The organism is Flavobacterium cauense R2A-7, assembly GCF_000498475.1.
Classification (GTDB): Bacteria; Bacteroidota; Bacteroidia; order Flavobacteriales; family Flavobacteriaceae; genus Flavobacterium; species Flavobacterium cauense.
The window spans coordinates 1-57671 of sequence record NZ_AVBI01000015.1 but is presented as its reverse complement, the minus strand read 5'-3'; the positions used below and the strand labels follow the sequence as shown (position 1 = coordinate 57671).

General features: G+C 38.7%; 51 protein-coding genes and 2 tRNA genes (1 of these 53 running past the window's edge). 34 read left to right on the top strand and 19 right to left on the bottom strand.

What is annotated here, in order from left to right; translation table 11 throughout:
- Positions 1 to 2450: the 5' portion of an alanine--tRNA ligase gene (gene alaS, locus FCR2A7T_RS08040; protein ID WP_023570779.1), read on the bottom strand. The gene continues 187 nt to the left of window position 1, outside the view; only the first 2450 of its 2637 coding nucleotides appear in the window; it begins with the start codon at positions 2448 to 2450; its stop codon lies beyond the left edge, outside the window.
- Positions 2451 to 2520: 70 nt separating this feature from the next.
- Here alaS and FCR2A7T_RS15205 point away from each other — a divergent pair, with 70 nt between their 5' ends.
- From FCR2A7T_RS15205 to FCR2A7T_RS08005, 7 genes are all read left to right on the top strand, one after another.
- Positions 2521 to 2661: a hypothetical protein gene (locus FCR2A7T_RS15205; protein WP_023570778.1), complete on the top strand. Its 141-nt coding sequence runs from the start codon at positions 2521 to 2523 to the stop codon at positions 2659 to 2661.
- Between the two features lie 91 nt (positions 2662 to 2752).
- Positions 2753 to 3730: a M23 family metallopeptidase gene (locus FCR2A7T_RS08030; RefSeq protein WP_023570777.1), complete on the top strand. Its 978-nt coding sequence runs from the start codon at positions 2753 to 2755 to the stop codon at positions 3728 to 3730.
- Between the two features lie 83 nt (positions 3731 to 3813).
- The gene (locus FCR2A7T_RS08025; RefSeq protein ID WP_023570776.1) at positions 3814 to 4143 is read left to right on the top strand and encodes a MerR family transcriptional regulator; all 330 of its coding nucleotides are present in this window, start codon (positions 3814 to 3816) and stop codon (positions 4141 to 4143) included.
- Between the two features lie 64 nt (positions 4144 to 4207).
- Positions 4208 to 4816 carry a LemA family protein gene (locus FCR2A7T_RS08020; protein WP_023570775.1) on the top strand — a complete coding sequence of 203 codons (609 nt, stop codon included), beginning with the start codon at positions 4208 to 4210 and terminating at the stop codon, positions 4814 to 4816.
- A complete protein-coding gene (locus FCR2A7T_RS08015; protein ID WP_035117880.1) occupies positions 4816 to 5253 on the top strand; it encodes a TPM domain-containing protein in 438 nt (145 codons plus the stop codon). The genes FCR2A7T_RS08020 and FCR2A7T_RS08015 overlap by 1 nt, the downstream gene beginning before the upstream one ends.
- Complete coding sequence (locus FCR2A7T_RS08010) at positions 5254 to 6045, top strand: TPM domain-containing protein (RefSeq protein WP_023570773.1); 792 nt, start codon at positions 5254 to 5256, stop codon at positions 6043 to 6045.
- 185 nt (positions 6046 to 6230) lie between these two features.
- A complete protein-coding gene (locus tag FCR2A7T_RS08005; RefSeq protein WP_023570772.1) occupies positions 6231 to 6476 on the top strand; it encodes a hypothetical protein in 246 nt (81 codons plus the stop codon).
- A 69-nt stretch (positions 6477 to 6545) separates the two neighbouring features.
- Here FCR2A7T_RS08005 and FCR2A7T_RS08000 read toward each other — a convergent pair whose 3' ends face one another.
- Complete coding sequence (locus FCR2A7T_RS08000; RefSeq protein WP_023570771.1) at positions 6546 to 9326, bottom strand: outer membrane beta-barrel protein; 2781 nt, start codon at positions 9324 to 9326, stop codon at positions 6546 to 6548.
- Between the two features lie 97 nt (positions 9327 to 9423).
- Positions 9424 to 10734: a ribosome biogenesis GTPase Der gene (der, locus tag FCR2A7T_RS07995; RefSeq protein ID WP_023570770.1), complete on the bottom strand. Its 1311-nt coding sequence runs from the start codon at positions 10732 to 10734 to the stop codon at positions 9424 to 9426.
- A gap of 182 nt (positions 10735 to 10916) precedes the next feature.
- Here der and FCR2A7T_RS07990 point away from each other — a divergent pair, with 182 nt between their 5' ends.
- A complete protein-coding gene (locus FCR2A7T_RS07990; protein WP_023570769.1) occupies positions 10917 to 11411 on the top strand; it encodes a hypothetical protein in 495 nt (164 codons plus the stop codon).
- Here FCR2A7T_RS07990 and era read toward each other — a convergent pair whose 3' ends face one another.
- Positions 11412 to 12296 carry a GTPase Era gene (gene era / locus FCR2A7T_RS07985; RefSeq protein WP_023570768.1) on the bottom strand — a complete coding sequence of 295 codons (885 nt, stop codon included), beginning with the start codon at positions 12294 to 12296 and terminating at the stop codon, positions 11412 to 11414.
- Positions 12297 to 12513: 217 nt separating this feature from the next.
- Between era and FCR2A7T_RS07980 the strand changes: the two genes are divergently transcribed.
- The 6 genes from FCR2A7T_RS07980 (at position 12514) to FCR2A7T_RS07955 (ending at position 15815) form a co-directional block, all read left to right on the top strand.
- A tRNA-Met gene (locus FCR2A7T_RS07980) sits at positions 12514 to 12586 on the top strand.
- A gap of 31 nt (positions 12587 to 12617) precedes the next feature.
- Positions 12618 to 12690 (top strand) — tRNA-Met (locus FCR2A7T_RS07975).
- A 130-nt stretch (positions 12691 to 12820) separates the two neighbouring features.
- Positions 12821 to 13273: a KTSC domain-containing protein gene (locus tag FCR2A7T_RS07970; protein WP_023570767.1), complete on the top strand. Its 453-nt coding sequence runs from the start codon at positions 12821 to 12823 to the stop codon at positions 13271 to 13273.
- Between the two features lie 119 nt (positions 13274 to 13392).
- Complete coding sequence (locus tag FCR2A7T_RS07965; protein WP_316928585.1) at positions 13393 to 14007, top strand: YkgJ family cysteine cluster protein; 615 nt, start codon at positions 13393 to 13395, stop codon at positions 14005 to 14007.
- A 111-nt stretch (positions 14008 to 14118) separates the two neighbouring features.
- The gene (locus tag FCR2A7T_RS07960) at positions 14119 to 14607 is read left to right on the top strand and encodes a DUF1761 domain-containing protein (RefSeq protein WP_023570765.1); all 489 of its coding nucleotides are present in this window, start codon (positions 14119 to 14121) and stop codon (positions 14605 to 14607) included.
- Between the two features lie 59 nt (positions 14608 to 14666).
- The gene (locus tag FCR2A7T_RS07955; RefSeq protein ID WP_023570764.1) at positions 14667 to 15815 is read left to right on the top strand and encodes a GNAT family N-acetyltransferase; all 1149 of its coding nucleotides are present in this window, start codon (positions 14667 to 14669) and stop codon (positions 15813 to 15815) included.
- Between the two features lie 227 nt (positions 15816 to 16042).
- Here the strand turns inward: FCR2A7T_RS07955 and FCR2A7T_RS07950 are convergent, their stop codons facing one another.
- Entirely contained in the window at positions 16043 to 17950 is a 1908-nt protein-coding gene (locus tag FCR2A7T_RS07950) for an ABC-F family ATP-binding cassette domain-containing protein (protein ID WP_023570763.1), read from the bottom strand.
- A 65-nt stretch (positions 17951 to 18015) separates the two neighbouring features.
- On the opposite strand from FCR2A7T_RS07950, the gene FCR2A7T_RS07945 reads away from it, so the two are divergent.
- Positions 18016 to 18405, top strand: coding sequence for a DUF983 domain-containing protein (locus FCR2A7T_RS07945; RefSeq protein WP_023570762.1), 390 nt, complete (start codon positions 18016 to 18018; stop codon positions 18403 to 18405).
- 5 nt (positions 18406 to 18410) lie between these two features.
- Here the strand turns inward: FCR2A7T_RS07945 and FCR2A7T_RS07940 are convergent, their stop codons facing one another.
- The 7 genes from FCR2A7T_RS07940 to topA form a co-directional block, all read right to left on the bottom strand.
- The gene (locus FCR2A7T_RS07940; protein WP_035117893.1) at positions 18411 to 19466 is read right to left on the bottom strand and encodes an NAD(P)/FAD-dependent oxidoreductase; all 1056 of its coding nucleotides are present in this window, start codon (positions 19464 to 19466) and stop codon (positions 18411 to 18413) included.
- A gap of 69 nt (positions 19467 to 19535) precedes the next feature.
- The gene (gene porN / locus FCR2A7T_RS07935; protein ID WP_023570760.1) at positions 19536 to 20513 is read right to left on the bottom strand and encodes a type IX secretion system ring subunit PorN/GldN; all 978 of its coding nucleotides are present in this window, start codon (positions 20511 to 20513) and stop codon (positions 19536 to 19538) included.
- Positions 20514 to 20556: 43 nt separating this feature from the next.
- Positions 20557 to 22110, bottom strand: a complete 1554-nt coding sequence (porM, locus tag FCR2A7T_RS07930) for a type IX secretion system motor protein PorM/GldM (RefSeq protein WP_023570759.1) — start codon at positions 22108 to 22110, stop codon at positions 20557 to 20559.
- A 39-nt stretch (positions 22111 to 22149) separates the two neighbouring features.
- Positions 22150 to 22782 (bottom strand): type IX secretion system motor protein PorL/GldL, encoded by a 633-nt coding sequence (gene porL, locus FCR2A7T_RS07925; protein WP_023570758.1) that lies wholly within the window; start codon positions 22780 to 22782, stop codon positions 22150 to 22152.
- 55 nt (positions 22783 to 22837) lie between these two features.
- Positions 22838 to 24241, bottom strand: coding sequence for a T9SS ring complex lipoprotein PorK/GldK (gene porK, locus FCR2A7T_RS07920; protein ID WP_035117877.1), 1404 nt, complete (start codon positions 24239 to 24241; stop codon positions 22838 to 22840).
- 141 nt (positions 24242 to 24382) lie between these two features.
- The gene (locus FCR2A7T_RS07915) at positions 24383 to 25531 is read right to left on the bottom strand and encodes a formimidoylglutamase (protein WP_023570756.1); all 1149 of its coding nucleotides are present in this window, start codon (positions 25529 to 25531) and stop codon (positions 24383 to 24385) included.
- Between the two features lie 2 nt (positions 25532 to 25533).
- Positions 25534 to 28035, bottom strand: coding sequence for a type I DNA topoisomerase (gene topA, locus FCR2A7T_RS07910; protein WP_023570754.1), 2502 nt, complete (start codon positions 28033 to 28035; stop codon positions 25534 to 25536).
- A gap of 334 nt (positions 28036 to 28369) precedes the next feature.
- Here topA and miaB point away from each other — a divergent pair, with 334 nt between their 5' ends.
- From miaB to FCR2A7T_RS07870, 8 genes are all read left to right on the top strand, one after another.
- Entirely contained in the window at positions 28370 to 29821 is a 1452-nt protein-coding gene (miaB, locus tag FCR2A7T_RS07905; RefSeq protein ID WP_023570752.1) for a tRNA (N6-isopentenyl adenosine(37)-C2)-methylthiotransferase MiaB, read from the top strand.
- A gap of 43 nt (positions 29822 to 29864) precedes the next feature.
- Positions 29865 to 31130 (top strand): sigma-54 interaction domain-containing protein, encoded by a 1266-nt coding sequence (locus FCR2A7T_RS07900; protein ID WP_023570751.1) that lies wholly within the window; start codon positions 29865 to 29867, stop codon positions 31128 to 31130.
- 24 nt (positions 31131 to 31154) lie between these two features.
- Complete coding sequence (locus FCR2A7T_RS07895) at positions 31155 to 31658, top strand: LptE family protein (protein ID WP_023570750.1); 504 nt, start codon at positions 31155 to 31157, stop codon at positions 31656 to 31658.
- Positions 31659 to 31732: 74 nt separating this feature from the next.
- Positions 31733 to 32608: a tetratricopeptide repeat protein gene (locus FCR2A7T_RS07890; protein WP_023570749.1), complete on the top strand. Its 876-nt coding sequence runs from the start codon at positions 31733 to 31735 to the stop codon at positions 32606 to 32608.
- 11 nt (positions 32609 to 32619) lie between these two features.
- The gene (secG, locus tag FCR2A7T_RS07885) at positions 32620 to 33000 is read left to right on the top strand and encodes a preprotein translocase subunit SecG (protein ID WP_023570748.1); all 381 of its coding nucleotides are present in this window, start codon (positions 32620 to 32622) and stop codon (positions 32998 to 33000) included.
- A 142-nt stretch (positions 33001 to 33142) separates the two neighbouring features.
- Positions 33143 to 33418, top strand: coding sequence for a co-chaperone GroES (locus FCR2A7T_RS07880; protein WP_023570747.1), 276 nt, complete (start codon positions 33143 to 33145; stop codon positions 33416 to 33418).
- A gap of 82 nt (positions 33419 to 33500) precedes the next feature.
- Positions 33501 to 35132, top strand: a complete 1632-nt coding sequence (groL, locus tag FCR2A7T_RS07875) for a chaperonin GroEL (RefSeq protein ID WP_023570746.1) — start codon at positions 33501 to 33503, stop codon at positions 35130 to 35132.
- 88 nt (positions 35133 to 35220) lie between these two features.
- Positions 35221 to 37599 carry a hypothetical protein gene (locus FCR2A7T_RS07870; protein WP_023570745.1) on the top strand — a complete coding sequence of 793 codons (2379 nt, stop codon included), beginning with the start codon at positions 35221 to 35223 and terminating at the stop codon, positions 37597 to 37599.
- A 62-nt stretch (positions 37600 to 37661) separates the two neighbouring features.
- Here FCR2A7T_RS07870 and FCR2A7T_RS07865 read toward each other — a convergent pair whose 3' ends face one another.
- Genes FCR2A7T_RS07865 through xrtF form a run of 7 tightly spaced genes read right to left on the bottom strand, consistent with a single transcriptional unit; the run spans position 37662 to position 44037 of the window.
- Positions 37662 to 38000: a heavy-metal-associated domain-containing protein gene (locus tag FCR2A7T_RS07865; RefSeq protein WP_023570744.1), complete on the bottom strand. Its 339-nt coding sequence runs from the start codon at positions 37998 to 38000 to the stop codon at positions 37662 to 37664.
- A gap of 21 nt (positions 38001 to 38021) precedes the next feature.
- Complete coding sequence (locus tag FCR2A7T_RS07860; RefSeq protein WP_023570743.1) at positions 38022 to 40262, bottom strand: TonB-dependent receptor; 2241 nt, start codon at positions 40260 to 40262, stop codon at positions 38022 to 38024.
- Between the two features lie 60 nt (positions 40263 to 40322).
- Positions 40323 to 40754 carry an HYC_CC_PP family protein gene (locus tag FCR2A7T_RS07855; protein ID WP_023570742.1) on the bottom strand — a complete coding sequence of 144 codons (432 nt, stop codon included), beginning with the start codon at positions 40752 to 40754 and terminating at the stop codon, positions 40323 to 40325.
- A 59-nt stretch (positions 40755 to 40813) separates the two neighbouring features.
- The gene (locus tag FCR2A7T_RS07850) at positions 40814 to 42172 is read right to left on the bottom strand and encodes an MBL fold metallo-hydrolase (protein WP_023570741.1); all 1359 of its coding nucleotides are present in this window, start codon (positions 42170 to 42172) and stop codon (positions 40814 to 40816) included.
- Positions 42173 to 42191: 19 nt separating this feature from the next.
- Positions 42192 to 43016 (bottom strand): ATP cone domain-containing protein, encoded by an 825-nt coding sequence (locus FCR2A7T_RS07845; RefSeq protein ID WP_023570740.1) that lies wholly within the window; start codon positions 43014 to 43016, stop codon positions 42192 to 42194.
- A gap of 45 nt (positions 43017 to 43061) precedes the next feature.
- Positions 43062 to 43505: an exosortase F system-associated membrane protein gene (locus FCR2A7T_RS07840; RefSeq protein ID WP_035117875.1), complete on the bottom strand. Its 444-nt coding sequence runs from the start codon at positions 43503 to 43505 to the stop codon at positions 43062 to 43064.
- Positions 43480 to 44037 (bottom strand): exosortase family protein XrtF, encoded by a 558-nt coding sequence (xrtF, locus tag FCR2A7T_RS07835; RefSeq protein WP_023570739.1) that lies wholly within the window; start codon positions 44035 to 44037, stop codon positions 43480 to 43482. Before xrtF ends, FCR2A7T_RS07840 begins: the two co-directional genes overlap by 26 nt.
- Before the next feature lie 71 nt (positions 44038 to 44108).
- Here xrtF and FCR2A7T_RS07830 point away from each other — a divergent pair, with 71 nt between their 5' ends.
- From FCR2A7T_RS07830 to FCR2A7T_RS07780, 11 genes are all read left to right on the top strand, one after another.
- On the top strand, positions 44109 to 44564 hold the full coding sequence (locus FCR2A7T_RS07830) for a GAF domain-containing protein (RefSeq protein ID WP_023570738.1): 456 nt from the start codon (positions 44109 to 44111) through the stop codon (positions 44562 to 44564).
- 106 nt (positions 44565 to 44670) lie between these two features.
- Complete coding sequence (gene rpsO / locus FCR2A7T_RS07825; RefSeq protein WP_023570737.1) at positions 44671 to 44940, top strand: 30S ribosomal protein S15; 270 nt, start codon at positions 44671 to 44673, stop codon at positions 44938 to 44940.
- Positions 44941 to 45085: 145 nt separating this feature from the next.
- Entirely contained in the window at positions 45086 to 47236 is a 2151-nt protein-coding gene (locus FCR2A7T_RS07820) for a polyribonucleotide nucleotidyltransferase (RefSeq protein ID WP_023570736.1), read from the top strand.
- Positions 47237 to 47363: 127 nt separating this feature from the next.
- Positions 47364 to 48161, top strand: a complete 798-nt coding sequence (locus tag FCR2A7T_RS07815; RefSeq protein WP_051369534.1) for a hypothetical protein — start codon at positions 47364 to 47366, stop codon at positions 48159 to 48161.
- Positions 48162 to 48165: 4 nt separating this feature from the next.
- A complete protein-coding gene (locus FCR2A7T_RS07810) occupies positions 48166 to 50943 on the top strand; it encodes a TonB-dependent receptor domain-containing protein (RefSeq protein WP_035117886.1) in 2778 nt (925 codons plus the stop codon).
- Positions 50944 to 50961: 18 nt separating this feature from the next.
- The gene (locus FCR2A7T_RS07805) at positions 50962 to 52164 is read left to right on the top strand and encodes a DUF4249 domain-containing protein (RefSeq protein ID WP_023570734.1); all 1203 of its coding nucleotides are present in this window, start codon (positions 50962 to 50964) and stop codon (positions 52162 to 52164) included.
- A gap of 11 nt (positions 52165 to 52175) precedes the next feature.
- Entirely contained in the window at positions 52176 to 53420 is a 1245-nt protein-coding gene (locus tag FCR2A7T_RS07800) for a DUF4249 domain-containing protein (protein WP_023570733.1), read from the top strand.
- A 4-nt stretch (positions 53421 to 53424) separates the two neighbouring features.
- Complete coding sequence (locus tag FCR2A7T_RS07795; protein ID WP_035117874.1) at positions 53425 to 54672, top strand: DUF4249 domain-containing protein; 1248 nt, start codon at positions 53425 to 53427, stop codon at positions 54670 to 54672.
- Positions 54669 to 56426 carry a hypothetical protein gene (locus FCR2A7T_RS07790; RefSeq protein ID WP_035117873.1) on the top strand — a complete coding sequence of 586 codons (1758 nt, stop codon included), beginning with the start codon at positions 54669 to 54671 and terminating at the stop codon, positions 56424 to 56426. Before FCR2A7T_RS07795 ends, FCR2A7T_RS07790 begins: the two co-directional genes overlap by 4 nt.
- A 100-nt stretch (positions 56427 to 56526) precedes the next feature.
- Complete coding sequence (locus FCR2A7T_RS07785) at positions 56527 to 57225, top strand: hypothetical protein (RefSeq protein WP_023570730.1); 699 nt, start codon at positions 56527 to 56529, stop codon at positions 57223 to 57225.
- 138 nt (positions 57226 to 57363) lie between these two features.
- Positions 57364 to 57671: sigma-70 factor domain-containing protein (locus tag FCR2A7T_RS07780; RefSeq protein ID WP_035117871.1), on the top strand; the 308-nt coding region annotated here is incomplete at its 3' end.

Sequence of the window (57671 nt, the reverse complement as noted above, 5' to 3'; positions counted from 1 at the left end):
ATCGGTTTTCCTTCTTCGGCTGTAGCCAATAATAAGAATAAATTAGTTTCGTCATTTCCTAATTCGTAAGCCAGATCTTTGGCGCCTTCCGGATTTAAATCGACTTGCTTTGCCAAAAATTTCACTCCGTTGATTTCCTTTACTTCCGAAGCCAATTCCCCTTTCAGGTTTTTCGCTTTTTCTTTTAACAATTGCTCCAGTTGTTTTTTTAGCTTGGCATTTTCATCCTGAAGAGAAACTACCGACTTGATTACATCCTGCGGATTCTTCAAGGTTTCCTTGATTTCTCTCAGCGTATTCTCCTGAAACGCGTAGAATTGTTTTACCGCATCATTCGTAATCGCTTCAATACGACGGATTCCGGCCGCCACAGCCCCTTCACTCGTAATTTTAAATTGCCAGATGTCTGCGGTATTCTTTACGTGGATTCCTCCGCACAACTCCATACTTTGTCCGAATTTAATCGCACGTACATTGTCGCCGTATTTCTCTCCGAACAACGCCATCGCGCCTTCTTCAATTGCCTGAGCAAACGGAATGCTTCTTCTTTCGATAAGTGGCAATTGTTCTTGGATTCTCGCATTTACAAAATCTTCCACTTGTTTCAATTCTTCGTCAGTCACTTTTGCGAAATGTGAGAAGTCAAAACGCAAATAATTCGGTGCGACCAACGATCCTTTTTGCTCCACATGGGTTCCTAAAATGGAACGCAATGCCTGATGCAATAAGTGTGTTGCTGAGTGGTTGCTGGCGGTATGATTTCTTAAATCGGCATTCACTTTTGCTACGAAAGTTCCGTTTACGTTTTCCGGTAAGCTTTTCGCGAAATGCAGAATTAAGTTGTTTTCTTTTTTGGTATCAACAATTTCGATGGTTTCGTTAGCGGAAACTAAAGTTCCTTTGTCACCCACCTGTCCTCCACCTTCCGGATAGAATGGTGTGTTGTCTAAAACGATTTGGTATAATTTTCCGTCTTTTTTAGAATCTACTTTTCTGAAACGGGTAATTTTCACTTCATTCTCGGTTTGATCGTACCCTACGAAGGTTTCTACGTTTCCAGAAACTAAAACACTCCAGTCTTCGGTAGACACTTCGGAAGCGGCACGCGAACGTGTTTTTTGTTCCAACATCGCTTTATCAAAACCGGCTTCGTCCAAACTCAACCCTCTTTCTCTTAAAATCAAAGCGGTTAAATCGATTGGAAATCCGAAAGTATCGTACAATTCGAAGGCTTTTTCACCAGAAACTTCTTTACCAGATGTTTGCGCCATTACATTTTCCAACAACTGCAATCCTTGATCCAACGTTCTTAAGAACGAAGCTTCTTCTTCTTTGATTACATTGGCTACCAGATTTTTCTGAGCCACAATTTCCGGGAAGAACGCCCCCATTTGATTGCTCAACACCTCAACCAACTGATAAATAAAAGGTTCTTTGGTGTTTAGGAACGTAAATCCGTAACGAATCGCACGACGCAAAATACGACGGATTACATAACCTGCGCCACCGTTAGATGGTAGCTGACCATCCGCAATAGCGAACGCCACCGCACGTACGTGATCCACGATTACACGAATCGCAATATTAGTTTTGTTTTGCTCGTCGCTGATTTCTTTGATTTCGTTCGAAGTATATTTTGCTCCCGTAATTTGGGATACTTTTTCAATTAATGGTGTAAAGACATCAGTATCGTAATTTGACGTTACCCCTTGCATCGCCATACACAAACGTTCGAAGCCCATTCCGGTATCCACGTGTTGTGCCGGAAGTTTTTCTAACGAACCATCCGCTTTACGGTTGAATTCCATGAATACGTTGTTCCAGATTTCCACTACCTGCGGATGATCGGCATTTACTAAATCACGACCGGAAACGGCAGCTCTTTCGGCATCGGTTCTTAAATCGATGTGGATTTCCGAACACGGTCCGCACGGGCCTTGGTCGCCCATTTCCCAGAAGTTGTCTTTTTTATTTCCCAAGATGATGCGGTCTTCCGAAACGTATTGTTTCCAAATGTCGAACGCTTCCTGATCGAAAGGAACGTTTTCCGCCGGATTGCCTTCAAACACGGAAACGTACAAACGGTCTTTGTCTAATTTCAACACTTCGGTTAAGAATTCCCAAGCCCAAGCCAAGGCTTCTTTTTTGAAGTAATCACCAAACGACCAGTTCCCTAACATTTCGAACATGGTGTGGTGGTAGGTATCAAACCCTACATCTTCTAAGTCGTTGTGTTTTCCGGATACCCGAAGACATTTTTGCGTATCAGCGATTCTTGGCGATTTTGGTGTTCCGTTCCCCAGGAAAAACTCTTTGAACTGCGCCATTCCGGAATTGTTGAACATCAAAGTCGGATCGTCTTTTAAAACAATCGGTGCAGAAGGAACGATTAAGTGTCCTTTGCTTTCAAAAAAATCAAGGTAAGCCTTACGAATGTCTTGTGATTTCATTTTTTTATTTCTTTTTTGCCACGAATTACACGAATTCGCACTAATTTTCTGTTTCGATTCCAAAAATAAAATGGCAGCTTTCTTAGCCCTGATGGGAGAGGAAATCCTGGCCTTGGGAGATTGCCGTGCAAGCTCGCAAGGACAGATTGGAGCGGACAGCAGGAATACGGAAACCAAATACGCCAAATGTTTCGCTTCAAAAACCGATTAATTTGAAACATTTTTTAAATTTGTTCGTATAACCCCTACAAGCAGTTAACCAACACCATTTTACAAGCTGCAAAAATAGTATATTTTAGAACATGTCGAAGGTAAAATATGTTTACGATCCAGAAAAATTAGCCTATCGGAAAATCAAACCGAAAAAGGGGCGGAATTTCGGGTATTTTGCTTTGTTTCTGGTCGCTTCGGCCTTGTTTGGTTTTTTGTGTTTTGTGGTACTTTTGAATACCTCGTATTTTGAAACTCCGAAAGATCGCATGATGGCACGTGAAATCGACAATATGAAAATCAACTATGCGATTCTGAATAAAAAAATCGATCGCCTGAACGCCACCATGAGTGACCTGGAAGACCGCGACAACAATGTATATCGTGCGTATTTTAACAGTTCGCCGGTTGGGGAAGAAAAACGAAAAGGCGAAAAGAACGCAAACGACCAATACAAATTACTGGAAGGTTTTGACAATTCGGATTTGGTGATTAATGCGAACAAACGCTTGGATGTAATTTCGAATCAATTGGCGTTTCAATCGAAATCGTTGGATGAAATTATAAAACTGGCCAAAGGAAAAGAAAAATTACTGGCGGCGATTCCGGCGATACAACCGGTTAAAAATGAAGCATTGAAGCAAATGGCTTCGGGTTTCGGGTATCGAAGCGATCCGTTTACCAAAGTACGTAAATTTCACAAAGGCATGGATTTTACGGCCCGAACCGGAACCCCGATTTATGCCACAGGCGACGGTGTAGTGGAAAAAGCCGATGCCTCGCTTTCGGGCTACGGTAATCATATCGAAATCCGTCACGGTTATGGTTATAAAACCTTGTATGCGCATTTGAGCAAGTACAAAGCACGCCCGGGACAACGCATCAAACGCGGTGATATAATTGGTTATGTGGGCAGTACCGGACGAAGTGAAGCACCGCATCTGCATTATGAAGTATATCAGAATGGAAAAGTGGTGAATCCGCTGAATTTTTATTACGGATCGATTTCAGCCAAAGAATATGTGTTAATTTCACAAATTGCTAATCAGGAGAATCAGTCGTTAGACTAGCAGAAGAAAAGAGAGAACAGAACATAGAGAAGAGACAAAATCAAGAGTTGAAAAGATAAAAACGCATAACTCATAACTAAAAAATGCATTTAGACTTACCAGAAAAAAGATATTACAGTATTGGTGAATTGGCCAAGGCTTTTGACGTAAACGCTTCCCTCATACGTTTTTGGGACAAGGAATTCGATATCCTGAAACCCAAAAAGAACGCGAAAGGCAACAGAATGTTTACTCCCGAAGACGTTAAAAACCTGCAACTGATTTACCATTTGGTAAAAGAACGCGGTTTTACCTTAGACGGCGCAAAAGTACATTTGAAAGAAGGACAGAAAAAAACGCTGGATAAGTTCGAAATCATTCGTAAATTGGAAGGAATTAAAGTCCAACTGACCAACATTAAAAATGAATTGTAAGTAACAATTTGCACAATCAACGACTAATACAAACAAAAGAAAACAACTTTAAATTTAAAAACACATGAGAAAATTTGCACCGGTTTTAATTATTGTCGCTATTCTGGCGGTTATCGGATTTTGGTACATCGGAATCAAAAATGGCGCTATCCGCGAAAATCAGGCGGTAGGTAAAGAATGGGGTAACGTAGAAACCGCTTACCAAAGAAGAAACGATCTTATCGGAAACCTGGTAAAAACCGTAAAAGGAGCTGCTGATTTCGAAAAAGGAACCTTAACTGCAGTTATTGAAGCACGTGCTAAAGCGACTCAGGTAACCATCGACCCTTCGAATGTAACTCCGGAACAATTGGCACAATTTAATCAGGCGCAAGGCGGCGTTTCCTCAGCTTTATCAAGATTATTGGTTACTGTGGAGCAATATCCTGATTTGAAAGCCAATGCCAACTTCTTAAAATTACAGGACGAATTGGCCAGCACTGAAAATCAGATTTTAACGGCAAGGACCCGTTTTAACGAATCAGTTCAAAGCTATAACAACTATATCTTAAAAATCCCTAACAACTGGTTCTTATCCGAATACAAAGAAAAACCATTCTTCGATGCAGTAGCCGGTGCTGAAAAACCAGTAGATGTAGAGTTCAATTTCGACAACAACCAAGAGAAAAAATAATGTCGTTAACTGAAGATTTTCTAACCCCGGAAGACGAAAAAGAAATTGTTCACGCGATTTCTTTAGCCGAAAAAAACACTTCCGGAGAAATTAGAGTTCACATAGAAGCACATGCAGAAAAACCTCCGCTCGAAAGGGCCAAGGAGGTTTTTCATGCTTTAGGCATGGATGCAACGCAAGCCAAAAACGGCGTTTTATTCCATGTTGGCGTCCAGGATCATTCCTTTGCCATTATTGGAGACAAAGGTATCGACGACCTTGTGGAAGATGATTTTTGGGACTGCACGAAAGACTTAGTGATTGGTCATTTTAAAAACAAAGAATACAAAGAAGGTTTGGTAAATGGCATTTTAAAAGCCGGAGAACGTTTGAAAAAATATTTCCCTTACGAAAATGACGACACCAACGAATTATCTAACGAAATATCCAAAGGATAAATGACTAATTTCATTTTAAAAATGATAAAATTCTCTGTTGTTATAGCATTGCTGTTATTGCACCAGTTGGGATTTGCACAATACGATATTCCTGAAAAACCAAGTTTTCAAACCAGCGTTTACGATTATGCCAACTTACTGGAAGCAAATCAAAAGAAACAACTGGAAGAAAAACTGATTCGCTATTCGGATTCCACCACAACGCAAATAGTTGTGGTTATTGTGGAAAGCCTGAAAGGAGAAGATATTGCGCAATTAAGCGTCAATTGGGCCCAAAAATGGGGTGTCGGGCAAGCCAAGGAAGACAATGGTGTATTCATTTTACTTTCCAAAAACGACAGAAGGATTCATATTTCGCCTGGTTATGGAGTTGAAGACCGTCTTACGGCCGGAACAACCGGTGAACTAATCCGAAACATCATTATTCCCGAATTTAAAGCCGGAAGTTACTACAATGGTTTAGACAAAGGTGCCGATGCTATTTTTGATGTCCTTAAAGGAAAATACAAAGGCGAACGTAAAGGAAATAACGATTCTGGTGGCGGAAAAATCATTTTCTTCATCATACTGTTCATTATCATCATCGCGATTCTTTCCCGAAACAAACGTGGCGGTGGAAATAGTGGCCGCTTTTCCGGACCGGATTTGGGCGACATCATCATCCTGAGCAGCTTGGGTCGTGGAGGTTTCGGTGGCGGAAGTTCTTCCGGCGGAGGTTTCGGTGGCGGAGGCTTTGGCGGAGGTTTCGGTGGCGGAGGTTTCTCCGGTGGCGGATCTGGCGGAAGCTGGTAAATCAGTGTTCAGTTTACAGTATTAAGTTAGCAGTAAACTAACTTCTTAAATAAAAAAGAGATTGTTTTCACAATCTCTTTTTTATTTCATCTTACTTACCGTACTAAATCCTTTTAAGAATCTATTGCATTATCATTAACACAACTCGGCATCAATTCAGCGTACCTTTAATAAAACTAAAGATTATGAAAAATTATGCCATTAAGCTGGTTTGGTTCACTACGGCATTTGTCTTTATTTTTACTGGCTTATCTCAGACAAATGTGCCACTGCCACTGATAAGCACTTTGTTTATTTTGGGAAGTTTTCTTGTACCCTACATGGTTTACACGGTACTTCGCGATAAATATAAAACCAAAAAAAAGTTTAAAGACTGGTACAATGATTATCCAGTAAAAACATTAGAAAAAGACGAGACAGCCCTTAGCTGATTGAACATTGAAAACGCTATAAAAACAAAAGAAGAGATTATAAAAAACAATCTCTTCTTGATATTAGCACTAAAACATATGTCGGTTTCGGGATGGTTTTTCTTTTCCTCCGAATTTTTCAAGTTTGTAGGTTAACGAGAACATTGCATAACGCTTCAGCACCAAGTTTTCTTCATCACGAATGGTTGTTGCCGAAATGGTTCGCGTGGCACTTTGATTTTGGTTCAGCAAATCGTATACTTTCACTTTTGCCGTAAATTTCTTGTCGAAGAAACTGTACGCTAAACTGGTGTTCCACAAATAAAAATCTTTTTTAAAACCATCGGCTATATTGGAATTGTAAGTATACCCGAAGTCATTTCCGAAAACCCAGTTCTTCGGCCAGTAGTTTGTTGCCTGAATATTGAATCGGTGCAGTACATTTGTAGCACCACTGACAGAATAATTGGTGTATTTGGTATCGCTGTAGGTCATGTTATAAGAAGGCGAAATAGTTAACAATTCCCCATAATCATAACTAAACGAAGCTCTTGGAGTTAACCGAAGGGATTTGGCATCATACATTTCCCCATTGGCAAACCCTTTAGAAAGTCCCATATTGGTATTGAAACCTAAATTGAATCGGAATTTATGAGCTTCTTTCTTAATCGTTTTATTCCAATACACGCCTATCCAGCTGTTGTACGTATCCGCAACATTTACATAGCGGGTTTCACGTTTTCGGTTTTCATCGTAAAGCGTTGATGTTACAATCTGGCTATCGTAAAAAGTCCCGTTCATATACACACCGTAACCTGAACGCGAAGCATAATCATAATCGCTAAAATTCAGATACATCTGATGCGATTTATTTAAATTCAAATCCGGATTCCCAATAAACGTATTTAAAGGATTGGCCAAGTCCCGAACCGGCAAAACCTGATTCGCCGAAGGAAAATCAAATTCATAATTATAATGCATCCACAACGATTTTGATTTGGTAAAATTATAATTGAAATGCATGTTTCCGGTAGGCAACGCATATTTTTTATTCAAATCTGTTGTTACACCAAGATAAGAGGAATGATTGTCAAATTCGGAAATCGCGGTTCCTGCAGAAAAACCGAATCCAAAATTCTTTTTACTAATACGCATTCCGGCGGTTGGCTTTACAGTCTTAGTAGTGGACGTCAAATAATTCGTTAAAACGTCATTTTCATCGGAATAGGATTGGGAAATCACATCATAATCAAAAGCTTTGCGGTCTTCCGAAGTTTTGTTGTGCTCATAATTAACAGCCAAAACAACCGACAATGAATCTTTCAAAGGTTCAGAGTACCCGATATCAAACTGATAATTATCCTTAACATTCCGACTCTTTTTAATCTGATCCCGAACATCATCCGGGTCTGTTCCTTGATAAAAAACCGTTGTTGATCTGTTGGACGCAAGAATTTCATCCTTATTATTTTCATTATCAAAAGAAGCATTGATAAACCTTCCTTTTTTCTTCAGTGATTTATTGAAATAAATTGAATTTTTAAAATTGGTCCCGTCACTATCATTAAAGGTTTCCGATGTACTTTCATTCAACAAACTATTCGTTTCATCGGCAGAAGACTGAAATGACTTTTCCCGGTCTTTCCCATTTGATTTGGAAAATTTAGGCGAAACCACAAGCGAAGTAGTGGAATCGATTTTATATTCCAACTCGAAATTAACATTGTGCCCGAAACGGTCTGCCGATGATTCGGAAGCTGATGCGGTATTGAAATTTCCGGTTGGCAAAAAGTTCGTTTGATTGGTACGGCTTTTGTTTTTACTATGTTGGTCAGAGAAAAAATAACTCGAGGTAGTTTCAGTTTTTTTGGTCCATTCATCCGAATAGTTAATCCCCACCATATCCGATTGGGTTATTCCGCTTCCGGCACCAAAACGCATTCCGTTAATTCCGAAAGATCCGTTGTCGTTATAATACATCGATCGGCTGCGTCCGCCCCCCATGTTGTCGAAAATCTCGTCCATCGAAAATCCTACCGAGTTGATGTTGTTGGACGATGCCAAAACACTCAGTTTCCTTTTGTTTTTGAAATAATTAATCAGGGCACTGCCCTCATACCGGTCATCCGTACCGTAGCCGCCCATGAATTTCCCGAAAAATCCTTTATTCTTATCTTCGTCAATGGTTAAATTGATACTGGCGTTGTTAGAAGTGGCCTTTTGACCCGACAATTCCTCCTTTTTGGTTTTCGTATCGGTTACCTGAACTTTATTAATAATATCCGAAGGGAGATTTTGCAACGCAATTTTTCCGTCTTTGTCGAAAAACGGTTTTCCGTTCACTAAAATCTGATTCACTTCTTTTCCGTTCACCGTGATTTTGCCTTCCGCATCAATTTCCACGCCTGGTAATTGCTTTAAAAGTGTTTCCACATTTGCATCCGGTCGTACTTTAAACGAAGCAGCATTGAATTCTAAAGTATCTTTTTTGATACGAACCGGAGGAGCTTCTGCTTTCACCACCACTTCATTCAGCAATTTAGACTGCTCTTTTAGTGCAATAACTCCAAAATCTTTTGCCTGTAACAGCTCTTTCATGCTGGTTTTTTGGTCTTCAAAACCAACCATCGATATCTTGAGAAAAACCGGCTGGGTTGTTTTTTTTACCGCCAGGGAAAAATTTCCGTTTTTGTCGGTAATCGTATAATCCACCAATGAGGAATCTTTGGCCACCGATAAATAAACAGTAACGGATTCCATAGGAAGTTTACTGGCTTCTTCAATAATTTTTCCTTTAATATAAAAGGAATTCTGGGAAAAGGCACACACTGAAAACAGTGCAAGAACGAACGTAAAAAAGTGTTTGGACATCAATAAAAAAATTGCGGTTAAAATGATTTCTCATATTAACCGCGAATTAAAGATTTTATTATGTAAGAATTTTATTTATTTGCTAAATTTTAACAATTTATTTCTGTCTGAAGTAAATATCGATAGGCACACCGGTAAAATTATAAATCTGGCGCAATTGATTTTCAAGGAATCGTTTGTACGGATCTTTTACATATTGTGGCAGATTGGCAAAAAACACAAACTGAGGCGTTGGCGTTGGCAACTGCATACAATATTTGATTTTCACGTATTTTCCTTTCAAGGCCGGTGGTGGTGTACGCTCGATAATCGGGAGCATCGTTTCGTTGAATTTAGACGTTGAAATACGTTGTTTACGGTTTTCAAAAACTTCTACAGCGGTTTCCAAAGCTTTTAGCAAACGTTGTTTGGTTAATGCCGAAACGAATAAAATAGGCACATCGGTAAACGGCTCCAGTTCTTTGCGGATTTTCGCTTCATAATCACGGGTTGACATCGTGTCTTTTTCCACTAAATCCCACTTGTTCACTAAGATTACAATTCCTTTTCGGTTTTTTTCGGCCAACCAGAAAATACTCTGATCCTGACCTTCAAAACCACGCGTGGCATCAATCATAAGGATACAAACATCCGAATGTTCAATCGCGCGCACGGAACGCATTACCGAGTAAAATTCCAAATCCTCTTTCACCTTCGCTTTTCTTCTGATACCCGCTGTGTCGACCAAATTGAATTCGAATCCGAAACGGTTGTATCTGGTATCGATGGCATCACGGGTTGTTCCCGCAATATCAGTCACCACAAAACGATCTTCGCCAATCAACGCATTAATGAACGATGATTTTCCGGCATTGGGACGGCCTACCACACAAAAACGAGGCAATGGCTCTTCTTCTTCCACCGCATCCGGTAATTCCGGGAGTACTTCCACCAACTTATCTAAAAGTTCTCCGGTACCACTACCATTCATTCCGGCGATAGTAAAATATTCGCCCAACCCTAAATTATAAAATTCGATAGCGTCTTTTTCACGCATCGCATTATCTACTTTATTAACCGCGATAAGAATTGGTTTGGTTACTTTTCGAAGCAGTTTTGCCACTTCAGCATCCATCGGCGTGATGCCTTCTTCCACATCCACCATAAAAATGATAGCATCAGCTTCATCAATAGCCAATTCTACCTGACGACGGATTTCTGCCTCAAAAATATCATCGGAACCTTTAATGTATCCTCCCGTATCAATAACCGAAAACTCTTTTCCGTTCCATTCGCTTTTTCCGTAATTACGGTCACGGGTTACACCGCTCACCGAGTCAACGATAGCTTCTCTTCTTTGAATTAACCTGTTGAAAAAGGTTGATTTCCCCACATTAGGTCTTCCTACAATGGCTACGATATTATTCATAAATATTTTTTTGAGTCTGCAAAATTACACTTTTTTGAGCAGTTTTAGCACTTTAATGAACATCAATTCTTGGATTACTCCTAAAAAAATAAATTCAACCCGTTGATTTTATGCCAATTCCAATGAAAAAACTTGTTTGTTTTTAAAAAAAATGTAATTTAGTTTTCAACAAACCTACGCCTATGGAACCAGACAAAAGCATTTTACTCCGCCCACGATTTTACAAGGAAACATCAAAGACTACCGAAACCATACTACAGAACTACCAACAATTAAAATTGGAAGTACAGTCCGACTATTCCATTAAAATTTCCGGAAATCACATTTGGTTGTATATCAGTCCGAAAAACAGAAAGTACTTTTCGCCGCACCTCCATTTGGAATTGGAAAAATCCGAAAACGGAAACACCCTTGTACGCGGTTTGTTTGGCCCAGATCAAGCCTTATGGACCATGTTTATGTTTTTCCACTTTATGGTTGCCGGTATATTTTTGATTTTCGGCATGATTGCTTATTCCAACTGGACCTTAAAACAACCGTATCAAAATGATCTGATGATTATGGGTTTGATGGTTGTCGTATGGATATTGCTGTACCTGATTGCACGCAGCAACAGACACAACAGCGTTCCTCAGATGCACGAGCTGGAACAATTAATGGACCGTGGTTTGGATTAATTATTTCTGATTATATCCGAAACGACGCAACTGAAACGCATTGCTTCTCCAGTCTTTATTGACTTTCACAAACATTTCAATATGAATCTGCTTGCCGAAGAATTTCTCTAAATCCTGACGCGCTTCAACCCCAACTCGTTTTATCGCCGAACCTTTATGCCCGATGATAATTCCTTTTTGGGTATCGCGTTCCACCATGATAACCGATTTTATGCGGATGATATCGTCGTCTTCGATAAACTCTTCGGTTTCGATTTCCACAGCATATGGAATTTCCTTGTCGTAATGCAACAGGATTTTTTCACGGATGGTTTCATTTACAAAGAAACGCTCCGGTTTGTCGGTTAAAGCGTCTTTTGGATAATAGGCCGGTGATTCCGGAAGCAATTCTAAAATTCTGTTGAACACTTCGGTTACATTGAAGTTTTCCAAAGCTGAAATTGGGAAAAGTTCCGCATTGGGTACTTTTTCTTTCCACAAATTCACCTGTTCTTCCAACTGTTCCTGATTGGATTTGTCGATTTTATTCAACAACAGCAATACCGGAATTTTGGAATGGATGATTTTATTGAAAAAAGCTTCGTCTTTTAATTCTTTCTCCCCTACTTCTACCATATAGATCAACACATCGGCATCTTCAAATGCTGATTTTACAAAATCCATCATGGAATTTTGCAACTCATAAGCGGGTTTGATAATTCCGGGCGTATCCGAAAACAACACCTGAAAATCATCACCATTCACGATTCCAAGAATTCGGTGACGCGTAGTTTGTGCTTTGGAAGTGATAATCGACAAACGCTCTCCCACGAAGGCATTCATTAAAGTCGACTTCCCGACATTTGGGTTACCAATAATATTTACAAAACCTGCTTTATGCATCATTAGTAATTTTTAAAATTATATTTATTTAACCGAATGTCCGGTGGACATTCCCCTCTTAATATCAAATCGATGATGTTTACAAAACCTGCTTTGTGTGACATAGTAAAAATATTAGCCTACAAAGGTAGTCATAACAAGCGAATAGTAGAAATAAAAAAAGTTTTTATCGTTTTTGTTGCACGGATGAAATTTCGTTGTACCTTTGCACTCGAAACATCGCGGGATAGAGCAGTAGGCAGCTCGTCGGGCTCATAACCCGAAGGTCACAGGTTCGAGTCCTGTTCCCGCTACTAAGAATTTATTGAAATTACAACCGTACATCGCGGGATAGAGCAGTAGGCAGCTCGTCGGGCTCATAACCCGAAGGTCACAGGTTCGAGTCCTGTTCCCGCTACTAAGAAAGAGAATCATTTGGTTCTCTTTTTTTTTGAAAAAACAATAATTAGAGATTTCCTTTGATTTCAGGGCTATCTTATTGCTAATCAAAGTCATTCGTAAAAGAATTGCTTTTTTATTTACATGTCATGAACACAAAAAAAATTGCCGAGTACCGAAAGTTATTGGATGTTACCAAAACGGCTACTTTAAAAGAATTGAAAACGATTTACAGAAACAGCATGAAGGAAGACCATCCGGATACTATTGCTGATCCTGTTGAACGTTTGGCTGCCGAGGAAAGAAGTAAAGCCATTATTGAAGCCTACCACTTTTTAGTGAGCATTGCACCGGAAACTCAGGAAAAAGACAAAGACGAATACATCAAAACCACAACCACTTCGAATATTTTGGAGTTTTACATGGACAATGGTGTTTTGTACATTAGCTTTTTAGACGGCAATCAGTTTGAATATTTTGGCGTTCCGAAAAACACCTACATCAAAATGATCAATGCAGAATCGCCAAATCGTTTTGCAAAACGTCATATTTTCAATGAATTCCTATACAGAAGCGCAAGCAAGCTAGTTGCCGCTGAATAATTCTATTCGATTAAAATTCAGAACCATCAACGAAAGTTGGTGGTTTTTTTTATGTTTTTTAATTTATTTTCGATAGATACTAACAACAAAACACTAATAATACTACCTTCGGAAAAAAAATGACGATGTCGATAGAGCGCAGAGTAAAACTGGTCGAACAATTGTTTGACAAACTGGAAACCGAAATTACGGAATTCCAAACCCAAACCAAACTTGGATGCATTGCCGGCTGTGGAAAGTGCTGCAGTACTCCGGACATCGACGCTTCTCCCCTAGAATTTTTACCGTATGCGTTTCATCTTTTTGTAAACAGCAAAGCCGAACAAGTGCTGAATGAATTAAGCGCAAAAGAAACGCCTACCTGCCATTTATACAATCCGCTTTCTTTGCTGGAACCCGAAAAAGGGAGTTGCAGCAATTACCAATATCGTGGTTTAGTTTGCCGCCTTTTTGGCTTTGGCGCCAGTAGTGACAAATACGGACAACTCCGATTGGCTACCTGCAAAATCATAAAAGAAGGACAGCAAGCGAATTTTGATGCCGCTACAACAGCCATCAACAACAAACTTTATGTTCCGGTTTTCACCGATTACTACATGAATCTTTCGCAAATCGATTTTAAATTGGGTAACGTTATTGTACCCATTAAGAAAGCCATGCAACTGGCCATCGAAGAAGTTTTGCAATACTACGCCTACCGACCAATGCCAAATGGTTTCGATAATTGCGCCTAACAAAACAGCCTTTTAAAATTCCGGATACTTTTCAATATTGCATTAAAAAGCACTGCTTTTTTATTCCGTTTCTTTTTGTTAAATTTGAGAATAACCAAAAACAAACTATTTATGGAATTTAATTTTTTAGCAGTATTAGTAGCCGCTTTGGTCACACTACTTGTTGGGTTTATATGGTACCATCCTAAAGTTTTCGGAACCATTTGGATGCAAGAATCCGGAATGACCGAAGAAAAAGCAAAACAAGGAAACATGTTGAAAATCTTTGGACTGACCTTCTTCTATTCCTTTATGCTTGCCTTCATTATGCCGGCACTTACGGTACACCAAATGGGCGCCATGGGCATGATTGGCGGTCCTGAATTTATCGACAAAGCACTACCCTCCTATGCTGCTTTCATGGCCGATTATGGCACAGCCTTCCGAACATTGCATCACGGAGCATTGCACGGATTCACATCGGGTCTTTTCATAGCTTTGCCGATTACTTGCATCAATGGTTTATTTGAACAAAAATCCTGGAAATACATGCTGATCAATGCTGGCTATTGGATTGTTTCGATGACAATCATGGGCGCGGTTGTGTGCCGATGGATTTAAAAAATTAACATTTTATTATACCACAATCGCTCTACATTTGTGGAGCGATTTTTTTCTTTGTGAAACACCACTACCATTATAAAATATATTCTTCTGTTGCCGAAATTCCTGATTCCTGGGACACTTTGGCCGTATCGAATATTTTTCTCACCAAGGATTACCTGAAAGTTCTTGATGCATCCCGTCCGAAAAACATGACCTGTCATTACATCGGATTGTTTGACAACGAAGAATTAACAGGAATTGCGCTTTCCCAATTTATCGATTTAAATCAGGTAGGTTCTTTTGGAGAACGCGACAATTGCTTTAAGACTTCGGTTCGTAATTTTGTATTTCGGAACTTTACCTCGCACGTTTTGTTTATCGGCAACAACATGCTTACCGGTCAGAATGCGTTTGTTTTTGCAAAAGAGTTCGGTGCAAAACAAGGCATCTCATTGCTGCATGATGCTGCAAAAGAACTGCAACAGCGTTTTAAAAAACAAGGCAAAAAAGTGCACCTTACCACATTCAAGGATTTTTTCACTGAAGATGAATCCGTTTTAAACGCTCCGGAATTCGAATCGTTTTACCGGTTTTCGACGCAACCCAACATGATTTTCACGATTCCCAAACAATGGACTTCCGATACTGATTACATTGCGGCTTTAAACAAAAAATACCGGGACCAATACAAACGCGCCCATAAAAAACTCGACGGAATTGAAAAACGGAAAATGGGATTGTCCGAAATCGAAAGCCACAATACAACAATTCAGAATTTATATTTGAATGTTTCTAAAAACGCACCCTTCAACACATTCTTTTTAGCGGAAAACCATTTTTACGAGCTCAAAAAACAATTGGGACACAACTTCCTTTTTTATGGTTATTTTCTGAAAGAAAAACTCATTGGATTTAACACGCTGATTAAAAACGGCGACACGATTGACACCTATTTTTTAGGTTATGACGACGAACACCAACGCGAAATGATGGTATATTTAAATATGTTGTACGACATGATTAAGTATTCGATTAAAAAAGGTTTTAGGGAAATTATATTTGCCCGAACGGCTTTGGAAATTAAAAGTTCTGTGGGCGCCAAACCTTATGACATGGTGGGTTTTATGCAGCATTCCAATCCCGTTATCCATAAATTTATCGGGAAGATTTTCAAATCGCTGGAACCGGAAACAGTTTGGCAGCAGCGGAATCCTTTTAAATAGTAGTCAGTTTGCAGATTGTAGATAGCAGATAGCAGATGCCGGAAATTTAGAAAACTGAGATAAGCCGTAAAAACAAACCATCAAAAAATGCCTTTAGCAGTCTCATAGCCCCGATGGGAGCGGCATCCTTTTACGGGGGCTGAGGCTCTCGAAGACCCCGTAAAAGATTGAGCGGACAGCGGGAAAACGGCTTTATACAATTCCCAAGCCATCCGCTCCTAAACTATTTACAACGCATCGATTTCCATTTGAACGGTTTCCCAGTCCTCGAGCAATTGATCTAAGTCCTTCTTTTTCTTTTCGTAAGCGGCAAAAAACTTCGCATCCTCGACGTGTTTGTCGTAATTGGAAGCCAAGGCCTTATCATCATTTTGAATGTCTTTTTCCAATTGCTGAATCTGACTTTCAATTTTACTCAGACGGTTTTGCAATGCTTTGTTCTTTTTTTGCTCTTCATAGGAAAGCGCTTTGTTTTCCTTGGGTGCTTCTTTTTTCTCGACATCTTTCTTTTCCACCTCGCGCATGTTTTCCAGTTTGCGTTGTTCTAAGAAGAAATTGATATCGCCTAAATATTCTTTTATTTTCTGATCTTTAAATTCGTAAACGATGTTCGACATACCCTGAAGGAAATCACGGTCGTGCGACACAAGCAACAATGTCCCCTCATATTGCTGTAAAGCGGCTTTTAAGACGTTTTTAGACTTAATATCCAAGTGATTGGTTGGTTCATCCATTACCAACACGTTGATGGGCTGTAACAACAATTTACAAAGCGCCAAACGGTTGCGTTCACCTCCGGAAAGTACTTTTACTTTTTTCTCGACATCGTCGCCACGGAAAAGGAACGAACCTAACATGTCGCGCACTTTGGAGCGATTGGAGTCGGTTGCCGCTTCAACCATGGTTTCCAGCAACGTTAATTCTCCATCGAGATATTCCGCCTGGTTTTGGGCAAAATACCCCAACTGTACGTTATGACCTAATTTGATGCTTCCGCCGTATTCGAATTCGTTGACGATGGCTTTCATGAAGGTGGATTTCCCCTGTCCGTTCTGTCCTACGAAAGCGATTTTACTGCCGCGTTCCACCAACAGATTGATGTCTTTTAAAATGGTTTTGTCGCCGTAAGCTTTGGTTACGTGTTCGGCTTCTACCACTACTCGGCCTGGCGTAACGGAAACCGGAAACGAAATATTCATTACCGAATTATCATCTTCATCGACTTCAATACGTTCCACCTTGTCCAATTTCTTGATTAAGGATTGCGCCATAGACGCTTTGGACGCTTTGGCACGGAATTTTTCGATTAACTTTTCGGTTTCTTCGATTTTTTTGGCTTGATTTTTTTGGGTCGCCAATTGCTTTTCGCGGATTTCCTGACGCAGAACCAAATATTGCGAATACGGTTTGTTAAAATCGTAGGCTTTCCCTAAAGAAATTTCAATGGTTCGGTTGGTAACATTATCCAGGAACATTTTATCGTGGGAAACGATTACCACAACACCCGGGAAGTTTCTTAGAAAACCTTCCAGCCAGATGATACTTTCGATATCCAAGTGGTTCGTAGGCTCATCCAGCAACAATATATCATTGCTTTGCAGTAATAATTTTGCCAATTCGATTCGCATGCGCCATCCACCAGAGAAAGTATCGGTTTGATTGTTGAATTCTTCGCGTTTGAAACCTAATCCCAACAAGATTTTTTCGGTTTCTCCAACATAATTATAGCCACCTAAAATTTCATAATGATGCGTCACATCGCTTAATTGCTCAATCAATTCGGAATAGCTTTCACTTTCGTAATCGGTTCTTGTAGCCAACTGGTGGTTGATTTCATCGATTTTGAGTTCGGCATGTTTGATTTCTTCAAAGGCCTGATAGGCTTCTTCCAAAACGGTTCTGCCTTTAACAAAATCGATATCCTGACGCAGGAAACCAATTTTTACTTCTTTTTCCGTAGCGATGCTTCCCGAATCCGGCTGAATGTCTCTGGAAAGAATTTTAAGCATGGTTGATTTACCGGCACCATTCTTTCCGACAAGTCCTACTCTATCCCCTGCACCCAAACGAAACGTTACCTCTTCAAACAAGTACGTACCACCAAAAGAAACCGATAAATTGTGTATGTTAAGCATAAAAGTGACAAATGTTACATAGGTAAATTCTTAAATGAAGTACCTTTACATAAAAATTTATGCAAATGTTAAAAAAAGGATCCAAACTAAACAGCATTTTAACAGGAAGTTGTCCTAAATGTCAGGAAGAAAGCATGTATTTGGACAAAAATCCGTATCATTTATCGAATACCCTTAAAATGAATGACACTTGCAGTCATTGTGGAACGCGTTATAAAATTGAACCTTCTTTTTTTTATGGTGCCATGTATGTGAGTTATGGGGTGGGGATTGCTTTTGGCGTTGCCGCTTTTGTCATCAGTCATTTATTTTTAGGGACGAACCTGAAAGTATCATTTATTGCCATCATTGCCACACTGATTTTCTTCATGCCGGTAATTATGCGTTTGTCTAGAAACATCTGGATTAACATATTTGTACATTTCGATAAAGACTGGAAAAATCATAAAAAATAAAGGAGCTACAAGGCTCCTCTTTTTTTATAAAATCGTTGAATATTAATTTGGTCATCAAGCGGAACTTGTTGTTCTATGAATTCAAACAACGATTTTGCGAGCCAAGGTCCTAACATAACCCCTCGGGTCCCTAATCCGTTTAACACATACAGATTTTTATGCCCCGCATGAACACCTACCAAAGGTCTTCTGTCATTAACGGTAGGGCGAACGCCTGCAAGATGTTCAACCACTTCAAAATCGCAGGTTAACAGCTCCATTAGTCGAATTAACAGTTCCGCTTTTCCTTCAGGCGTAGGCGTACTTGTTTTATCGGACCAATTATAAGTGGCACCAATTTTATATAGATCATTACCCAACGGCAGTATGAATAAATTGGAGTTGATAATTACATCCAAATCCATTTTAGGCGCTTTGATAATCAACAATTCACCTTTGGTACCATCAAGGGGCAAATCATTGAAATAAGGATTTTTGTGCATAGAGAATCCTTCAGCAAAAATGAGGTGTTTAGCTTGAATATCTTTGTATTGAACATACTCTTGATTAGATTCGATTAACGAATAATCAAATGTTTCGTTTAAAAGTAATTTCTGAGTAGAAAAAAAATGATTGCAACTATCCAGAAAAACATTCATATCCAAGTATCCTGTTCGGAAGATTTCGCCAAAACCAAAGGGCGAATCAATTCCATTATATTTTTTGGTAACGATCTCCAACGAAAGAAAAGGAGAAAGTTTAGGCTTATCGCTGGCGGTAAACCAATTATTTTGTTCTTCAACCGAAACAAATTTTCGATAAACCGGAAGTGGATGCACAAAGTTTACTCCTAATTTCTTTTCGATACTCTCATAAAATTGTAATCCGTACTCAAGTTGTTCCGCAGCTTTCCAAACAAGGCTAAAACGTTTTAAAATAACAGGGTTATACAAACCTCCAGCCACTTTTGAAGAAGAAACCGAAAAATCATCAATGAGCAAAAAGGTCTTTCCGTTTCGCATAGCCGTTTCTGCAAAACAAATACCTGCTAAACCAGAGCCTACAATTAAATAATCTATCATGGTACAAAAGTAAAAAACTCCAACCATTTAAGGTTGGAGTTTTTCTATATTTAAAAAAGAAATTCACTATTAGTAGTTCCACATATCTTGCTCGAAGTTGCGGATTTTCTCTTTTACACGCTCAGATTCTAATAACTGCATCTGAGAGTTCTCTTTCATGTAGTCTTCGATTTTTCTATCTCCGTATACGTTTTCTTCTTTGTAAATCACGGCGCTGAAACGACGAGCATTTAACAAGTGGTCGAACGTAATAGGCATAGCTGAATTCTTGTCATTGAAAGCTTTGTTTTCATGTAATACATCTCTAATTGACGGGAAGTACACCCAGAACAACTCGATTACATCAGGATTTTCAGCTCCAATATCTCTCGCTTCCGGAGCTACTGGACAAATACCCAACATTCTGTATTTCAATTCACCTTGTCTTTTATCAAAATACCAGTAACCTTTAATTTTATATCCTGAAATATCAATACCTGTCAATTCTCTTTTGTCAATGTATTGAGGATCCAAAACTTTAGTTGGCGTTCCAGGAACAGTTTCTGTTACCCACTTACCGTTTACTTTTTTTCGTACAGTTTTAGCTTGAGGGAAATACTGATCATAGTAAGTATTAATCTCATCTCTACCTGCTTGAGTAGTATCAATGTAAGTGAACGAAGAAGCCATGTCTTTAAGAGTCTTCTTAGTATTGAAATAATCATCAGTATACACTTCAGTTATTCTTCCCGTTTTGATTCCTTTTATAAGAACATCAAACAAAGAACGTCTATCGCTTCCAATGTTTACTGAATCAATTGGATAATACATAGGAAAATTAACTCTTTCATCCAAGTCAACAATTTCCCAAATAGCTTTTCCCATAAGGATATCACGATCGTGAACATACCCGTAAGGAAGTGGCTTATCATTATCCGCATTCATTTGCGCAGCAGTCTTCTTCCCGATTTCATCAGGAGTTTTAGCATTCAACAAGTTCGACTGTGCGAATGATGCATAGCTTCCTGCCACTGCAAAAAATACTACTAAAAAGTTTCTCAATTTCATGTTCTAAAATTAAAGTTATTTAAGCTAACCAGTACTTAAATTATTATTGAATTTCGTATACAACTGGTGCTGTTTTACCAGTCATAATATTAGCACTTACGCCAATGATTTTTGTTTTAATATCAGAAATCGTAACCTGATCACCACGTCCAGCTCTAGCTAAAGCAGCTTTACACTGACCGTTAACTCTGTCTCCGTTTACAATAACTGCCGCTTGTCCAGGAACTTTGAAAGTAAATTGAGTAACTTGGAAATTCAAGTCATACAAGAAATCCGGTAATTTTGCAGAAACCTGAGACACTTCCAATCTACCTTTAGCACCTTTAACAACACCCATCTCACCACCGATTGCACCGATTGGAGGAGGAATGTTTTTAATACGGAATGCTTTTTTATCAGCTACGGTTTTACCATCAGGTAATTTTCCAGTAACATTCACTACAACTTCTGTTCCTGATCCAGGATTCAAATTGTATGCACCTGGTTTTCCAGCTTTAGATAAGCCCGGTGCTGAAGCATTTACTTTATCATCAGAGATACCAGCAAATGAAATTGTCATTGGGTTTGGTAAACCTCTATATACTACATTCATTTTATCAGCAGAAATATTCGCTGAGTTTGGTCTTGGTACTACAACATATTTTTCTTTGAACTCAACCGGGATAGATTTTCCATCCTCGATAAATGTAAATTTACCAGAGATTTCTTTTTCTCCAACACCACCAGCTGTTGCATTGAACACAGCCTGACCGTTTTCAATTTTAGAGCTAGCTCCGTTTACGTTAAAAGAGTTTGGAACCGTTGATTCGTCATAACGACCTAATACTACTTTACCTTTAACTGCTTCTCCTTGGAAAACTACAGATTTTTCAAAAACAACAATTGCTTTATAGTTTGACATTGAAGCTGCTTGAGCTGTAGTGTTACCAATTAAAGCGTTGTAGATATCCTGCTCTGTTTTTTTGATATCACTTTGGATAGCAGACAACTTCGTTAATGAAGCAACAGCCGGGAATCCTTTAAAGTGGTAATCTAAGAACAATTTAGTTACACCTTCTTTATCTTTCACATCAGCCGTGCTGAATTTTGCGTTAACGTCTTTAAGGATTGGTTGATATTTAACATCTTTACCAATAACACCAGCGATTCCACTTTTGAATTTATCGAAAGCAGCGATGATTTCTTTTCCTTTTTTAGAATAACCGTCTCCACTAAACCAAGCTTCGTCGATTTTATCACCTTTATCCATTGATTCGTAAGGCAATTTACCATCCTTATCTTTCTCAATATCTTTAGTGATATCGTTTTTCAATGTTTGGATATAATCATTGAATTCTTTAACGATAGGTTTAATCTGTTGTGCTTTAGCAAACGGAGCACCAAACTGTGCTTTATTTTCTCCAGCTTTAGACTCTAACTGTCCGTATAAACTTCCGTTATATTCATCAGAGAACTTATTAACACCTTCGAATTTTTCATTCATCAAACCGAAAGCCGTTAATACTTCTTTTGACATATTTAATGCCAACATCGCGATGAAAACCAAGTACATTAGGTTAATCATCTTCTGTCTAGGACTTAATTTTCCTCCTGCCATTTTCTAATTAGTTTTAAAAATTAATAATTATGAAACTAATTAGCCTCTGTTACTCATTGCAGAAAGCATTCCGCCATATACATTATTTAATGAAGATAAGTTTGCAGTCAACGATTGCATTTGATCTTTTAATTTCAAGTTGTTTTCAGCAACTTCTTTGTTGATCTCTGCATTACGTGTAGCGCTTTCCAACTGTACTTTATACATACCGTTTAAAGTTTCCAATTGCGCAGCAGCCATACCCATTTCTTCAGCATATTTCTTTTGAGAAGCAATTGCATCTACTGTAGGAGCGATGTTTTTAGCAGCACCTTCGAAATTTTTAATACTGTTTCCTAAGCTAGCCATTAACTCACCGTCAATTTTAGCCTCTTTCAACATGTTGTCTAATTTTTGAGACAACAAACCTTGAGCCTCAGCTGGGTTTTCTTTTTTCGCTTCTTTCTTTTTAGCTTCTCCACCAGCTAATTCAGGATAAACCAAAGACCAATCTAATTCTGTTTCAGTTTCGAAAGCTGATAAACCGAAGATAAGAGCCTCAGTTCCTAAACCAATAATAAGGAAAGTTCCTGCTCCTGGCCAGTGCATGATTTTAAATAATGCTCCGATGATTACTACTGCTGCCCCCATACCGTAGGCAAAACTCATGACTTTTTTTGGTAATACTGCCATAATAAATAAATTTTAGTTAGTTAAGTTAATATAAAAAATTGGTTAATTTTTAAAACTATTTTTGGGTTTTTGTATTGCTTGTACCCATGTAATCCTGAACTGTTCTGAAACCGATGTATGATCTTGCAGAATCCGCATACTCATAATCACGAGTACTCACCTGTAAGAAATACGCAACATCTTTCCAAGAACCTCCACGAGTCACCTTACGCATGTTAGATAAATCTGGAACATTCGGGTTCATTGTTGAAACATACTCATAAGCCGCAGGATCATAAGAAGAATCCGTCCACTCTGCTACGTTACCCGCCATATTATACAAATGGTATTCATTTGGCTCATATGATTTTGCCTCTACAGTATACAAAGCACCGTCAGCAGCATAATCTCCACGATTTGGTTTGAAGTTCGCCAAGAAACAACCTCTGTCATTTTTAGCATAAGGACCTCCCCAAGGGTATGTTCCAGATTCCAGACCTCCTCTTGCAGAATATTCCCACTCTGCCTCCGTAGGCAAACGGAATGAATTCACCTGATCTCTTCCTTTTTTCTTTTTAATGTAAGAGTTTTTATTCATTGTTCTCCAAGCACAAAATGCTTTAGCCTGTTTCCAAGAAACACCCACTACAGGATACTCCCCATAAGCTTGGTGCCAGAAATAGTCATTATGCATTGGCTCATTGTACGAATAAGCAAAGTCTTTAATCCAAACGGTTGTATCTGGATAAATTTGAATATTTTCCGTTTTGATGAATTTACTTCTTTTTGTTCTGCTGCTTCCAACAGATTTATCTTTAGCCGCAGCCTGAATGTCCATCCAAGAATAACGGAATTTCAATTTAGAAACATCAAATGTTCTTAAACCATTGTAAGATTCAGTAGCAGGCAAATACAAAGAGTCCATCACTTCAACATAATGCTCATCCGGATATTTCTGAACATTATTGTGCAATTTCACTTTTCTATTTAAACGTCTACCCGCATACGGATCCTCATCTGTACCTACACTATAATAGTTCTCATACATATATTTATCATAAGCAGACATTTTAGCCGGATCTTGGTCTTTGAACGCAAAATCACCGATGCTTCCAGCCTTACCACCTGTACCTCCACCTGGTTTTATACCCTGCTCATCAGCAAGTATAGCCAATCTTGTTCTGGTAATTGAATCCTTTACCCATTCCACAAACTGACGGTACTCACTATTAGTGATTTCCGTTTCATCCATATAAAATGAACGAACGGTAACAGTTTTAGTGGGTGCATCCTGAACATTAGCTAAATCATCATCTGATTTACCCATAATAAATGCACCTCCAGGAACCAAAGTCATACCATATGGCTTCTCTGGATGCCATTTTCTTCCTTTAACTCCTACTAGTTCACCTCTGTCGTTTTTGTGACAACTACTAAAGAACAATGAAACAAGTGCTGTAAACGCTATGAACTTCTTCATATAAATCTGGGTTAATTATATATACATATTTAAGGGCGTAAACCTATTTATTTATTTTCTAAAAAACAATTTTTTTCCTAAAAAAAACTTAAAAAAATCAAATTGTTGTAAAATGTATAGGTTTATCGCTATTTAATCACTTTATATTAAATTTTTCTTCTGTGCTTTCCACCATCGTTCAGGAATCTCCTGATTGGTAGCCCCTACATAATCCTCATAGGTGCATGGTAATAACGTACTTCTTCTTAATTTATTGTTAAGATTCGACAAAAAAGGAATTTCTATCCACCATCTGTCGGTTTTATCACTTTTATAGAAGATTAATTCTTCGTCCTCCAAGGGCACAATATATTTCAGGTAATCTTCTTTAACCCCGAACGGATACTCTTTGGATCGATAATGAAACCCTTCTATAAAATACCACAATACCTGAGCTGTCAGCACCGATTCCGCTTTAGAATTTCCGTGATTAAACACCCCAAAAGACGTTACCTTATCACTGATTCCCGAATAGCGCGAAAGTACACAAATTTCTTTTCCGTTGAATCCGTTTGGTATAAAATTCACAAAATTTCCGGAATCTGATGATTTTACCGATGTTAAATCCAACGACACCAAATCCGCATCGCGAAAAACAGGTTCTGCAATGGCAGGATTATTACAAACTTCCCCTAAACGATAGGCATCAAAATACAATTTTTCAATCAAATCAATTTCTTCCTGAGAGTTAAAGTAGGTTTGATATCCGATATTACTGTAATTAAAAAGATTATTCGGCTCTTCCACAATCATTGACGACAAAAAAGAATTGGCCGGTAATCCGTTTTCTTTGGCAAAATCAAACCTACTGTCCACCGAAACCACATTCACCATTTGCTCCAACTGATCGTAAGCACGGTACATGGCATAGGTCAAATCCTGGGAACCTCCTATCACAAGAGGAATTACTTTATTCTTTATCAATTGCGCCACCGCATTTTTCAACACATAATAGGTATCTTCCAAGGAATTCCCGGGAGCAATATTCCCTAGATCCACAATTTGTGCTTCCCAATTTCCGGGAAACATACTGTAGAATTCTTTTCGGATATGCGTCAAATCGGTTTCATAATTTCCCTCACCCATTCCGCGACTTTCCAAAACTCCAATTACTGCAATGGAAGCCTTCTCGATGTTCGGAAAATCCGTTTCGGAATGAAAAACCACTTTTTTACCCAAAGTCTGACTGCTCAAACCTTGAACAAACTCAAAAAAATCAGCATCCAGCGGTTGAAAAAAATCAAATACCATAATTATTTCTTTTTAGCAGGCGCTTTTTTAGCGGTTGTTTTCTTTGCAGCGGTTTTCTTAGCAGGTGTTTTTTTCTCAATCAACTCCTTCACTTGTTCCAACGTCATCGCCGCAGCATCTACCTCTTTACTCAATTCGATTTTAATTTTTCCTTTGGTAATTACCGAACGCCCCCAACGTGCTTTTTCCACGCGAATTCCTTCGTCTTCCCAATTATGGATTACCTTATCGATTTCTTTCTGCAATTTATCTTCAATTAACTCCGTTATATCCGATTGCGATAAATTATCGAAATTGTATTTCTTACTCACATTAATAAACATTCCGTTCCATTTGATGAAAGGCCCAAAACGCCCCACCCCTTTTTGTACCGGTTCGTTTTTATAGGTTGCGATTGGCGCATCGGCTTTCGCTTTTTCATCAATCAGCTCCTGCGCTCTGTCCATCGAAACATCCAAAGGCTCCTCACCTTTAGGCAATGAAATAAAGACACTTCCATGACGTACATACGGACCGAAACGACCGTTGCTCACTTCCACTTCTTCTCCTTTATAAGTACCCAACACTTTTGGAAGCAAAAATAAATTCAACGCTTCTTCCAGTGTGATGTTACCGATATTTTGTTCGGTACGCAAACTTGCGAATTGTTTGTTCTCATCGTCGACATCCCCAATTTGAGCCATCGGTCCGAATTTACCCAAACGCACACTCACTTGTTTTCCGGTTTTCGGATCTTTTCCTAAAATACGTTCCCCACTTTCTCTTTCGGCATTCTCCTCAACATTTTTAACTGTCGGATGAAAATGCTTATAGAAATCATTCATCATTTTAGCCCATTCGATATTTCCTTCGGCGATTTCATCAAAATCCTGTTCCACTTTTGCCGTGAAGTTGTAATCCAAAATGGTTTCAAAGTTCTTTACTAAAAAGTCGGTTACAATGGTTCCGATATCAGTTGGGACTAACTTCCCTTTATCCGAACCGGTATTTTCTTTCAATTGTTTCTCCACGAGTTTCCCCGACTGAAGTACCAATTGTGTATAATTTCGTTCCTGACCTTCCAGATTTCCTTTCTCCACATAATTTCTGTTGATGATAGTCGAAATGGTTGGCGCGTATGTTGACGGACGACCGATACCCAGCTCTTCCAGTTTTTTTACTAAAGAGGCTTCAGTGTAACGAGCAGCGGGTCTTGTATATCTTTCGGTTGCCGTAATGTAATTGTTTTGCAGTCTTTCATTCACTTTCATAGCAGGCAACATTCCTTCCTGTTCCTCTTCATCGTCATCATGACCTTCGAGATACACTTTCAGAAAACCTTCAAACTTGATAACCTCTCCGGTTGCCGTGAAAAGCTCTTTATGATTGTTCGCTTCGATTTTCACATTGGTACGTTCCAATTCGGCATCGCTCATTTGAGATGCTAAGGTTCTTTTCCAAATCAAATCATACAAACGAGCCTGATCTCTGTCGATGTTAACCGTATGTCTGGACATATCCGTTGGACGAATCGCCTCGTGTGCTTCCTGTGCTCCTTTACTTTTATTAGCAAAAGTTCTCGGTTTAGAAAATTCTTTTCCGTACGATGCAATGATTTCCGCCTGAGCCGCCTCCATAGCTTCTTTGGAAAGGTTCACACTATCCGTTCTCATATAGGTAATCAATCCGGCTTCGTACAAACGTTGCGCTAACTGCATCGTGATTCCCACCGGCAAATACAATTTACGGGCCGCTTCCTGTTGTAAAGTCGACGTCGTAAAAGGGGCTGTGGGTGATTTTTTGGTAGGTTTGGTTTCTAAATCCGCTACCTTATATATAGAACCTATATTTTGGTTTAGAAAATCTTCGGCTTCTTTTTTTGTATTGAAGTTCTTGGGTAATTTCGCTTTGAAGGTTTTACCAGCTTCATTGGCAAATTCAGCTACAACCGAATAAGACGCCACCGGCTTAAAATTCTGAATTTCGCGTTCCCGCTCGACAATCAAACGAACGGATACCGATTGCACACGACCGGCAGACAATCCGCCTTTGATTTTACGCCATAAAACCGGCGACAATTCGTATCCCACCAAGCGGTCCAACACACGTCGTGCCTGTTGTGCATTCACTAAATTATAATCGATCTGTCTTGGATTATCGATTGCTTTTAAAATGGCATTTTTTGTAATCTCATGAAAAACAATACGTTTCGTCTTTTTTGGATCCAATTTTAATTCTTCCGCCAAGTGCCATGAAATAGCCTCTCCCTCGCGGTCCTCATCGGAAGCCAACCAAACCGTATCCGCAGCTTTAGATAACGTTTTCAATTTACTCACCAAGGCTTTCTTATCGGGAGAAACTTCATATTTTGGTTTGAAACCATTTTCCACATCCACTCCGATTTCTTTGGAAGGAAGATCCGCAATATGTCCGTAACTCGATTCCACCTGATAGTCGTTTCCTAAAAACTTCTCTATGGTTTTTGCTTTTGCAGGTGACTCAACGATCACTAAATTCTTTGCCATTTACTCTTTATTTGAAGCGCAAAAGTATAGGATTTTTTTAAATATTGCCGTTTTGCCAATTTTAAAAGTAAATTTTGTCGTTGAAAAACAATTACACCTATATATAGTATCCAAAAATTCCTGACGCAAATTCAATAGCCCCGATTGCAGCGGAAATCCTTTTTGCTCTTTCTTTAAGAGCGAAAAGAATTGAAGCGGAAAGCGGGAAAACAGACTCCAAAAAAGCCTGAACCATTCGCTTCATAAAACTTTTGTTAAACAAATCTGCCATCTTGTCAGAAAATCAAATTTAGTATTATCTTTGCGCATTGATTTTTACACGCTTGAGTGCACTATGGAAAAGGAAATTGACGAGAAAAAACAAGGAACAAGCCTTGTATTAGAACAAAAAGAAGAGAATACGAAAAAGCTTTTTATAGAAAGTTACGGTTGTGCGATGAATTTTTCGGACAGTGAAATTGTAGCTTCCATTTTAACCGAACAAGGTTACAACACCACCCAAAATCTGGAAGAAGCCGATTTGGTTTTGGTGAACACCTGCTCGATTCGCGACAAAGCCGAACAAACCGTTCGCAAACGTCTGGAAAAATACAACGCGGTAAAACGCAGCATTAATCCAGGTATGAAAGTGGGCGTTTTGGGCTGTATGGCCGAACGTTTGAAAAGCCAGTTTCTAGAGGAAGAAAAAATCGTAGACATGGTCGTAGGACCGGATGCCTATAAAGATTTACCGAATCTTTTACAGGAAGTGGAAGAAGGCCGCGATGCGATTAACGTAATTTTATCGAAAGATGAAACTTATGGCGATATTTCGCCGGTGCGTTTGCAAAGTAACGGCATCAACGCTTTTGTTTCCATCACGCGTGGCTGCGACAACATGTGTACGTTTTGCGTAGTTCCCTTTACCCGCGGACGCGAACGCAGCCGTGAGCCACAATCGATTCTAGAAGAAATCAAAGATTTATACGACAGAGGCTTCAAAGAAGTGTGTCTTTTAGGACAAAACGTCGACAGTTACCTTTGGTACGGCGGCGGACTGAAAAAAGACTATGATAAAGCAACCGAAATGCAGAAAGCTACGGCAGTTGATTTTGCACAGTTATTGGACATGTGTGCCATTCAGTTTCCGAAGATGCGTTTTCGTTTTTCGACTTCAAATCCGCAGGACATGCACGAAGAAGTATTGCATGTGATTGCAAAACACCATAACGTTTGCAACTACATTCACTTACCGGTGCAATCAGGAAGTACACGTATTTTAAAAGAGATGAACCGTCAGCACACCCGTGAAGAATATATGGCTTTGGTGGATAAAATCAAGGCGATTATTCCGGGCTGTTCGATTTCACAGGATATGATTACCGGTTTCCCAACCGAAACCGAAGAAGACCACCAAGACACTTTAAGTCTGATGGAATATGTGGAATACGACTTCGGTTATATGTTTGCCTATTCGGAAAGACCCGGAACTTTGGCGGCCCGAAAAATGGAAGATGATGTTCCGGAAGAAGTTAAAAAACGTCGTTTACAGGAAGTGGTGGATTTACAACAGGAACTGAGTTACAAAAGAACTTCCCGTTTCCTAAACCAAACCGTGGAAGTTTTAATTGAAAAAGAATCCAAAAAATCGGAGGCGCACTGGAGCGGAAGAAATTCTGAAAACGTAGTAACAGTTTTCCCGAAAGGCGATTACAAACCGGGCGATTTCGTCATGGTAAAAGTAACCGATTGTACTACGGCAACCTTAATTGGAGAAGCGGTGGGTTACAGCGAAATGCAAAACTAATTAGTTAACAAAAAGAACTTATTTAGCAGGTTCTCAATAACACATGGAATCAGTTCAAGCCATAAAACAGCGATTTGAAATTATCGGGAACGACCCGAAGCTTAACCGTGCGATTGAAAAAGCGATTCAGGTAGCTCCTACCGACATTTCGGTATTGGTTACCGGAGAAAGTGGTGTGGGTAAAGAAAGTATTCCGAAAATCATCCATTCCTTATCACACCGAAAACACGGAAAATATATTGCCGTAAACTGTGGTGCGATTCCGGAAGGAACGATTGACAGTGAATTGTTCGGACACGAGAAAGGCTCTTTTACCGGCGCTACGGCTACGCGTGAAGGGTATTTTGAAGTAGCCGATGGCGGAACCATTTTCTTAGACGAAGTGGGCGAATTGCCGTTAACCACCCAAGTGCGCTTATTACGTGTTTTGGAAAATGGTGAATTCATAAAAGTAGGTTCTTCACAGGTACAGAAAACCAATGTCCGTATTGTGGCAGCCACCAACGTGAACATGTTTGATGCCATCGAAAAAGGAAAATTCCGTGAAGACTTGTATTATCGTTTGAGTACGGTTGACATTATGTTGCCGCCGTTGCGCGAACGAAAAGACGATATTCATTTGTTGTTCCGGAAATTTGCTTCGGATTTTGCTCACAAATACAAAATGCCACCCATTAAACTGGATGATAATGCGATTCAATATTTAACGAAATACCGTTGGAGCGGAAACATTCGCCAGTTGCGCAATGCCGCCGAACAGATTTCGGTTCTGGAAACCAATCGTGACATTACATTGGCTACCTTACAATCCTATTTGCCGGCAGAAGGCAGCAACCTGCCTTCGGTAATCGGAACTAAAAAAGCGGAAAGCGATTTCAGTTCGGAACGTGAAATATTGTATAAAATTCTTTTCGACATGAAAAGCGATTTGAACGATTTGAAAAAACTGACTTTGGAATTGATGCAGAGTGGCAATGCAAAAAATGTTCAGGAAACCAACAAAGGACTGATTCAGCGCATTTACGGTCAGAAAGAGGAAAGCGAAATTCCGTTTGAAGAGCCTTCGTTAGCCGCTATTCCGGTTCAAAACCAAAATCTTCAGGAAGAATTTGACGATGACGATGACGATCAGGATTATCTTTTTGCAGAAACCGTAGAAGAGGAAGACTCCCTTCGATTGGATGAAAAAGAAATCGAATTGATAAAAAAAGCCCTGGAACGCAACAAAGGCAAACGCAAAGCAGCTGCAGACGAATTGGGAATTTCCGAAAGAACATTGTACCGAAAGATAAAACAATTCGATTTATAGTATATTTGGACTTTAAAATTAAAAATGAAACACTTACAATATATAATTGCACTCATTACTCTTTTCTGTTTTAGCAGTTGTTCTTATTACAACTTCACAGGAACCGGAAAAATCGATGCCAAAACCTTTCAGGTCAATTATTTTCAGAACAATGCAGCCTTGATTGAACCCGGAATTGAACGAACGTTTACCTTGGAACTTCAGGAAATCCTGCAAAACCAAACGAATCTTAACCTGACTAATTCGGGTGGTGACTTGGTATACGAAGGCGAAATTAAAGAATACCGGATTACGCCAATGACAGCCACAGCCGATCAGTTGGCCGCTCAAAACCGACTTACCATAACAGTAAATGTACGTTTTACAAATAAAAAGAAACCGGACGATGATTTTGAAAAACCTTTTTCTTTTTATTATGATTTTGAAGGGAACCAACAATTAGTAGGTGCAAAATTAACTGAAGCACTAGATGTTATTTTTGAAAGAATTACGCAAGACATTTTCAACGCCTCGTTAGCAAAATGGTAAATCAAAACAATCCGTTGAAAGCCTGAAAATTTATAAATGGCACAATAGAAAAACTGAACACTGAATATTAAACCTTGAATGTAAACGATTTAACATACCTGATTAACAGACCCGAAGCGATAAACGGGAAACAAACCATCGAGCTGGAAACGGTTTTGGAGGAGTTCCCTTATTTTCAATCGGCAAGAGCAATTCATCTGAAAGGACTTTACAATCAGAACAGTTTCCGTTACAATCAGGAATTAAAAAAAACCGCTGCTTATACCACAGATAGAAGTGTACTTTTCGAATTCATTACTTCTGAAGATTTCACTTCCATCCAGAAAGCTTTTTTAGAAGAAAAAGAGGCCGCAATAAACGAGATTATTGTCAATCAATATAAAATTGTAGTTTCCGATGCTGTTGAAGTACAGCCTAAAGCAAATCCTTTAGAGCAGTCCATACTCCATTCCATCCAAATTGCAGCACCGGAAGCGATAACTGAAGATGAAGAAGTCACTGTTCCGACAGAAACAGAAAAGACGGAAACCATTGAGGAAAAATTAGAAATCGGTAAACCGTTGGATTTTTCAAAACAGGAAAAACATTCGTTTCAAGAGTGGTTACAATTAGCTAAAATCACTCCTATTCAGAGAGAAAACGAGGCAAAGTCGCCTGAAATTGACGAAGAAAAAAAGAAAAAAACAGAGCTGATTGACAAATTTATCGAGAGCAACCCAAAAATCATTTCAGTTAAAAATGCTCCTGTAACCCCAATAAATATTGAGAAATCCACTCAGGACAACTCCTACTTAATGACGGAAACTTTAGCCAAAGTGTATCTGGAACAGAAAAAATATCAAAAAGCGATACAAGCTTATGAAATTTTAATTTTGAAATATCCGGAAAAAAGTAGTTTCTTTGCAGACCGAATTTCGGATATTAGACTTTTACAACAAAATAATAATTAAAGAATAAAAATATGTTTTCAATTTTTTTAGTGTTAATCACAATCGTATGTTTTTTACTTGTAGTGGTAGTTATGGTTCAAAATCCTAAAGGAGGAGGTTTATCTTCTGCTATCGGAGGATCACAAATGATGGGTGGTGTACAGAAAACAAATGATTTTCTTGACAAAAGTACTTGGACATTAGCCGGCTTGTTAATTGCCTTAATTTTATTATCAAGTTTAAGCTTCACAGGAACATTAAGTGATACCGGTTCTAAAATTATTGACAACAGCACTCCTGCCCCAGTAGCGGCTCCTGCTCCGGCAACAGCAACTCCAGAAGCTGCAAAACAAGAAACTCCTGCTACAACTGATGCAGCTCAACCGGCAGCTACAGAAGAAGCAAAAAAATAATTATTAGCGAAAGCTTTTTTAAAAATGCCAGCCTGTCAGTGCTGGCATTTTTTATTTGGTAAATTTGTCAGTTTACGAGGCTTGGCATAATTTCTGAAAAAAAGAATTCGTCAAAAATTTAATAACATCAAAAAATATAATTATGGCATTAAACATTAAACCACTTTCAGACCGCGTTCTTGTTGAACCAATGGCAGCTGAAACACAAACTGCCTCTGGAATTTTCATCCCCGATACTGCAAAAGAAAAACCACAAAAAGGAATTGTTGTAGCTGTAGGAAACGGAACTAAAGACCACAACATGACTGTAAAAGTTGGCGATACTGTTTTATACGGAAAATATGCCGGAACCGATTTAAAATTTGAAGGCAAAGATTATCTGATCATGCGTGAAGACGACATTCTAGCGATTATCTAAGACACAAAAAATTAAGTTGCAAACATTAAATTAACTAGAAGTTAAATTTTTAAATTCTGACTTCTAAATTCTAAATTAAATTATGGCAAAAGATATAAAATTTGATATTGAAGCACGCGATGGTTTAAAACGCGGTGTAGACGCATTGGCAAATGCAGTAAAAGTAACTTTAGGACCAAAAGGACGTAATGTTATCATCAGCAAATCCTTTGGCGCACCAACAGTAACAAAAGACGGCGTTTCGGTAGCAAAAGAAATCGAACTGAAAGACACTCTAGAGAACATGGGTGCACAAATGGTAAAAGAAGTAGCTTCTAAAACGAATGATTTAGCCGGAGACGGAACCACAACAGCAACGGTTTTAGCACAAGCCATCGTTAAAGAAGGTTTGAAAAACGTTGCGGCAGGTGCCAATCCGATGGATTTGAAACGCGGTATCGACAAAGCTGTAGAGGCAATTGTTACCGATTTACAAAAACAAGCAAAAGAAGTAGGCAGTTCAACCGACAAAATCAAACAGGTTGCTTCCATTTCGGCTAACAACGATGATGTAATCGGAGAACTTATTGCCATGGCATTCGGAAAAGTAGGTAAAGAAGGCGTTATCACTGTTGAAGAAGCTAAAGGAACAGACACTTACGTGGATGTGGTAGAAGGAATGCAGTTCGACAGAGGTTATTTATCACCTTATTTCGTAACGAATCCGGAAAAAATGGAAGCGGAATTAGACAGTCCTTACATTTTATTATACGACAAAAAAGTATCTTCTCTAAAAGAATTACTTCCAATATTAGAACCGGTAGCACAATCCGGAAAACCATTATTGATTATTGCTGAAGATGTAGACGGCGAAGCCCTTTCCACTTTAGTAGTTAACAAATTACGCGGTGCCTTAAAAATTGCTGCGGTAAAAGCTCCAGGTTTTGGGGACCGCAGAAAAGCAATGTTGGAAGATATCGCAGTTTTAACCGGCGGAACCGTAATTTCTGAAGAAAGAGGTTTCACTTTGGAACACACTACTTTGGAAATGTTAGGAACCTGTAAACGTGTTACTATCGACAAAGACAACACAACCATCGTAAGCGGAAACGGAGATCACGAAATGATTAAAAATCGCGTGAACCAAATCAAAGCCCAAATGGAAACTTCAACTTCGGAGTACGACAAAGAAAAATTACAGGAGCGTTTGGCAAAATTAGCCGGAGGTGTGGCTGTACTTTACGTTGGTGCTGCTTCAGAAGTGGAAATGAAAGAGAAAAAAGACCGTGTGGATGACGCTTTACACGCAACCCGTGCGGCTGTAGAAGAAGGAATCGTTGCCGGAGGTGGTGTAGCTTTATTAAGAGCGAAAAAAGTTTTAGACAAAATCAAAGCCGACAATGCCGACGAAGCAACCGGAATCCAGATTGTTTCCCGCGCTGTGGAAGCACCTTTAAGAACCATTGTTGAAAATGCAGGTTTGGAAGGCTCGGTAGTGGTAGCGAAAGTTGCCGAAGGAAAAGACAACTTCGGATACAACGCCAAAACCGATGAATATGTAGACATGCTGAAAGCCGGAATTATCGATCCTAAAAAAGTAACTCGTGTAGCGCTGGAAAATGCCGCTTCTGTAGCAGGAATGATCTTAACTACCGAATGTGCTTTAGTGGAAATTAAAGAAGAGAATGCCGGCGGCGGAATGCCAATGGGTGGCGGAATGCCGGGAATGATGTAATTCCCAAAAAAATATTTTTTCACAAACTGCCTGGATATAAATTCAGGCAGTTTTTTTTATATCTTCGCGAGATAAAACTTACATCACTATGAGGGTTCAAAAAATATTCTTCCTTTTTCTTCTTTGCATCACATCCTATTCATCTATTGCACAAGCAGAATTAAACCAAACCAAACAAAAAATCGAATCTGCTTTTACAGAATTTTTCAAACTGGATCGCGAAAACATTCACTTACATCTCAATAAAAACCTTTACTTGAACTCCGACAACATCTGGTTTAAAGGTTACATCATCGAAAAGAAAAACAAAAAACCTTATACTGCCACATCAAACGTATACATTACTTTGATGGATAAAAAGGGGGAAAAATTGATGACAAAATTGTTTTATGCCGATAACAGTATCTTTGAAGGCAATATAAAACTGGATGAAAACATAAAAACCGGTATATACTATCTGCAAGTTTACACCAATTACATGAATAATTTTGCAGAAGACGAATCCTCGGTTTTTGAAATTAAAATCATCAATACTGAAGAGAACACAATTCTTCCCGATACAGATATTGTCAACTTAGAAACGGCAAACATCGAATTTTTTCCCGAAAGTAATGTTTTTTTGGAAGGCACATCCAATACCATCGGTGTTAAAATCACAGACTGCAACGGTAACGGAATTATTGTCAAAGAGGGTGAAATCAAAGATTCCAAAGGCATAACCATAACCAATTTCTCCACCAACGAATTTGGATACGGAAAATTCGATATCCCGCAAACAAAAAACGAACTCTACAAAGCCGTATACACCATTAATTCAGTAAAGAAGGAAAAAGCATTACCCTTACCGTCTCAGAACGGCATTACATTTTCCGTTAACAATTACACCTTTGAAAACAAAGCCACTTTAAAGGTTAAAACGAATGCAAACAGTTTAAACAATTATAAAAACGAACTCTTAACTCTTGTAATACAACAAAACAGCAATACTGCTTTTGTAGATTTTACTTTCAAGGAAAACACTCCTGAACAACTCATCGTTTTACCGGATGAAGTGTTTTCAGAAGGGATCAATACTATTTACTTAACAAACAAAGAACTAAAAAAAATAGCCGAACGCGTTATCTTTAAGCCCTCAAAATTTGAAAAGAATCTTGATCTCAAAATCATTAAAAAACAAAATGATTCCATTTCCATAAGCGGGAAAACCAATATACCATTAGGAAGTATCAGCATATCCGTTTTACCCGCTGACACAAAATCTGCAAAAAAACAGAAAAGCATCTACAATTCGCTTATAACAAACAATGAGCTTAATGAAGAAACACCAAATGGCACTTATTTCTACTCGAACTTTAACAAAAGAAAACATTACGAATTTGACACCTATCTTCTTTCACAAAAATCAAAATACAATTGGCAGAGTATGATGATTGCTCCGCCCCAAAAGAAATTTGATTTTGACAATGGATTAACGTTTAAAGGAACCCTAAACAAACCGTTATCGGACAAAAAAGCATACAAAGTCCAATTAAGTTCGATTGCTACCGGACTTAATGAGTTTTCAGAGATTAATGACAACAACGAGTTTTATTTTAAAAACATCTTAGCAGTCGATTCCACCACGGTGCATTTTTCATTATTGGACAAAAAAGAAAGAAGAGAAGAAATTAAATTGTTTGCCCAAATTTTAAACAACAACAGACCTTTTATAAAACCTTTCAGAACATCAGGAAAAGACTGTCCCGTAATTACTGCACAATCCGAAAAATCAGAATACAGCTTCCCAAAAATTGCCAACACAGTTCATCTGGACACTATAACCATTAATTCCAAAAATAAAAAGCCCCAACTTACCAATGTAAAAAGATACAACAACAATATGTCTAAAGGGTTCAAAATCTCAGAAGCGGATTCCAATAGAGACCTTTTACAATTTATAGCGGCAAATGGCTACGATGTTTCTATTCAAGGCGTCAATGTAATCATAACCGGAAGAAGATCCACCTCTTTTTTGGGAACAAAGAGTCCGGCTATCTATATTGATGATGCGCCGGTTATGGATTTCAGCCAACTCTTGGGTTACAGTCTAAGAAATGTTGACGAAATCTACATCAACAAAAGCGGTTACGGAGGCGGTATGGACGCTGCAAACGGAATCATAAGGGTGTATACAAAAAAAGGAACCGGAGGCGTTCAGAAAATTAAAATAAACTCCCAATCGTTTGTGGTAAAAAATGGATTTCAAAAACTAAACCCTTTTAAAAATCCAAAATACACAAGCTATACCAATGAAGGATTTATAAACTTTGGAACAATTCATTGGGAACCCTACGTAGAAACGGATGAAAACGGCATGTTTAAATTTTCAATCCCAAATTACTATCAGAAAAGCGTGAAAGTAATAATTGAAGGGATAGCCACAGACGGCCAATTAATCTCCGAAACAAAAATTATCGAAATACCATAGCAAAATAAAGCCGTTCAGAAATACTGAACGGCTTTTTTATTAATATTGATTTACAAGACTTTTTATCGGTCGTACTGACAACATTCATGAAGTTTATCATAATCTTCCTGCACCGCCTTAACTTCCTTAGTATCATGACCGGCTTTCGCAACGGCTTTCGCAACATCCGAAGCTGAGCATTTTTGTTCATTAAACACCAAATGCAGTTGTTGGTCCTCCGGATGCCAAACCGCTGATTTCACCCCACCAACAGAATAGGCGGCTTTCTCGATGCGTTTTTTACACATCTCACAGTTCCCTTTTACCTCAACATCCGCTTTGGCATTTTTATTTTTCTTCTCTTGTGCCTGTGCCGCGAATCCAATCAAGGAAACAAACAGCATTAAAATTATTTTTTTCATATGGTAGTTTAAAATGGATTCTTATTTTATTTTAAATCGGATGCCGGCATAATACATCTGTCCGAAAACCGGCGCATAGATCATAGAACTATCAAAATACGCACCAAACGGATTGTCCGCACCTAAAATAGCATTTTTCTGTTTATAATTCCCAATATTCTCACCTCCTACGTACGCTTCAAAAACACTCGAAAAAGTTCTGGTGATTTGTGTATTCATCACAGAAAACGGATTCGAAAATTCTTTAAGCTGATAGGCTGACGGATTAGAACTCGTGTTAGGCAAACGTTGTCTTCCCATCCAATTGTAGGTAAAGTCAAACTTCCATTGCTTCCCTTTATCTTTAATATGCGTTTCATACGCCAAATTAGTAAAGAAACGGTGTTTGGCCTGCAACGGACGCTCTAAAGTACCCGACAGATAATCGGTTTGGATATCGTAGAATTTGTAAGCAGTTCTGACAGTAAAATGTGTCATCAGATCCACATTGAAATCAATCTGCAAACTGTTTGCAAACGACTTCCCGTTAAGATTATGAAAAACGGCTTGTTGCGGACTGTAATCCAAATCCACCACGGCCTGATTCTGGAAATCGGTGCGGTAATAATCCAACGTCACTTCGGCTTTTTTACCGAACAACTGGAAGCCTTGCATAAAACTGATGCCGTAATTCCAGGCAATCTCCGGATCCAATCCGTAAATTTTACCGTTGGCATTCAACACGGAAAACGCTCTTGAACTGGCAAACAACTGTTGGTTCTCGGCAAAAATATTCGCGCTTCGTTTCCCTCTTCCGGCTGAAGCTCTGAATACGGCTTTTTCCCACGGATTGTAGCGCATGTGAATTCGCGGCGTAAAGAACGCACCCAAACGATTGTGAAGATCAAAACGACCACCGGCCACCAAACTGAAATTATCGGTATTATCATAGGTATATTCGAAAAACGCACCAACCGAATTATCTCTTCGGCTAACATCCATAGGCATTCCAACGTTTACAAATTCGTTATAATCATCGGAAGTAAAATTCAATCCGGTAGCGAATTTATTTAAAGTATTGCTGATAATCGAATTGAAAATCAAATTCGAATAAAAACTGTTTTGCTGAATATTGTACTGATTCAAACCGAAATACGATTCCTGTTTGTGGTAGTTAAATGAATTTTGAAAACCGATACTCTGCCAAGGCATGTCCGGAAAAACATAACCGATTTTCGAAGAAAGCTCGACTTTATCCGTATTGATTTCAGAACCCCAGTGGTTTGTTGTAAGCTTGTCTCTGTCGGCATCGAAATCCACCTGTCCGGTTTGTTTTTCATCCTTCATATAACGGACATTCAGAAAACTTACCCAACCTTTCTCCAGATTGTTGTACTGCCAGCGGTTCATGATATTGATTTGTTGTCCTAACGGATTGTCCAGAAAACCATCGTTGTTCATATCGTTTTTGGAAACTCGGGTATTTCCGTGCACAAACAAACTACTGCTCAATTTATCCGAAAACTTTTTGTTGAAATGCGTATTCAGCTCGAAACGACTGTCGGTAGAACCATAAGCATTCAAATAAAACGGAATATCATTGGCCGGTTTGATTAATTCGGTGTTGATTTGACCGGAAATACTTTCATAACCATTGACCACACTTCCGGCACCTTTGGTAATCTGGATGCTTTCCACCCACGTTCCCGGAATGAAAGACAATCCATACGCTTGTGAAGCGCCGCGAACCGATGGGATATTTTCTTCTGCAATAAGGATATACGGACTCGTTAGCCCCAACATTTTAATTTGCTTGCTGCCCGAAATGGCGTCCGAGAAATTCACATCGATGGAAGGATTGGTTTCAAAACTTTCCGATAAGTTACAACAAGCCGCTTTCAGTAATTCTTTACCGGTCATCGTGGTAACATTTGCCGTTTTTACATAGGATTTCTGAAGCGAATTGCGCTTAGTTTGCACCACCACTTCATCGAGCGATTTCGAAACTTTCAACTGAACGGCTATTGTTTTTGGCGTGTGTACCATCATTTCCACACTTTCATAGCCCACAAAGCTCACCACAATCTCGTGACTTCCCGGATTCATTGGGAGTGTAAATTGTCCTTTGTCGTCTGTAGAAGTTCCCACAGTGGAATCTTTCCATACTACCGAAGCACCCGGTAACGGATTATTTTTTTCGTCGGTTACGGTTCCCGACACTTTTTCCTGCGCTGACACCACATTGGCTAACAGCATACAGAAAATCATAAAATAGTTGTACATGATTTTTATTTTAATGTTTGAATAGAAGTGTCTTCCGAAAGCATCGGAAATTTCAAAACATTAAAATTTATCGTAGAAAATGTATTGGCAATAGAGTTTGTAGAGCGGCGGCGCATTACTGTCGCAGTAAAAAGAAGGTATATCACTGCTGTTTACTTTTTCTTCCGCTGTTGCAATTAAAGAAGGTTTCCATTCCTCAACAAAAGTAAAAACACCTAAATCAAGTTGAAAACTTTTTACCAGAACTTCATCAGAAGCCGATTTTTTCAGTGTTACCTTACTGTTCGAACAACAATCATCGTGTTTGTCTGCAGAAGCGCAACAAGTAGCTTCTTTTTCAACTTTCTTTTCGACACAAGGTTCTGATTTTTTATAATCGAGCGAAATTTCGGCCAGTTCGCCTCCACAATAATGCACATTGAAAGCCAAGCCTACATTGGAAACCAATATCAGCAGGGCTAAAAGAAAACTGATGTGCTTGTTTATTTTCATCGGATTAAAAATCAGGTCAAAAGTAATTATTTTTTTGATACCAAAAATACAAATCCCTGTTAATTGATTTCAATGGTTTGTTCCTGATACGGAATTTCACAATTTATCCCGTACTTCGCTACTATTTTACTTTTTAAAGTCACCAACGCTTCCGTTTCGCCATGCACTAAAAAGACCGTTTGCGGTTTGGTTTCGAGTTCCGACAACCAATTGAGCAAATCATCCTGGTCGCCATGCGCCGAAAGTCCTTCGATTTCAACAATTTTGGCTTCCACCGGATAATATTTCCCATACATTTTGATTTCCTTCTCCCCTTCAAGCAGTTTTCTTCCGCGCGTTCCTTCTGCCTGAAAACCCACAATAATCACAGTCGTTTCCGGACGGACAATGTACCGTTCCAGATAACTCAAAACGCGCCCGCCGGTAATCATTCCGCTGGCCGCTATAATCACTTTCGGCTGATCGTCGTAAATGGCCGCAATAGTTTCTTCGTATTCGGTAATCATCGAAAAAATGGCGCACATTTCCTGACATTCATCAATGCGTAATTTGTGCCATTCGCGATTTTCGGTAAAAATATCGATGACTTTAATTCCCATTGGTGTGTCGATGATATAAGGCATATCCGGAATTTTGCCTTCTTTTTTTAGTTGCCAGATCAGGTACATGATCGCTTGCGCACGTTCCACAGCAAAGCTCGGAATCACAACATTGCCGCCTTTTTCAAAAGCTTCATTGATGTACAGTTCCAATTCGGCTTTCGCATCGGTATCGGGATGGAGCCGGTCGCCATAAGTACTTTCCAGAAAAACATAATCGCCTGTTTTCGGTTTAATCGGAGGAAACATCAAATCATCATTATCGCGGCCAATATCGCCTGAAAACACTAATTTTTTCCCTTCAAGCGTCAACTCGATGGAACAGGCACCCAAAATATGACCGGCGGTAAAATAGCGTGCGGAAATTTCGGCATCCAAATCAAAAGTTTCTTCCGGTTTGATGACTCTGAAAAACGGCAGCACTTTCTCGGCTTCTTCGACCGTGTACAGAGGTTCGGCAGGAATGTGCTTGGAATAATGTTCCTTGTTGGCTTTTTCGGCTTCTTCTTCCTGAATTTTGGCACTGTCCATAAGAATTAGCCGGGTAATCGCTTTGGTCGGACTGGTGCAATAAATTTTCCCTTCAAAACCCTGCTTGATTAACAACGGAAGCCAACCGCAATGATCCAAATGACCGTGTGTAAGCAATACAAAATCGATACTCGACGGCAACACCGAGAGCGGTTCCCAATTGCGCTGACGGGTTTCTTTTCCGCCCTGAAACAAGCCGCAATCCACTAAAATGCGGATGCCATTGGATTCGATTAATGTTTTTGAACCGGTTACGGTTCCGGCGGCTCCTAAAAACTGTATTTTCATTTTCAGATGGTTTTAAATGTTAGGCACACAAATCGGAAGCTTCCCGAATGATATTTTTAAAGCGATTGCGGTTAATCCCGATATGATTTAAAAGTTCAATATCGTGTATCAGGTCTTTGGCTAAAAGAATTTTTTGCGCCAGTAACATGTCTTTTTCCGACTGCGAAAGCGTAGTCAGACACGTTATCGGATACATTCCTTTCTCATCAACCCTATTTTTAAGGCTTTCTTTTGGCGGATAATCCCAACTCAGCATTTTCAATCCCGAGCAGGTTCCGAATTGTAATGCTTCGGAAGTAAAACGGTTATTCGTAATCACGATACAGGCAGAAATCTGATCGTTTTTATCAAAAATCATGTAACGGTTGTTCTTCAAATCATTAAATCGGGACAAAATGTACATAGGAATTTTCACATCCGATTTCACATCACTGTTCGAATGGAATTTGCATTCTATCATGGTAACCTGCTCATCCTTTTTAATAAGTACATCTAATTCGTGGGAAACGCAACTTCCGTCAAGAAAAATATTGGCTTTGGTTTCATAGCCGTCGGCAGCGAAAAGCATGGCAATGTATTCTTCAAAGAAAAAGCCGGCGGGACCGAGCGATTGTATGGCGGATTTTAAGTTATAACGGGCAGCATGCGCTTTGGATGATTTTTTCAGCATCTGAAAAGCCAGCTTGTAAATTTTACGGGTAGGCATCCCTTCGTAAATTTCGCCTTCTATGAATTCGAGGATTTCATCGACTTTTTCTTTTTTGGCTCCGGAATGCTGCAAGGAATGTTTCAGTTTTTCCCGATCGAAATAGACAATTTCCCCGGATTGTTTTACCACTTTCATGAGTACACCTTTTAAACTTCAATTGTTTAAAGGTACGAAAATTTCTTACTTGTTTTTTTTCTGATAATAGAATGCCGGCAGAAATAATACTAAGAATAGTGGCTGAATCAGGAATCGGCGCACATAAAACAGTAACATATAATCGGGTTGGCCTGAAAACTTGAGGATTCCGAAAAAAAGTCCAATCAGCACCAGAAAGAAAATAAGATATAAAGCTGAAGTGAATTTTGTCAGCAGAAGATCTTTAAAAACTACATAAATAACAGCTATGGAAATAACCGAATTCAAAAAATAACGAAACACCAATCCGAAGAAAAGCGGTACCGATTTGTATTCCGGCAATTGGGCAATCTGAAATTCGCCTTTAAAAAAATCGAGAAACGGATCGTAAAATAACTGCTTTTCAAACAAACGAATCAGCGCTAAAAGAAGCACCAACAGGACAACCGAAACTACTTTCTTTTTATTTCTTAGGAGTATCTGCAGCATAGCCTGAAAATTTTTGAACCCACAAAACCCACAAAATAAAAACCACCGCATAAATGAACAACGGAAAAATCACACCGTGCAAAATGTGTTCATAGTCCGGATAACTGTAAAGCGCCATTGCCAAAAAAGCAATCCGAAGCACGTTTAATACATGAATAAGCACACAGCCCAACAGAATGTATGAAAATGTTTTGAGCCATTTCCCTGAAAACGCAAAAACAAAAGCAGCGAAAAGTATCATGACACTTAGTGCATTACAACCTTCAATTATTCTGGCTACAAATTTCCCGTTATAAATTAAATTCACACAAGGTTCAAAAGCATTGGGTTCCGTTTTGGCCTCTTTCCCTAAAAAAACCAAAACTGTTTCGGATTGTTCAGCCACCATTTGCGTAAAGCAGTCGACTTCAAATCCGGTAGTATCAAACTGATTGAGATACAATTTGTAGCCGACCGTCAGCACCACATAAAGCACAAAAAACTTTATCAGGAAAAGAAAAAAAGGCTTGTATTGCAAAAAGAGGTTTTTCACACGATTGATTTTAACAAAAATATAAAAATAAAAAGAGTGCGATTAAATACTTTTGCATAAAACTAAAAAACATGACATTTCAGGAATTACAACCAAAAGTTATCGAAATACTGTCGCAAAACAATTTTACCCGCGATGAAAAATTAAAAAACGTTTGCCAGCTCTTAAGTGACACCATCAGTTATTACGACTGGGTGGGATTTTATTTCGCCAATCATGATACCCAAACCTTGCATCTCGGACCTTATGTGGGCGCAGAAACCGATCATACCGTAATTCCGTTTGGAAAAGGCATTTGCGGACAAGTAGCGGTTTCCAATGAAAACTTTGTAGTGCCAGACGTGAGCGCTCAGGACAATTACATAGCCTGCAGCTTTACCGTGAAATCGGAAATCGTGGTGCCGCTTTTTGTTAATGGCGTAAACATTGGACAAATTGACATCGACAGTCATGTTCCGGATCCGTTCACCGAAGCCGACGAACGCTTCTTGGAGTTTGTAAACCAAGAAATTGCAAAACTTTTTTAGGCAACTTTGACGTTTTATTTGTCAATTCAAAAATAAAATTTACCTTTGCACCACGTTTTAGGACAAACCTATTGCGCTACATAATAATCATTTAAAGGATATTAGCATGTACTTAACTAAAGAAGTTAAATCAGAAATCTTCGCTAAACACGGAGGTGCAGCTGCCAACACTGGTTCTGCAGAAGGTCAAATCGCGTTATTCACATTCAGAATTTCTCACTTGACTGAGCACTTGAAAAAAAATCGTCACGATTACAACACAGAGCGCTCATTAGTTTTATTGGTAGGTAAAAGAAGAAGTCTTCTTGACTACTTAAAGAAAAAAGATATCAACAGATATCGTGCGATTATCAAAGAATTAAACATCAGAAAATAATCAGAAGAAGAGGTGCTCGCGCGCCTCTTTTTGTTTTGTATATTTAACAGAAAAAAGTTTGGTTTTTCATTGGGTATTAGACAACTACAACAACACAACAACAACACAACTAACACCCATTGTTTAATTTTAGAATTAAGTTTTTATGATTCCTAAAGTATTTCAGGAAATTATCGATTTAGGAGATGGCAGAAGCATCTCAATCGAAACAGGAAAATTAGCCAAACAAGCTGACGGTTCAGTAGTTGTTCGTATGGGCGACGCCATGTTACTGGCAACTGCTGTGTCCGCAAGAACATCAAATCCAGGCGTAGATTTTTTACCGTTAACAGTTGACTATCGTGAAAAATTTGCTGCTGCAGGTCGTTTCCCGGGCGGATTTTTCAAAAGAGAAGCCCGTCCAAGTGACAGCGAAGTATTAACCATGCGTCTTGTAGACCGTGTGTTACGCCCGCTTTTCCCGGATGATTATCACGCCGAAACACAGGTGATGATTCAGTTAATGTCTCATGACGAAAACATTATGCCGGATGCGTTGGCTGGTTTAGCTGCCTCTGCAGCATTGGCTGTATCCGACATTCCATTTTACAATTTAATTTCAGAAGTGCGTGTAGCGCGTATTGATGGTAAATTTGTAATCAACCCTAGCAGAGAAGAATTGGAAAAATCCGACATCGACATGATGATTGGTGCTTCTATGGATTCTGTTGCCATGGTAGAAGGTGAAATGAAAGAAATCTCAGAAGCAGAAATGGTAGAAGCCATTAAATTTGCACATGAGGCGATCAAAGTTCAGATTCAGGCACAAGAGCGCTTAAGAGCTGCTGTTGGATCTCCGGCCTACAGAGAATACGAAGGTGAAAAAGAAGACGAAGCCATTTATGCCAAAGTTAAAGCTGCTGCTTACGATATGTGTTATGCTATCGCTAAAGAAGGAACAGCCAAACACGAAAGAACCGCACAATTCGCTGAAGTAAAAGAAGTAGTAAAATCTTTATTTACCGAAGAAGAATTAGCAGAAAACGGTGATTTGGTATCGAAATATTTCTACAAAACCAACAAAGAAGCAGTTCGTAACGTTATCCTTGAATTAGGCGTACGTTTGGACGGAAGAAAAACTACGGAAATCAGACCAATCTGGTGTGAAACCGATTATTTGCCTTCTGTACACGGATCTTCTTTATTTACAAGAGGAGAAACTCAGGCTTTGGCAACGGTTACTTTAGGAACTTCCAGAGAAGCCAACCAAATTGACTCTCCATCCGAGCAAGGTGAAGAACGCTTCTACTTGCATTACAACTTCCCTCCTTTCTCCACTGGTGAAGCAAAACCTTTAAGAGGAACTTCCCGTAGAGAGGTTGGTCACGGAAACTTAGCACAACGTGCTTTGAAAAACATGATTCCTGCTGACTGTCCTTATACCATCCGTATTGTTTCTGAAGTATTGGAATCTAACGGTTCTTCTTCAATGGCAACGGTTTGTGCTGGAACAATGGCATTAATGGATGCCGGAGTTCAAATGACAAAACCGGTTTCAGGTATTGCGATGGGATTAATCACAGACGGACAAAAATTTGCCGTTTTATCGGATATCTTAGGAGATGAAGATCACTTAGGAGACATGGACTTTAAAGTTACCGGTACTGCGGACGGAATCACCGCATGTCAAATGGACATCAAAATCGACGGTTTACGTTACGACATCATGGAGCAGGCTTTAGGTCAGGCACGTGACGGACGTTTGCATATTTTAGGAAAAATTACTGAAACTATTGCTACTCCAAGACCAGATGTTAAAAAACACGCTCCAAAAATCATCACGCGTACTATTCCAGGAAACTTCATTGGTGCTTTAATCGGTCCTGGTGGAAAAGTGATTCAGGAATTACAGAAAGCTACCGGAACGACTATCGTAATCAACGAAGTTGATGAGCAAGGTGTAGTTGAAATTCTTGGAACGAATCCGGACGGAATCGCAGCAGTATTGGCGAAAATCGACTCCATCATTTTCAAACCGGTAATGGGCGAATCCTACGAAGTGAAAGTAATCAAAATGCTTGATTTCGGGGCAGTAGTAGAATATACCGCAGCACCAGGAAACGAAGTATTGCTTCACGTATCGGAATTGGCTTGGGAACGCACGGAAAATGTTTCCGATGTAGTTAAAATGGGCGATGTGTTTATGGTAAAATACTTAGGTGTGGATCCAAAAACAAGAAAAGAAAAAGTTTCCAGAAAAGCTTTATTGCCAAGACCTCCGCGTGAGGAGAAAAAAGACACTCCAAAACAAGGTTAATTTTTTATAAAAATTAATTCATAGAAAGCCCCGCTTCATTTATTTGGAGCGGGGTTTTTGTTTAAACACCATCAAAAGTAAGATTTTCTTTAAAATAATTTCTATTTAACATTTTTGAATTGAAATTATGTCTAATTTGCGTAAGAATTATCCATTCTTTTTTTTAGATAAATTTCAGATGAAAACCAAACACACCTCTTTGTATTCCAAATTACTGCTAACAAGCTTGTTAATCATAGCCATAAGCACCGCACAGGCTCAGTCTTCCGAAGAAGTTCTCACAAAACATTTCGATCAAACACTTGGCATTGAAAATCTGGACATCAATAACGGAACTGTGCATACAAATGAATTTCGTATTTTAAATAACAAGCACCGCTATTACCCTTCGGACAACTTTGAAATTGGCAAAGTCAATTATAACAACCAACAATATTACGACATCAGCCTTAAATACGACATCTACAAGGACATACTAGTTTATAAACCCAAAAATTCAGACATCATAAGCATCAACCTGATTCAGGATCGGGTTAGCTCATTTATGATAAACAATAAAAAATTCATCTACATAGACAACCTTTTTTTCCCTCTAAGCCCTATAAAAACAGGCTACTATGAAGAAAGCATCTCTGGGAAAAACTTCATTTTTTACATTAAGCACCATCGCGACAAAAGAGAAGTACTAAAAGGCGCATCCGTTTACAATGAATTTGACGACAATTACGAGTACCTTATTAAAAAAGATGATGCTTTTATTAAAATAAATTCGAAAAAAGACATTATAAAACTATTTCCGGAACAAAAAAGAAAAATAAACGACTTTTATTCCGCAAACGGTAAATTAAAAAACAACGAAGAAACAGTATTTTACGAAAAGTTACTAACCTATCTGAGCAATGCAATTGAAAACAACACTAAGTAATCCAATGAAAAAAATTCTTATTACACTATTGGTCGTATTCTTGCATCAGATTTCCATTGCGCAGGTTAAAGGAAAGAAATACTCCTTTACGTTTAACAATGTTTCCCTTGAAAAAGCAATAGAAACAATAGAAAAGGATTCCGGTTATCAATTTTATTTTGACAAAGACTGGTTTAAAAATTATCCCGATCCGATTACCGCAAACTTTAATGACAGCACGCTCGAATCTGTCTTAAATGACTTGTTTCAAAATACGTCGCTGAATTTTTACATGTCGGATGAAAAAATAATTCTGACTAAAAACAGTGTGATATATGATAAATTACCTGAGAATTATTTCAACACCGAGAAAAACAAACCCCAAAACAGCGCAGTCGTTTTCCAAGGAAGTCCAGTTTTTGAAAAAGAGCACAATGATGGCAACATAGAAAACGAAAACACTATTTCTTTTGTAGGAAAAGAAAACAAAGTCTCTACCGGAAAAACTTTCGAACTTACCGGATATGTAAAAGATGCCAAAACAGGAAAACCCGTAGCGGATGTAATTATACGGACTAAAAACAATGAAGCAACCGCCATTACAGATCAGCAAGGCTTCTATTCCATTAAACTGCCAATAGGGATAAATACCATCGAAACAGAAAATTTCCTTTTTCGAAAAGTAATCCGAAAAGTCATGATGTACAGTAACGGAAAAATGGACCTTACCGTCTCGGAAAACATCAACCAATTGAAAGAAGTAATTGTTAAAGGAAAAAAAAGTGAAACCGTAAAAAGCGCCAACACAGGTGTTACTTCCATTAACATTGAAGGACTAAAGAACATACCCATGGTTCTTGGCGAAAGGGATATTTTAAAAGTTGCCACCACCATCCCCGGGATAAAAACTGCCGGAGAAGGCTCATCCGGGTTTAATGTACGAGGCGGAAAAACAGACCAAAACCTTATTCTTCTGGACAATGCGGTTATCTACAATCCGGCTCACTTTTTTGGATTCTTTTCAGCAATAAATCCATTTACTATCGGAAGTGCCGACATCTACAAAGGAAGTATTCCGGTTGAATTTGGCGGTCGATTGTCTTCTGTATTTGATATTACCACCAAAAATGGGAACACCAGCAAACTTTCCGGCGAGGGAGGTATAGGCCCCGTAACCAGCAACATTACCGTAAGCACCCCAATAGTGAAAGAAAAATCAAGTTTACTGATAGGGGCCAGAGCCACGTATTCAGACTGGATTTTAAAAACGCTCGATGAAAAATCACTCAAAAACAGCAAAGCTTCTTTTTATGACGGTGTGGTAAAATATAGCCATAAGATAAATGACAATAATGACATCGAAGCTACCGGTTACTATAGTCATGATGCCTTCAGCGTATCGTCCGATTCCCTTTACAAGTACAGCAATCGTTTGTTCTCGTTAAAATGGAATCACGCCTTCAGCATAAAACACAAAGCGGCTTTACTACTTTCAAACAGCCAATACAAATTCAACATCGACTATGAAAACGAAAACAACATGACCAAATCGTTTGATTTCGGGTATAAGATTGACGAGAATCAAGTTCAGTTGAAATTCAATTATACATTAAACGACAAACATAAAATAAGCTACGGTATCGCTTCAAAACTGTACAAAATAAATCCCGGCTACCTGAATCCGATTGGTCAGGAAAGTTTGCTGACTCCTGTTACAATAGAAAAAGAAAAGGCCATTGAATCCGGAATATACCTATCCGATTCGTATAAGGTTTCCGAAAAACTTTTAATAAACGCAGGACTTCGGTATTCCTTTTATGCTGCTTTAGGAAGTTCAACACAACGGGTTTACCAAAACGACGCTCCAATGACAGACGCCACCGTAACTGAAACCAAAGAATTTGGAAACAATAAAGTCATAAAAACCTATAGCGGATTCGAACCTCGCATTTCCGCTCGTTTTTTTATTACCGAAGATTTATCGGTAAAAGCAAGTTACGATAAAACCTACCAGTACCTGCATTTACTGTCCAGCAATACTACCCAATCGCCTACCGATACCTGGAAATTATCCGATCTTAATATTGCACCTCAAAATGCCGATCAGTATTCACTGGGTTTCTACAAAAATTTTGCTGAAAAAGATTTTGAAGTGAGTCTGGAAGGATACACTAAAAGAATAAACAACATTCTGGATTACAGAGTAGGTGCCGAATTATTATTGAACGAAAACATTGAAACCGAACTTTTAAAAGGAAAAGGAAAAGCTTACGGTATTGAATTTCTGATTAAAAAACAATCCGGAAAACTGAACGGTTGGTTGGGCTATACCTACTCAAGAACTTTTATAAAACTGGACAGCAAATTTGATAGTGACAAGGTTAACAACGGTGATTATTTTCCAGCGAACTATGACAAACCACATGATTTAAGTGCCGTTTTGAATTATAAATTCACAAAACGTTATAGCCTTTCCACAAATTTTATTTATCAGACCGGTAGACCAATTACCTACCCGATTGGCAAATACACCTATGGAAACGCGGAATACACCCTTTACAGCGACAGAAATAAATTCCGCATTCCGGATTACTACCGTTTGGATATAGGTGTAAATATTGAAGGTAATCATAAAATAAAAAAATTAGCACACAGTTTCTGGAACATCTCCATTTATAATGTTTTGGGAAGAAACAACCCATACTCAGTCTTTTTTGTAACCAAAGACGGGGAAGTGAAAGCATACAAAACTTCCATATTTTCTGTTCCGGTTCCAACAATTACATACAATTTCAAGTTTTAATTTAAAAACGAAGAAGAAATGAAAACAAAATTTACAACAAAAGCCATCGCCTGCATACTGTTTTGCATAAGTTTAGTAAGTTGTACGGAACCCTACCAGATCCAAACAAACACTTTTGAAGATGCTCTGGTTGTTGAAGCGACCATTACAAACGAGCTAAAAACGCAACAGATAAAAATCAGCCGTACCTATCAGTTTGAAGAAAACGGGCCAACAATGGAGACTGGCGCAGATGTATACATAACTGACAATTTGGGCAACCGTTATGATTTTACGGAACAAAACGGAGTATATGTTTCCACCGTACAATTTCAGGCAGTTCCAAATGTTAACTATCAACTTTTCATAACGACTGCCAGCGGTAACGAATATGCTTCAAACATTCAAAGAATGACCACTGCCAATCAAATTAGCAGTATCGACACAGACATTGTTACGAAAGACTCGGAAAGAGGAGTTCAGATTAGCGTTAACAGCTCAGACCCCACCAATACTTCCAAATTCTATCGTTACGAATATGAGGAAACCTATAAAGTGGTGGTTCCGAAATGGTCAAACTATAAAGCGTATCTGCTAAACCCAAGAACAGTCAGTTATATGGAACGGGGTTACGAATCCAAAACCTGTTTCAAAACCAATAAATCAGACACTTTTTTATTAACAAACACAACTGATTTAATGGAAGATTTGGTGTATAAATTCCCCATTCGCTTTATAGGCGACCGGGAATACATGCTTTCCGAAAGATACAGTATTCTGGTAAGGCAATTCGTAATCAGCCAACAAGCTTACGAATACTATAAAACAATCAAAGCCTTATCGGATTCGGGGGAATTGCTATCACCCAATCAACCCGGTTTTGTTATGGGCAATATTAAATCTCTAACCAACCCTAAAGAAAAAATCATTGGTTTTTTTGACGTATGTTCCGCATCTGAAAAAAGAATATTTTTCAACTACGGGGATGTTTTTCCTAACGAACCGATACCACAGTTTTTTATGGATTGTCCTGAAGAAAGTTTAGACGCTGGGGACTTCAGAACCAATCCTTTGGGTGATGGTTTTAAACTAATCAGCTACGTGCAAAGCGGTCAAAAAGTGTTTTACGATTTCATTTACAATCCATTATCCGAGACACATCCGATTTACGTAATGGTACCCGCAGCCTGTGGAGACTGCACAACCTTTGCATCTAATGTCGTACCTCCATTTTGGCAATAAAAAACATAAAAATGAAAACCAAATTTCACAAATTCCTGTTTCTATTGGTGATTTCATTATCAATGGTATACTGTACCGAACCTTACAAAATACAAACCGAAACGTTTGAGGAGGCTTTCGTTATTGAGGCAAGCATCACGAACGAATTGAAAAAACAGCAGATAAAAATCAGCAAAACCTATCTACTGGAAGAAAACGGACCTGTTTTTGAGGCGGGTGCTACAGTATACGTTCAAGACAACACAGGAAATCGCTACGAGTTTAACGAACAAAACGGAGTTTACGAATCTGTCTCCGAATTCCAGGCAAGTCCCGGGAAACAATACCAATTATTCATCACTACAAGTGACGGCCAACAATACATATCCTCAACCCAAACGCTAACTACAGTCACTGAAATAGAGAACCTTAGCACCAATGTCATTACAAAAGACGGACAAACCGGTGTTGAAATTGCGGTAAACAGTTATGATCCATCAGGAACATCTAAATATTACCGTTACGAATATGAAGAAACTTCAAAAGTAGTTGCTCCAAAATGGAGCCCTTTTAAAGCCGTATTGTTCGATCATCCAAGAATTTGTGCAGGGACAGAATTCCCTGGCTTCGAAACCATTGGACTTGAATTAAAAACTGAAGAGAGCAGAGTTTGTTATACCACAAAAAACTCTGTAGGAATCCTGTTGACTTCTACTAGTACACTGTACGAAGACAGGGTGGTAAATTTCCCGGTACGCTTTATATCAAACACAGATTATACCATAGCAGAACGATACAGTATTATGGTTCGGCAGTATGTACAAAGTATGGAAGCCTATACTTTTTACAAAACTATGAAAGACATGTCAGAAACGGGAAGTCTTTTATCGCCCAATCAGCCCGGTTTCATTTACGGAAACATTAAGTCCGTTTCCAATCCAAAAGAAAAAGTAATTGGTTTTTTTGAAGTGGCATCCGTTTCATCAAAAAGAATCTTTTTTAATTTTAATGATATTTTCCCAAATACTCTAGCCCCTCCTTACCCATACGAATGCATCGAGTACACCTTTAACAGTATGGATTTTGGCGTTAATCACCATCCAACCCCTGAAATCCCATGCGGAACCGGAGGAGATGGAGGCGCTTTGAGAGAAGCCATCAGATCCGGAAGATTAATTTTCTATGAATCAGATTTTCCGTTTTTTGTTATGGTAAAACGGGTGTGCGGCGATTGCAGAACATTTTCATCCAATGTAGTTCCCCCTTTCTGGCAATAAAAACATGAGATTTAAATTAACATATTACAAATTCCTGTTAGTATTGATAATTTCATTATCAATGGTATACTGTACCGAACCTTATCAGTTACAAACCGAAACCTATGAAGACGCGATTGTTATCGAAGCTACCATTACTAACGAATTAAAAAAGCAACAGATTAAAATAAGTAAGACCTATATGTTGGAAGAAAACGGTCCTGTTTTTGAAACAGGAGCGAACGTTTATGTACAGGACGATACAGGCAATCGCTACGAATTTTCAGAACAAAATAATCTTTACGAATCAACGACCGAATTTCAAGCTGTACCCGGAAAACAATACCAATTGTTTATCACCACAAGTGACGGAAGGGAGTATATTTCCACACCGGAAACGCTGACAACAATCACTGAAATTGAAAGCCTGAGCACAAATGTGACAACAAAAGAAGGGCAAACCGGAGTTGAAATCAGCGTTAACAGTTACGACCCAACCGGCACTTCAAAATTCTACCGTTACGAATATGAAGAAACTTCAAAAATAACGGTTCCCAAATGGAGTCCTTTTAAAACGGTCTTATTACCGCATCCAAGAATTTGTCCTGGAACATCGTTTCCGGGATTTGAGACGATAGGCTTTCAATTAAGACCAACAGAAACACATGTTTGTTACACTACAAAAACTTCTAACGAACTCTTTCTGACATCAACTAACACTTATAACGAAGACCGTGTTGTCAACTTTCCGGTGCGTTTTATTTCCAATACCGACTACACCATTGCCGAACGATACAGCATTATGGTTCGCCAGTATGTGCAAAGTTTTGAAGCGTATACATTTTATAAAACCCTAAAAGAAATTTCGGGTTCTGGAAATATTTTATCACCCAACCAACCCGGCTTTTTCTATGGAAACCTTAAATCTGTTACAAATCCAAAAGAAAAAGTAATTGGCTTTTTCGAAGTAGCCGCTGTAACCTCAAAAAGAATATTTTTTAATTTCAATGATATTTTTCCAAATACGCATGCTCCGGCCTATCCTGTAAATTGTGAAGAATATGAATTTGACAGCATGTACTTTGGCGACCCTCCGTATTCGCCAGAATTCCCTTGTGGATACGGCGGTCCCGGCCTCGAACTCAGATCAGCTATCGCACAAAAAAGACTAATTTTCTATAAAGAAGCATTTCCTATTTTCATTATGGTTAAGCCGGTTTGCGGCGATTGTTCAACATTTTCATCAAACGTAATACCACCCTTTTGGCAATGACAAAAATAATTTCACTTCTGGCACTTTTACTTCTAACCAACAATCTGTCTTTTGGTCAGAATGCCTATTCCGCAAAACCTGTAAGTCAAATCAACACTATAGAAGAGACTCTGTATGTGCACTGTAACACAACAACGCTCCTTACAGGCGAAACACTTTTATACAAAGTATATGCGTTAAATTCTACACTGAAAAAATTTAGCTCAACGAGTAAAATCGGATATATTGAATTACTGGATGATACAAACCATTCCGTTTTAAAACAAAAAATCACTTTAAAAAACGGAATCGGAAAAGGGGATTTCTTCATTTCGACTACCTTAAAAACAGGAAATTATAAACTTATCGCATACACGAACTGGACTTTAAATAAAGCTGAAAACGGAATCTCCAAAACGGATCTTTTTCTTATAAATCCGTTTGAGAACAACTCCTTGAGAGAAACAGCAAAAAACATTCCGAATTCAAAAGAGACTTCGAATACCCCGTTCGCTGTACAAAAAAATGAAGCAAAGCATTCTGAAAAAAATCTTATCGAAGTTAAAACCGATAAATTAAAATACAGCAACCGTGAAAAGGTCAGCCTTGAAATTAATACTGTTTTGAAAGAAAAAACTGCAGGTAACTTTTCGCTATCGGTAAGAAAAACAGACAGTCTCCCAATGCCAAAAAAGCTTTCTTCGGTTGAATTTTTAAATTCTCTTTCAGTCACAAACAATTCCAGCACGGAAAAAAGTCAGTATTTACCGGAATTACGCGGCGAAATCATCTCCGGTTCAATCATCGCAAAAGACAACAATAAAGATTTGAAAGACAAAACCGTCACACTCTCTCTTCCGGGAAAATCGTTTGGATTTAAAATCGCCAAAACCGATGAAAAAGGAAAATTCAATTTCATTCTTGACGAACAGCCCAGCCATTCCAATGCGATAATCCAAGTTATGGAAAAAGACCGTAACGACTATGAAATCGTACTCAACGAAACCAAATCGCCTGACTTCAAGTCTATGGAAACCATTACCTCATCGCTTTTAAATCCGAAAAACCAGATCGAAATTGAAAACCGTTCCATCGCAAACCAGATCGAGAACAACTACTATCAAAAGAAAAAAGACAGCCTTAACGGTCCGTCGAAATCGTTACTATTCTTCCATCCACTTGAAAAAGAATATGTTCTGGATGACTACACCCGTTTTCCAACCTTAAAAGAAACCATCATTGAAGTGCTTTATGAAATAACCTTTAAAAAAGAAAAAGACAACTATTCCATTATTATAAAAGATTTTTCTGCTCAGGGAGAAGCCTACGGAGAAGCTTTAGTATTGGTTGATGGGATTCTAATCCAGAATATTAACGAGCTGTTTGAATATGACATGCAAAACATATACAAAGTAAGTTTTGTCAACCAAGGATATGTTTATGGTCCAAAAGTTTTTAACGGTATTATTAATTTCGTTACCAAGAAAAACGATTACAAAATTAAAACCACTGGTAATTACATTAAAGAAGTGACACTTGACAGGCCGCAAACAGAAAAAAAATACTTCAGTCCGAATTATTCGCATGCGGGTTACGAAAGAATTCCAGATTTCAGATACCAACTGTACTGGCAACCCGAAATCACATTAACAGGAAATGAATTGCCACTGTTTTTCTACACCTCCGATGTGAAAGGTCGATTTGAAATTTCATTAGAAGGTTTCACTAATCAAGGTGAAGCGGTTTCATTGAAGGAATATATAACGGTAGAATAAATCAACTGAAATAACTGACATTTAATCGATTAACCAATACAGCCATTGCTAAATAGAAATTAAAGTTGCTAAATTTATGTAAATCTTAAAATTGAGCATTATGAAAAAAATTATTATTCTATTAGTTTTTAGCATGGCGTTATTCAGTTGCTCAGACGACAGTAATGATACCACTACGCCTGACGACAATACATTATCAACCGCCCCCGAAGCAAAAGCAGAGTTTGATGCCAGCAATTACGGTGTTTACAAAGGCATATTTGTCGGTTCAACCGGAACGGTCTACGTCAACATCAACAACAGCGGTTCCGTTTCGGCAAAAATGGTAATTGACGGAACCACATACAATTTCACAACAGCAGAAAGCGTAACCAATGGCCAGGATATTTCAGGACTAACTTTCACTAACGGAAGTTCTACCTTTGACTTTAATGTTTTGAGTGACGGAGAAAATCCTCTGATTGACAATCTGAACATCAGTGGTCATGCCAATGCTTCAGTGCAGATGTTCAAAGAATATTCCTTTGCACACATTAAATGTTATCTCGGTACGTTCAGCGGTGATTCGAGCGGTATATTCAATTTAGCCACAACTTCAGACGGTTATGTTTTAGGGTTAGCGGTTCCTAATGACGATATCAATGCAATTTATATGGACGGTTCTGTGGAAGGTACTTCCATCACCGGCACTTTTGAAGGCGGCTCATTCTCCGGCACTATAAACGGTAATACGATAAGTGGTACTTGGCAAAACTCAGTGCCCGAAAACGGCAGCTGGACAGGAACACGGAAATTATAAGTTTAGTTAGTTATTCGCAACAGCTCTTCCAGAAGAAATTCCGGAAGAGCTGTTTTATTTTTTTACAAATATTGTAACTTTTTGGTAACGCATTACGTATAACAAACTGAACACTTTAAAAGACAAGGAGATTCTTAAATGAGACAACTTAAAATCACCAAGCAGGTTACCAATCGTGAAACCGCTTCCTTAGACAAATACCTTCAGGAAATTGGAAAAGTTGATTTGATTACTGCAGATGAAGAGGTAGAATTAGCACAACGCATTAAAGCCGGAGACCAGAGAGCGTTAGAAAAATTAACGAAAGCAAATTTACGTTTCGTGGTTTCGGTTGCAAAACAATACCAAAATCAAGGGTTAACACTACCCGATTTGATTAACGAAGGTAACTTAGGGTTAATTAAAGCCGCGCAACGTTTCGATGAAACGCGTGGATTTAAGTTTAT

What these genes read in the sequence shown, in the direction of transcription:
- FCR2A7T_RS15205 (WP_023570778.1), top strand. Translation starts at nt 2,521, where the DNA reads ATGGCAGCTTTCTTAGCCCTGATGGGAGAGGAAATCCTGGCCTTGGGA.
- FCR2A7T_RS08030 (WP_023570777.1), top strand. Translation starts at nt 2,753, where the DNA reads ATGTCGAAGGTAAAATATGTTTACGATCCAGAAAAATTAGCCTATCGG.
- FCR2A7T_RS08025 (WP_023570776.1), top strand. Translation starts at nt 3,814, where the DNA reads ATGCATTTAGACTTACCAGAAAAAAGATATTACAGTATTGGTGAATTG.
- FCR2A7T_RS08020 (WP_023570775.1), top strand. Translation starts at nt 4,208, where the DNA reads ATGAGAAAATTTGCACCGGTTTTAATTATTGTCGCTATTCTGGCGGTT.
- FCR2A7T_RS08015 (WP_035117880.1), top strand. Translation starts at nt 4,816, where the DNA reads ATGTCGTTAACTGAAGATTTTCTAACCCCGGAAGACGAAAAAGAAATT.
- FCR2A7T_RS08010 (WP_023570773.1), top strand. Translation starts at nt 5,254, where the DNA reads ATGACTAATTTCATTTTAAAAATGATAAAATTCTCTGTTGTTATAGCA.
- FCR2A7T_RS08005 (WP_023570772.1), top strand. Translation starts at nt 6,231, where the DNA reads ATGAAAAATTATGCCATTAAGCTGGTTTGGTTCACTACGGCATTTGTC.
- FCR2A7T_RS08000 (WP_023570771.1), bottom strand. Translation starts at nt 9,326, where the DNA reads ATGTCCAAACACTTTTTTACGTTCGTTCTTGCACTGTTTTCAGTGTGT.
- der (WP_023570770.1), bottom strand. Translation starts at nt 10,734, where the DNA reads ATGAATAATATCGTAGCCATTGTAGGAAGACCTAATGTGGGGAAATCA.
- FCR2A7T_RS07990 (WP_023570769.1), top strand. Translation starts at nt 10,917, where the DNA reads ATGGAACCAGACAAAAGCATTTTACTCCGCCCACGATTTTACAAGGAA.
- era (WP_023570768.1), bottom strand. Translation starts at nt 12,296, where the DNA reads ATGATGCATAAAGCAGGTTTTGTAAATATTATTGGTAACCCAAATGTC.
- FCR2A7T_RS07970 (WP_023570767.1), top strand. Translation starts at nt 12,821, where the DNA reads ATGAACACAAAAAAAATTGCCGAGTACCGAAAGTTATTGGATGTTACC.
- FCR2A7T_RS07965 (WP_316928585.1), top strand. Translation starts at nt 13,393, where the DNA reads ATGACGATGTCGATAGAGCGCAGAGTAAAACTGGTCGAACAATTGTTT.
- FCR2A7T_RS07960 (WP_023570765.1), top strand. Translation starts at nt 14,119, where the DNA reads ATGGAATTTAATTTTTTAGCAGTATTAGTAGCCGCTTTGGTCACACTA.
- FCR2A7T_RS07950 (WP_023570763.1), bottom strand. Translation starts at nt 17,950, where the DNA reads ATGCTTAACATACACAATTTATCGGTTTCTTTTGGTGGTACGTACTTG.
- FCR2A7T_RS07945 (WP_023570762.1), top strand. Translation starts at nt 18,016, where the DNA reads ATGTTAAAAAAAGGATCCAAACTAAACAGCATTTTAACAGGAAGTTGT.
- FCR2A7T_RS07940 (WP_035117893.1), bottom strand. Translation starts at nt 19,466, where the DNA reads ATGATAGATTATTTAATTGTAGGCTCTGGTTTAGCAGGTATTTGTTTT.
- porN (WP_023570760.1), bottom strand. Translation starts at nt 20,513, where the DNA reads ATGAAATTGAGAAACTTTTTAGTAGTATTTTTTGCAGTGGCAGGAAGC.
- porM (WP_023570759.1), bottom strand. Translation starts at nt 22,110, where the DNA reads ATGGCAGGAGGAAAATTAAGTCCTAGACAGAAGATGATTAACCTAATG.
- porL (WP_023570758.1), bottom strand. Translation starts at nt 22,782, where the DNA reads ATGGCAGTATTACCAAAAAAAGTCATGAGTTTTGCCTACGGTATGGGG.
- porK (WP_035117877.1), bottom strand. Translation starts at nt 24,241, where the DNA reads ATGAAGAAGTTCATAGCGTTTACAGCACTTGTTTCATTGTTCTTTAGT.
- FCR2A7T_RS07915 (WP_023570756.1), bottom strand. Translation starts at nt 25,531, where the DNA reads ATGGTATTTGATTTTTTTCAACCGCTGGATGCTGATTTTTTTGAGTTT.
- topA (WP_023570754.1), bottom strand. Translation starts at nt 28,035, where the DNA reads ATGGCAAAGAATTTAGTGATCGTTGAGTCACCTGCAAAAGCAAAAACC.
- miaB (WP_023570752.1), top strand. Translation starts at nt 28,370, where the DNA reads ATGGAAAAGGAAATTGACGAGAAAAAACAAGGAACAAGCCTTGTATTA.
- FCR2A7T_RS07900 (WP_023570751.1), top strand. Translation starts at nt 29,865, where the DNA reads ATGGAATCAGTTCAAGCCATAAAACAGCGATTTGAAATTATCGGGAAC.
- FCR2A7T_RS07895 (WP_023570750.1), top strand. Translation starts at nt 31,155, where the DNA reads ATGAAACACTTACAATATATAATTGCACTCATTACTCTTTTCTGTTTT.
- secG (WP_023570748.1), top strand. Translation starts at nt 32,620, where the DNA reads ATGTTTTCAATTTTTTTAGTGTTAATCACAATCGTATGTTTTTTACTT.
- FCR2A7T_RS07880 (WP_023570747.1), top strand. Translation starts at nt 33,143, where the DNA reads ATGGCATTAAACATTAAACCACTTTCAGACCGCGTTCTTGTTGAACCA.
- groL (WP_023570746.1), top strand. Translation starts at nt 33,501, where the DNA reads ATGGCAAAAGATATAAAATTTGATATTGAAGCACGCGATGGTTTAAAA.
- FCR2A7T_RS07870 (WP_023570745.1), top strand. Translation starts at nt 35,221, where the DNA reads ATGAGGGTTCAAAAAATATTCTTCCTTTTTCTTCTTTGCATCACATCC.
- FCR2A7T_RS07865 (WP_023570744.1), bottom strand. Translation starts at nt 38,000, where the DNA reads ATGAAAAAAATAATTTTAATGCTGTTTGTTTCCTTGATTGGATTCGCG.
- FCR2A7T_RS07860 (WP_023570743.1), bottom strand. Translation starts at nt 40,262, where the DNA reads ATGTACAACTATTTTATGATTTTCTGTATGCTGTTAGCCAATGTGGTG.
- FCR2A7T_RS07855 (WP_023570742.1), bottom strand. Translation starts at nt 40,754, where the DNA reads ATGAAAATAAACAAGCACATCAGTTTTCTTTTAGCCCTGCTGATATTG.
- FCR2A7T_RS07850 (WP_023570741.1), bottom strand. Translation starts at nt 42,172, where the DNA reads ATGAAAATACAGTTTTTAGGAGCCGCCGGAACCGTAACCGGTTCAAAA.
- FCR2A7T_RS07845 (WP_023570740.1), bottom strand. Translation starts at nt 43,016, where the DNA reads ATGAAAGTGGTAAAACAATCCGGGGAAATTGTCTATTTCGATCGGGAA.
- FCR2A7T_RS07840 (WP_035117875.1), bottom strand. Translation starts at nt 43,505, where the DNA reads ATGCTGCAGATACTCCTAAGAAATAAAAAGAAAGTAGTTTCGGTTGTC.
- FCR2A7T_RS07830 (WP_023570738.1), top strand. Translation starts at nt 44,109, where the DNA reads ATGACATTTCAGGAATTACAACCAAAAGTTATCGAAATACTGTCGCAA.
- rpsO (WP_023570737.1), top strand. Translation starts at nt 44,671, where the DNA reads ATGTACTTAACTAAAGAAGTTAAATCAGAAATCTTCGCTAAACACGGA.
- FCR2A7T_RS07820 (WP_023570736.1), top strand. Translation starts at nt 45,086, where the DNA reads ATGATTCCTAAAGTATTTCAGGAAATTATCGATTTAGGAGATGGCAGA.
- FCR2A7T_RS07815 (WP_051369534.1), top strand. Translation starts at nt 47,364, where the DNA reads ATGTCTAATTTGCGTAAGAATTATCCATTCTTTTTTTTAGATAAATTT.
- FCR2A7T_RS07810 (WP_035117886.1), top strand. Translation starts at nt 48,166, where the DNA reads ATGAAAAAAATTCTTATTACACTATTGGTCGTATTCTTGCATCAGATT.
- FCR2A7T_RS07805 (WP_023570734.1), top strand. Translation starts at nt 50,962, where the DNA reads ATGAAAACAAAATTTACAACAAAAGCCATCGCCTGCATACTGTTTTGC.
- FCR2A7T_RS07800 (WP_023570733.1), top strand. Translation starts at nt 52,176, where the DNA reads ATGAAAACCAAATTTCACAAATTCCTGTTTCTATTGGTGATTTCATTA.
- FCR2A7T_RS07795 (WP_035117874.1), top strand. Translation starts at nt 53,425, where the DNA reads ATGAGATTTAAATTAACATATTACAAATTCCTGTTAGTATTGATAATT.
- FCR2A7T_RS07790 (WP_035117873.1), top strand. Translation starts at nt 54,669, where the DNA reads ATGACAAAAATAATTTCACTTCTGGCACTTTTACTTCTAACCAACAAT.
- FCR2A7T_RS07785 (WP_023570730.1), top strand. Translation starts at nt 56,527, where the DNA reads ATGAAAAAAATTATTATTCTATTAGTTTTTAGCATGGCGTTATTCAGT.